Source organism: Candidatus Borrelia fainii, from assembly GCF_027925085.1.
Taxonomy (GTDB): Bacteria; Spirochaetota; Spirochaetia; order Borreliales; family Borreliaceae; genus Borrelia; species Borrelia turicatae.
Genome location: NZ_AP027070.1, coordinates 519,042 through 576,712, shown reverse-complemented (window position 1 = coordinate 576,712; position 57,671 = coordinate 519,042). Strand labels below are relative to the sequence as shown.

Genomic DNA, 57,671 nt, shown 5'->3' with positions numbered 1-57,671 from the left:
AAGATGATTTCGTTTCAGCAGAAATAGAAATAGTGCCAGCAGGAGAAGCAAAAGACGTAGGATTTGATAGGGCACTAATTGGTGCTTATGGTCAAGACGACAGGGTGTGCGTTTACACTTCACTAGAAGCTATCCTAAATTTAGAAGAAACACCAAGCAAAACTGCTATATGTTTTCTAGTTGACAAGGAAGAGATTGGATCTACTGGATCAACCGGGCTAAACTCAAGATATCTTGAATACTTTGTATCAGACATAATATTTAAACTTGAACAGAACAAATATAATAATCTCCTTGTTCAAAAAGTATTATGGAACTCAAAAAGTATATCTGCTGATGTTAGCGGTGCAATAAATCCCTTATTCAAATCGGTTCATGACGAACAAAACGCACCCAAATTAGGATATGGAATATCTATCACGAAATATACAGGTCACGGGGGTAAAATCATGGCTAGTGATGCTGATGCTGAACTTGTCTTTTATATTAGAAATTTGCTAAATAAAAATAAAATAGCTTGGCAAGTAGCCACACTTGGAAAAGTAGATGAAGGTGGTGGAGGAACTGTTGCAAAATTCTTAGCACATTATGGCATAAGAACAATAGACATAGGACCTGGTGTCATTAGTATGCACTCACCATTTGAAATAACCTCTAAATTTGACGTATATACTTCTTATATGGCTTATAAAGCATTTTTTAAGGGGTGATAAACATGAATAAAGAAACAATAAAAACATCAGAACACATTTTAAAATGTTTTGGGGGCATTGCAAATATCAAACAAGTAGACAAAGACCTAACTAGAATAAAAATATTAGTTGATAGCAATTCTCTAGTTAAGAGAAAAAATTTAACAGAAGATCAAAATATTATAGGAGCAATTAAGTCAAATGAATTTACAGAAATTGTAATGAACTTTGAAATAATTGATAACGTTTATAACAATATCGTGTATATGATGAATAAAAAAACACAATAGGACCCGTTTGGGTCCTAAACTTTAAAATTTCTTATATAATCAATGACAGCTTCGGGTCTTAATTCTTTATTTAAAATTTTATACACTATGCTTGCTAAATTATTACAACTTGAATCACTACCTAAAAATTTAAAAAGCATAGCAACTTCATTAGCAGCAATCACTCCCTCTGGCAAATAACCAATTTTATGAATATGATTTATCAAATCATCTATACCAGCCAAACCTTCTAAGATATTTTTACTAACAATTTCACGACCAAATCGTCTATTCCTTCCAAAAATACTTCTACAAGTAACATCTAAATCCCCAGAACCAGCTAAAAATAAAAATGTTTCTGAATTGCAAGAACCAAGCTTAAATGCAATATTTTTCATGTCATTTAAAGAAACTGAGAATAAAAAAGACTCTGTATTATTGCCTATCAGATTTGGATTTTCAATTTTATACTCATCCAAAATTCCAAATGCAATTGCAAATATATTTTTCAAAGCCGATGCTATTTGAACCCCAAGAATATCATCACTATAAAACATAGAAATAGAAGTATCACTAAATAAATTAATAAATTCAAAAGCATTGGCTCTATTCTTACTGGCAGCAACAAGTCCTGTAATAATTCCAAGTCCAACTTCTTCAGCATGACTTGGTCCCGCAATATAGGTAATTTCATCTTTATAGTCACTTAAAACACTCTCTGCAACATCTACAATCGTACGAGGCCTTTCATCAATTGTTAAAAAACCTTTTGTAAGGATTGCCAAATTAAACTTTTTAGTAGTGCACATACTCTTCAATTTATTCAAAACATTTAAAGTATAAAGAGAAGGTGTCACAACAAAAACATAATCGGCTTGATCTACAACATCATGCAAATTAGAACTTGCAACCAAATTATCTGGTAATTTAATATCCTTTAAATACTTGACATTTTCATGATCATTATTAATGCTCTCTTTAACATCTTCTTCAAAAGACCATATTAAAATATTATCTTTAAATTTAGATGCCAAAACCTTAGCAATAGCAGTTCCCCAAGCCCCTGCTCCTACTATAGATATTTTCATATATACCTCCTTATAATCATGGGTTTACAACAATTCATATTTTATTGTCTCGTCCAGGTAAACTCTAATCTTATCATTCTCTTTGAATTTTTTTGAAATCATGTCATTGATTAATAAACCTCCAATTTCCTTGAGCACAATTTTACGTACACTCTTAATGCCAAGCCCACTTCTATAAGTCTTATTTTGAAAATAATCGACAATATTTTCTTCAAAAAAAACATCGAATTTTTCATTCTTTAGTATCTTAACAAAATTATTCATCTCTTCAATAATAATTTTTTCAAAATCGTCCTCATCCACAGACTTAAAGAAAAAAATATGATCCACAAGGTCCAAAAACTGAGTAGAAAAACGTTTCTCTAGTAAACTTCTAGCATCGATTGTTTCGGTTTTAAATCCAATACAATCAAATTCCCTATGTTTTATATCAATATCTAGTATTATTATACTATTTGATAAACTTACACTTCTACCAATACTATCAAAAAGCCTACCCGTATTAAATCCTTCAAAAAAAAAATCTATAACCCTCTTGGAAGATTTATCAAAATCAGAAAGGACAATAATTGAACTTGAAGATTTACTTAAAAATTTAAAAAACTTAGTAGGTTCATCATAAGATTCAGATCCATATACAGGTCCTATTAACCTATTAATACCATCAAAATCACCATATTCACTCAGTCCCAAAGTCAATTTAGGTATCTTAAGTTCTTCTGATAAAATACATGAAAGCTTATTCTTATCTACATCAGAAGAACCCATCAAAATGAAGATACCAAGAGTATTATTTCTTAAGAGAAATTTAATCCTTAAAAGTTTGATGTTTAATATCAAATCAGATAAAACATTCTCATCAATTATTATGCTCTCTCTTATTTTACGCTCAAGATTAATGAATAAGTTTTGATCATAATCATCAAAATTAAAAACATTAGTTCCAATCATGGATTTAACAAAAATTTTTACATCATCGCCCGTTATAATTTTCTTATTACCCTCAAGTTTTAATTTAGCCCCAAGACCATCTAATAGGTCAAAAGCTTTATCGGGAAGAAATCTGTCTTTAATATACTTAGACATAGTAATTGAAGCCCATATGGCCTCATCTGTGTACTCCACATTATGATGTTTTTCATATTGTTCCTTAGCCCCTTTTAAAATAAGATAAGTATCCTTAAAGCTTGGTTCTTTAAGTTCTATGCTATGAAATCTTCTCATTAAAGCTTTATCTTTCAAAAAGAATTTTTGATATTCATATTTGGTAGTAGCACCAATTAATTTTACTTTACCTAAAGTTAATATAGGCTTTAACAAATTTGAAACATCTATGTTACTAAAAGACGTAGCCCCAGCTCCAACTATCATATGAATTTCGTCAATAAAAAGAATTACTTTTTTTTTTAAATATAAAAAATCCAAAAGTTTATTTACTCTATCTTCAAGATCTCCTCTATACCGAGTTCCAGATATAAGTCTTCCAATATCAAGGGAATAAACCTCATAACCTACCAATTCCTGAGGTACTTGGCCTACCTTGATCATATAAGCAAGTCCTTGCAATAATATTGTCTTTCCAACTCCAGGCTCTCCAAATACAATTGGATTACTCTTATATTTACGAAGCATTACTTGAATCAATTCGCATAATTCTTCCTCACGGCCAACCAAAGGGTTTTTATCTAAGCCTGGATCTAAACTATCAATAACATTAACTAAAAAATCTTCAACCAAATTATCATTATCAGACAAATCATCACTTTGCTCTAACTTTAAATAACCTTCTTCAAAAATACTCAAACCTCCATCCTTATCCATCTCTTTACCGAAAAGATCATTTGCAATAAATTTTTCATTTTCACTAGAGTTTAAATCTAAGTCTGAACCTAAGTAATCATAAACTTCAATTATCTTGTCAAAGATAGTCAAACTAAAACCCGATTTTAATAAAGCATCTAAAATTATATTTTTTCTTTTCCTAATTAATACCCATAACAAATCTTTCTCTTGCAACCTATAAGGCTTCTTATAATAAAAAATTGTATTGACTATTCCTTGATATAAATCATTCATCTTAAAAAGATAATCTGAAATATCAGAATCTCTTAAAGGAAGCTGTTCAAAGAACTTTTCCAAAATTTTATTAAAACTATAAAAATCAAGTGTACATAAACTAAGCAACTCTTTAATTTTTTCATCGCTAATTAAACTGTAAAAAATATGCTCTTCAGTAAAAACAAGATGCTTACGTTGCATAAAAAACAGAAATGATTTAAAAAACAAATTATTTAAAGCTCTTCTGTTATACATAAAACACCAACTACAAAATAACCCTCAAAATCCTTTTCTTGCCAATTTTAAGTTCAATTTCACCATTGATAAAATTATCCTTATTAAGACAATAATCTTGCTCCCCTATTCTTACTTTATCTATATAAACTCCACCAGAATTAATAAGCCGCCTAGCCTCTGATTTACTAGATACAACTTTAGAGAGAACCATCAGGTCAATTAATAAAATACTTCCTTTTAAACTATCTAATGCCAATTTAAAGCAAGGAATATCTGCTCTATCCCCTTCACCTCCTTTAAATGCTATTCGAGCTGCTGAGGATGCCTTTAAAGCTGCATCTTCTCCATGAACAATTTTTGTTATTTCAAATGCCAAGGTTTCTTTTGCCTTATTTAACAAATACCCTTTAACACTTGATATATGCTCGATTTCATCATCGCCTAAAAAAGTAAATAAATACAAAAAATTCTTAACATCCAAGTCAGGAACATTCCTAAAATATTGATAAAAATCATAAACACTGTAAAGCTCTGCATCGAGATAGACTGCTCCCTTTTCTGATTTGCCCATCTTTTTACCATCACTTCTTGTAATAAGCGGCAATGTAAGTCCAAAAACTTCTGTTCCCAATTTTTTCCTAACCAAATCAACCCCTGAGACAATATTTCCCCATTGATCATCGCCCCCAATTTGAAGTTTACAGTTCTTAATTTTGTTTAATATATAAAAATCATATGATTGCAAAAGTTGATAATTAAACTCAATAAACGAAAGACCATCCTTAATTCTTCTCTTATAAGTTTCAAAACCCAACATACGATTAACAGAAAAGCAAACCCCAATATCTCTTAAAAACTCAATATAATTAATATTATCAAGCCATTCTGAATTATCTAGGATATATCCGCGACTGAAATCTATTATTTTAAGCAATTGTGCTCTTATTGCCTTAACATTTTTTTCTATATCCTCTTTTGATAAGATTTTTCGCATTGAATCCTTACCTGAAGGATCTCCTATTTTTGTAGTTCCACCACCAACCAAAGCAATCGGGGTATGACCTTGCCTTTGAAGGTGTGCCATTGCCATAAAAGGAATCAAATGTCCAATATGCAAAGAAGTAGAAGTAGCATCAACACCAACATAAAAAACTACTCTCTCCTTATCCATTAATGTACTTAAAGCTTCCAAATTTGTACACTGTTTTAAGAATCCTCTCTTTTCCAAAATCCCTAAGGCAAAATTCATCTATTTGTAACTCCCCTATAATTTAGAATTTCAGTTCTAATATATGAATATAAATCATCGATAGGAATCCTTACTTGAGCCATACTATCTCTATCCCTTAAAGTAACCGTTTTATTCTCAATAGTATCATAATCTACTGTTACACAATAAGGTGTACCAATCTCATCTTGCCGCCTGTAACGTTTGCCTATCGTACCATTGTCATCATAAAACATATAAAAATCGTCGCTAAGCTGCATAAATACCTTTCTGGCAAGTTCAGGAAGTCCATCCTTTTTTACAAGAGGAAGTATTGCAACCTTATAAGGAGCAAGTTTAGGATGCAAACGCAAAACTATTCGTTTACCTTCTCCCTTAAGTTCTTCATGAGCATAAGCATCACAAAGAGTCATTAAAACACTTCTTGTAAGTCCAAGAGACGTCTCAATAACATAAGGAATATATTTATCACCGCTTGTTAAATCATGATATTCAAACAAGTTAGGCTTACCACAAAACTTTGCATGCTGAGACAAATCGTAATTACCTCTATTATGAATTCCCTCAATTTCTTGAAAACCAAATGGAAATTTATACTCAATATCAACTGCAGCTTTAGCATAATGAGCAAGTTCATCTCCTTTATGTTCTTTAAACCTAAGATTATCAGATTTTATTCCAAGAGTTTCAATAAAAAAATTCATTCTCTTTTGCTTCCAATAATAATACCAATCATCCATCTGATTAGGATGTACAAAAAATTGCATTTCCATCTGTTCAAATTCACAAGTCCTAAATATAAAATTCTTAGCTACTATTTCATTCCTAAATGCCTTACCAACCTGAGCTATACCAAAAGGAACTTTAAGTCTTGTAGAATCTAATACATTGCGAAAGTTAACAAAAATACCCTGAGCAGTCTCTGGCCTTAAATAAATTTCATTAGAACTATCCTCAACAGCTCCAATATTAGTCTTAAACATTAAGTTAAAACTTCGTGGAGTTGTAAACGTACCCTTAGAATTACAACTAGAACAACCATTAGACAAATCAATAAAATCTATTCTAAATCTATTCTTACAATTTTTACAATCCACTAATAAATCTAAAAAACTATCAACATGTCCTGACGCTTTCCAAACCTCAGATCTCATTAAAATCGAACTATCCAATCCTACCACATTTTCATGTAGGTAAACCATGGTGTTCCACCACTCTTTTTGTATGTTTTTCTTAAGCTCAATACCCAAAGGTCCATAATCCCATACACCTGAAAGACCCCCATAAATTTCGGAGGATTGAAATACAAACCCTTTTCTCTTAGCAAGCGAAATAATATCTTCTATTTTAATCATATTAAACATCCTAAAAATTTATTCCAAACACTTATTTACATTCATGTCTTTTCAAAAATTGCTGTGCTTGATTTATTCTATTAAAAACTTTAGTTTTACCAAGTAATTGCAAAGAATCAAAAAGAGGCGGTGATACCTTACTTCCAAGAACTGCGATTCTAATTGGAAGGAGTACTTCTCCCATTTTTAGATTATTTTCCTTAGCAAAATTATAAAAAATTTTTTCATTTTCAGACAATATTCTTGTTTCAAATCCTTCTAATAGTGGCTTAATCTTTTCTAAGAGCAAATAAATATCACCTGCTGTTTTCTTCTTACCTAAAAAATCATCTAAATTCCACGTTTTAATATCTTCATAAAAAAACTTAAGCATCGTCACAGACTCACTAAGTTTTCTAATTCTTGGCTTTATTAGAGAAACTAAAAGAATTAATTTTTGCTCATCAGAAGAATTAATATCTTTTTTAATGTAGCCTGCTTTTTGCAAGAATGGAATTATAAGTTTGGCCAACTCATTATTTCCTTTCTCCCTAATATAATGGCTATTAAAAAAATCTAATTTATTATAGTCAAAAACAGCAGGAGATTTATTGACTCCCTCAATAAAAAATAATCTTCGAAGTTCATCTTTTGTAAAAAATTCACTCTTATCATCATAAGACCAACCAAGCAAAGTAATATAATTAATAATGGCTTCTGGAAGATACCCATCATCAATAAATTGTTTTAAAGCTGTAGCACCATGTCTTTTACTTAATTTTTGCCCATCACTTCCCATAACCATTGGCAAATGACAATAAATTGGGGGATTCCATCCAAAAGCACTATAAAGAAGTACATGCAAAGGACCTGAGGAAATCCATTCTTGAGCTCTTAATACATGAGAAACTTCCATCAAGTGATCATCAACAACATTCGCAAGATGATAAGTTGGAAGCCCATCGGATTTAAGAAGAATAGGATCAGGACTAATATCCTTATTTGCCCATGTAATTTTGTCAAGTAAAATATCATTAAAATGAGTCTCCCCATCAAGAGGAATTTTAAATCTAATAACAGGAGTGATTCCTAAACTTAAAACATCCCTCATCTCACTTTTACCTAAATTTCTACAATGTCTATCATAACCTGGTGCCATCTTGTTAACAGTTTGAATTTTTCTAATTCTCTCTAGTCTCTCAGGCGTGCAATAACAATAATAAGCATTTCCCAATTCAACCAATTGTTTAGCATATTTTTGATATATTTCTGTTCTCTTTGACTGAACATAAGGTGCATAAGGACCACCACAAGTAGGACCCTCATCAAAATCAATGCCAAGCCACTCTAAACTTTGATACAGATCCTCTTCTGCTTCTTTAAAATACCTAGTTTGATCCGTATCTTCTATTCTAAGTAAAAATTTTCCACCACAAGATTTAGCAAAAAAATAATTGAATAAAGCTGTTCTAATTCCCCCAATGTGCTGAAAACCAGTTGGAGAGGGTGCATATCTAACTCTTATATTCACAACATAACCTCTTTTAGTAAAAAATATCCTTTTTTGAAATATCATAAATGTAGTAAAACACTACAAAAAATAAGTTTGAATTAAGCAACCTTGTATGCTTAACATTTAGTCGATCTTTATATTTAAAATATTTATCTCGTATCTCAAGTCTATTTTTTTCAACCAATTGGTACTCTAAATTTGATCTTTTTAAGACATAATAAAAATAAACTGTAAAAATAGGATCTCCTCTTAAAAAATACCTTTTTAAAAGGTTTATTTCATTAATCAACTTTTCATAATCTTTATCGGCAATAGTATTAAGTGCCACACAATACCTTAACCATTTATTTTTACTATATGCATGATTAGCAATTAAACCAGAAGCTTTCTCTTTATCCCTAAAACTAACACATATAGAATAAAGTTCCATGATTGCCTTATTACTCATTTTAGTATCTTTTAAATAAAAATAAATCTCGTCAAGACTATTTTTATCTTGTTTAATTAAAATTATTTTTAAAAGAAGAGAAATATCAAACACACTCTTAAGTGTTTTGCGCAGTATCTTAAGCTTTAAAAAAGTATAAGTATCATCTATGCCATTCAACATAAAATATAATCTTGAATATAAAAATTTAGAATAAACAATATTAAAAATAAATATAAATACAATAAAAGTTAAAATAAAAGAACAATGTAAAAAAATAAAGTCTAAAAAATTTGAAAATTTGAAAATTTCTAATAAATAAACAAAATACAAAAAAGCAACAAAAAATATGATATTAAAAATAAAAAGTATTCTGTCAACCATTAAAGATCTCTTATAATAAAGTTCAATGTTAAAATTAATGTATACATGTAGTATTATACTAAATAGATAGACAATTAATAAATAATATGCGATAGATGCTTATTATTAAGTTTGCAGCTTGAGGGGGAAAATGAAAAATTTTGATAACCTGGCAAAAGATTTAAAGAATTTTTCGTACATAATAGACAAAAACTTTTTAGTATGGCCTCAAAACTCGCTCTTACAACCTGTAAACACTGAACTTATTGAAAAATGGGACTTAAAGGGTGAACTCAAAATACAAAGAACGTTCTTTAATGAGACATTAATACAAGAAACAAAAAAGCTTATTAATGTAGAATATGATGAAGAATCAATTGCCAACTATCACATACTAATAAGTAATTTAGAAGAAATATATGAAAGTTGTAAGAAAAATAAAAAAATTTACTATCAAGACGTCCTTCCAGTCGTCAAAAAGGTAATAGAATTTTACAAAAAAAATCAACAAACATTCATAAAATATATGAAAGTACCTAAACTCCTATCCGATTATCATATTGTTCACTCAATAAATACCGCAATACTAACCGTAGCACTCGGAAACGAGATGAATCTAAATAATCACAAAATGGTTGAACTTTGCACAATAGCTATTTTGCACAAAATAGGTTTTCTATTTATCCCCTTGCAAATAAGTGAAAAAAAAGAAAAATTAAGTAACGAAGAATTTGAAGTAATAAAAAAATATCCCGTACTTGGTCATAAAATACTCTCAACAACTAATTTTTCACAATCTATCTGCTCAGCAATACTAAATCATAAAGAAAATTTAGATGGTTCAGGATATCCTAATAAACTTAAAAGTGAAAATATAAACATCGAGTCTAATATAATAGGTGCTGCTAGCGCATACAGCGCTATCCTTCTAGATAGAACATATAAAGGGGCTTTAAATTCTGGTGCATCCCTCATCGAACTAATACAAGACGCTAATAAGAAATTTGATAAAAGAGTTTTAAAATTAATAATTAAGGTTCTCTCCCAATGTCCTTTAGATTTTATTGTTGAACTCAATGACAACTCAATTGCCAAAATAACAAAAATTAACGAAGATAATGTTAATGTTCCATATATAAAATATATAATAAAAGATGGCAAAATTGTACCTCCTAGTGAAAATAAAAATTATGTCAAGTCCATACCCAAAACAGAAACAGGAATAAAAAAAATACTAAGACAAGATGAAATAGAATTTATTTCAAAAAAATATGGATTAAAAGAAATATAAAAGGAGTAAAGTATGATTTTAATAACATCTGCAATGGATGAAGAATCGATAGAAATAAATAAAATTATCGAAAAAAAAGAAGAAATTATATTAAATGATTATTCAGGTGAGAAGAAAATTTATAAGGGAGAAATTGCAGGTCACAAGGTAATCTCTTTAACTACTGGCATTGGAAAAGTAAATGCTGCAATGTGGAATAGCTACATTATATCAAAATATAAAATCACTCACATAATCAACTCAGGAACTGCTGGTGGGCTTAAAGAATCTGCAGATCTTAAAATAACAGACATCATAGTATCATCAGAGACTGCATTTCATGATTTTAACTTAACTAAATTTGGACATAAAATAGGACAAGTACCAGGCTTTCCACAAAAATTTAAAGCGGATGAAAATTTATTAAACAAAGTTGTTAATATTATTGAAGATACACTTAAAAATATTAGTGTTCATATTGGTCTAATACTTACAGGTGATCAATTTATTGGAGATAAAAAACAATTAGAAGAAATTAAAAATAACTTTGCAGATGCTTTAGCTGTAGAAATGGAAAGCGCTGCAATTGCCCAAGTAGCACACACATTCAAAATACCTTTTATTGTTACTCGCTCTGTATCTGATCTACCAAATATCAAGGATAATCACATAGACTTTAATAAATTTTTACAAGATGCATCAATAAATTCAGCTAAGATAGTAAAGGAATTAATTAAACTCATATAACTTAAATAAGGTGACAATATGCTCAATAATAATTTAACATCAACATCTGAAGCCGTATCTGAAGGACATCCCGATAAAATTGCGGATCAAATTTCTGACGCTATACTTGATGAAATACTTAAAAGAGATAAAATGGCTAAAGTCGCATGTGAAACTTTAGTTTCACAAAATTTAATAATCATAGCAGGAGAGATAAGCAGCAAAGCAAAAAAAGAAATAAATATAAAAGAAATTGCAAAACAAACAATAAAAAATATTGGTTACACAAATATAGAATATGGGCTTGATTACAAATCTGCTACAATAATTGATGCTATTGGCTCTCAATCAATTGACATCACAAATGCGGTTGATAAAAAAGATACAAACGATATAGGAGCAGGTGATCAAGGAATAATTTTTGGTTATGCATGCAATGAAACTGAAAATTTCTTGCCTATAGCATACGAATTATCTAACTTAATCCTGCAAAAAGCTAGCGAATTTAGAAAATCAGGTCAAATTAAATGGCTACGCCCCGACGCAAAATCCCAAGTTACCATTGAATATGATTCTAATAAAAATCCTATTAGAGTCAATAATATTGTTGTATCTCATCAACATGATCCAGGTATTCCCCAAGATTTTCTAAGACAAACAATCATTGAAAAAATTATCAAACCTACCCTTCAAAGTAAATCAATGCTTGATGAAAACATCAAATATTATATTAATCCCTCAGGCAAATTCGTCATCGGAGGGCCTACTGGAGATACGGGTCTTACAGGAAGAAAAATTATCGCTGACAGTTATGGCGGATTTGCAAGACATGGTGGTGGTGCTTATAGCGGCAAAGATGCTACTAAAGTTGACAGATCAGCAGCTTACATGGCAAGATACATTGCTAAGAATATGGTGGCAGCAGGAATTTCTAAAGAATTTGAAATGCAACTTGCTTATGCTATTGGAATCCCCAATCCAATATCCATTAAAATAACTACAGGTATAAATGATAACAAATATGAAAAAAAAATATTAAGTTTCATCATAAATAACTTTGACCTAACCCCAAACGGCATAATTAAAAAATTAAAATTAAGAGAGCCCATTTACTCTAAGACATGCACATACGGACATTTTGGAAAAAATGAACTAGAATGGGAAAAATTAGATCTTGTAGACACAATAAAAAAGGAGTTTAAAATATGAATAAAATACCAAGCTTTACAATTGATCACACAAAACTAAAACCTGGCATATATATTTCAAGAAAAAATATATTTGATAATTTAACATTCACTACTGTAGATATTAGGATGAAAGCCCCTAATAGAGAACCTGTAATTAACAATGCAGAAATGCATACAATTGAACATATAGGAGCAACATTACTTAGAAACAATAAAGTCTGGAGCGATAAAATATTATACTTTGGACCAATGGGTTGCCGGACTGGATTTTACCTGATCCTTTTGGGTAATTATGAAAGCAAAGATCTAATTGATTTAATATCTTGGCTTTTTCATGAAATTGCAAATTTTCAAGGAAATATTATAGGAGCAACTGAAAAGGAATGTGGAAATTACCAAGATCATAATCTAAACATGGCAAAATATGAGTCTAATCAATATTTAGCAATACTGGCTAACATAAAAGAAGAAAACTTAACATATCCTTAAAGTAAAATTTATTTACAATTTAAAAATATCATATCTTAAAAAAATTTAAGTAAAATACTCTACAACATGTAATAAAAATTAAAAGACATAATAATTAAATTATGTAGCAAATTTTTGTAAAATTCATTTTAAGAAAAAATCTCAAATATTCTGGATTATCTGTTTAGATAAGTCTAAAAACTCATCTCCTGAAAGTTCAATATTACTGCCCCTTGTAAAACCAAAATTATCTCCCTTAAATCTTGGAACCACATGAAAATGAGTATGAAAAATAACTTGTCCCGAGTCAGAGCCAATTGCACTATAAATATTAATTCCATTACAAATATTTGAACCTAACTTTTTCAAAGAGAGCGCTACTTTCTTACAAACCTTCAATATTTGTCCATTAAGTTCGTCACTCATATCCAGAGCATCATTGCTATGCTGTTTTGGAATAACAAGAGTATGTCCAATATTTAAAGGATTAACATCGAGAAAAGCAAGCACCAACTCATCCTCATAGACCTTATAACAGGACATTTCATTTTTTACTATCTTACAAAAAATACAACCACTCAAAATCGTCTCCAATTTAATTTTGTTTTAATCTTACCTTTAATTTTACTAAAAATAGCTCATACTTAAAAATAATTAGTTAATACTAATCTTGCTATATTAAAATAAGCAATTAAGGTAACAACATCAGCAATAGTAGTAATTAAAGGTCCAGCCATTAAAGCTGGATCTATTCTTATAAACTTGGCTAAAATAGGTAAAAGCCCTCCTAATATTTTTGCTACCATCAACCCTATCATTAAACATGCAGAAACAACAAAAGCTATTTTGAATTTCTCATTATTCTCAGGAATTACAAAAAACACAATTCTTAAAAAATTAATACTAGCAAGAATTGAACCAACTAGAATACTAACACATACTTCCTTAAGTAGCACCTTGAAAAAATCCTTTACCTTAAGAGTCCCAAGAGCAAGTTCACGAATAATCAATGCAGATGCCTGAGAACCAGCATTACCCGAAGTATCCATTAAAAGTGGAATAAAGCTAGTTAAAATAACCAAAGACAAAACCAAATGCTGATAATTAGTGATTATAGTGGCAGTTAGGGTAGAAGATATCATAAGAATCAAAAGCCAGATTATTCTATTTTTTGTCATATCAAAAATAGAAGTATCAAGATAAGACTTACCTAAAGGAGTAACTGCGGCCATTATCTGGAAATCTTCAGTATTTAAACTCTGAATAACTTCAAGAATATCATCAATAATAATAACTCCTATCATTCGCCCTTCATTATCAACAACAGGAACACTTGAGATATCATGATTTTGAAAAAGAAGAGCAACATCTTCCTTTTCATCACTAACTTTCACAATATAAAATCCGCTACTCCTCATTATTGCAGAAATAATAACATCATCACCAGACAACATCAAATCTTCAATTTTGATAACACCTTTCAACCGTTTTTCTTCATCTGTAATATAATAGGTATAAATGTCTTCCTTAGTTTTTGCAACCTTTCTAATATAATCAAGAGCTTCTCCAACACAAAAATAATCTTTAAGCTCAATATATTCTATCGTCACAATTGAACCAGCAGAGTCATCGCTGTAAGACAAAAATTTATTAATAATTTCCCTATTCTCCTCAGTAGAACTTGCTAAAAATCTTTGCACAACATTTGCTGGAACTTCTTCTAAGAGATCAATAACATCATCAAGATTTAATTCATCTATCATTTCTCTTATTTCTCTGTTTGTAAAGGAATTAGCCAATTTGTTTTTTGTACCTTGATCAAAATTAGAAAAAGCTTCCACAGCAACTTTTTTGGGGAGGAATCTATAAAGTAAAATCAAATCAGAACCATTAAGTTTTTTTAAAGCTTCACTAATATCAAAAGCATCGTATTTTAAAAGCTCTTCCTTTATGTCAGAATATTTCTTCTCTTCAAGCAAGGTTTTTAAAAATACAACATCTATCATATCAATATCTCCAAGATTTTAATTTTGAATAAATGTTTATAGTCAAATTATTAATTAAAGCTTATCTAAAAGCATTGAACATCTACCTGAAGGTATAGGCAGAGTCTTTTCTTTTTTATTCAATATGTTTATTGTAAAGTAATAAAGTTTTTCAGATTCCATCTTGATCTCCCAGCCCCTCTTGCCCTTATTACATATAATTGTGGTTTGATTTTTTTTAAGTGATAAACTCTCTATTCCCATAACTTCAAGAGCAGGAATATTCCAATAGACTGTTTTATCGGGCAGACTAATTGTAAGTCCAATAATATTTTCTATCATCAGGCTAATACTAAAAAGTGCAAGATAACAAATAACATCCTTTTCTGGAAGAATCTTTTTCTCAACATCTAAGTATGCAGGTCCCTCTTTCATTGGCTTATAAGCCTCCCAAACATGTCCCTTAACTTTGCCATCAGGCAATAGAGTATCTAATATATAATACAAATGTCTTATGGTAAATTCTCTTGCAATATTTGCACGTCTACAATATTCAAGTCCTTTAATAACAAAGAAATTCATATAAGTATACACAGAACCATGATATCCATTTCCATCTAAATTAAAGCTAGGATCAGTAACTGAAAGAGTAGGAAAAGGATTTGGAGTTCCAAAGTGTTCATGACTTTTTAAATAAAAAATCATTCTCTCTATTCTATCTTCACTTGGAATTTCAGAAAGCAGTGGTAAAAATCCTACTATTGCCTTACACCTAACAATATTTTCGTTAATATCAAGATCATAATAAAAACCATCTTTTTCATCCCACATTAATGAATTAATTTTAGCCTTAAGAGAAAAAAATCTTTTTTTATACTCGAGAGATAAATTTTTATCGTTTAATATGTCTGCCAACTTTGCAATACAATATGCACTGTGTACCTGAAATGAATTAAAATCTATTGGATAATAAGCACCCTTTCTGGGAGAATTTTTATAAAAAATCTTATTCATATCAATTGAATAAAGGCCATTTGATTTTAAAAACTTTTTCTCTATCCACTTATAATACTTATCAAGAACTGGTAAAACATCACAGATACGTTTCTTATTGCCTGTTTTATGATATAAATTGTATTCAACCCAAGCAAAAATAGGCAAGCCAATACCATCATCATTTCCTTCTATATGAACAATATTATTATTGCGGTCATAACGAGCTCTAATTGCACCAGATGCTTCTTGGAGTTCATAAAATTTATCAATAGTAGATGTGGGGGAATATTCTCCATTACTATAAACAAGAAAAAAGCTTGAAAGACAAGCTTGAAGTTGATCCATAAACTCAAGGTTTTCAGAATAATAGTTTTTATCCTTTCTACCCCTCTCTAAAGCTTGAGAAAAAACAATTTTGTCGCGAATCCAAGAAAGACTCTTATTATAAATATCAATAAAATCCTGATCGTAATAGTAAATTTTGGGAAAAACACTCTTATTCAATGCTCGAACCTCTGAAAACAAATATCAATCAACTCCTATTTATTATACATTATAATAATAACAAAATGAGACTGAAAACCAAAAATTTTAATATTAAACACAATTTTAAAGCTAAGCAATATCAAAGCAAAATAAATGAGTCAAAACTATATATTGCAATAACAGATTGATGTAACTTAAAATAATTAAAAAAACTGAGGCTTAAACGATAATCACCCAAGCCTAATTGATATTAAAAATGAAAATATATTGCGCAAAAATTACCTAAAAATGAAAACTAATTAGCAAATTCTTTCAGGAATTTATTATAAGTACTCTCATTATTTGGAACAACAATCTTCCTGTTAATTATTTTTTCAGAAATATTATCTAATTCCTTTGCAAGCTTAAAAGAAATCATCTTAGGATTTTTAACAAAATCTAAAAAGCCCTCTCTTAATCCATAATTTAATATATGGCCCCCTTCAAAAGCATTAGTTTTTAAGTAATTAGAAATTATAATATTCAAAATTCGTCCAATATCTTTGATTGAAGATGTAATTACACTCTCAGGTGCAAGATGTGACTGATCTTGATCAACTCCAATAACATAAGACTCATCTCCAAAATTGCTAGCAGCCTCAATAACTCCAACTCCAGCTAAACCCGCAACATGATAAATAATGTCTACTTTATCTGCATACATCTCATTTGCCATGTTTCTTCCAGTATCAATATCAACAAAACTGCCAATATAATTATTATCAATATTGATATTCCTATTTGCATACATAGCACCAGCTCCATACCCATACCTAAATGCATTAACAATTGTGTTATCAACTCCACCTAAAAATCCAATTTTACCCGTCTTAGATATCCTAGCTGCAATATAACCTACCAAAAATGCTCCTTCTTCATTTCTAAAAGTTATGGCTGACAAATTTTCAGGGATGACCAAATCACTATCATAAACAGGATCAATAATTACATATTTAATCTCTGGATTTTTTAAAGCAACAATAATAGCAGAATCACTAAGCTTATATCCAATTAACCAGATAAAATTTGAGCCACTATTTTTTAATGATTCAAGATCATCTAAATAAGAATTTGAACTAGATTCCTTCATGACTATTTCTAATCCAAATTCTTTTTCTACTTTTTTAGCACCGTCCCAAGCACCCTTATTAAAAGTCTTATCATCAAAGACCCCATCAACCAAAACGGCAATCTTAGCAAAATTACTATCAAGTTTAGAATTAAAACATGAACAACACAAAATACATAAAATTAAAAATAAATTTTTCACATAATATCTCCCTTTAAACCAATCTAATTAAAAATTTATAATCTTGCCTTAAATAAATCAAATTCATGGTCAGTAGAAGGTATAATAAGTTTCCCATTAACTATCTCAGTTTGAAGCTTTGTAATGGTATCAAATAAATCATTGCCAATAATATTAGGATCTTTGACAATATCGATAACGCCTTCTTTCATTCCTTCTTCGATTATCCTACCACCATTAAATTTGTGTCTTTTTATAGCATCCAATGAATAATTATATACTGCCTTTCCAACATTCTTAAGCACAGAAGTAATAACATGCTTAGGTGCAAGGGGTGACTGATCCTTATTAATCCCAATAACGTAATGACCAGCTCCAAGCTTCTTTGCAGCAGAAAAAACACCAAGTGCAGCAGGACCCATTACAGGGAAAATAACATCAACGCCATTCTCAATATACATATGCTCGGCAACAGATTTACCAGAAGCTCCACTAAATTCATCTAAAACTCTATTTACAATCACTCTTGTTTTAGGTTCCGCATAAAAAGCCCCTGCTCTAAAGCCAACTAAAAATCTCTCAACATACTTAATCTTAACACCAGTTATAAATCCAATCCTATTACTTTTACTCATCTTAGCAGCAAGATAACCAGCTAAAAATGATCCTTCCTCAGCTTTAAAATTAATAGCTAAAAAATTCTTAGGAATTAAGTTATTATCATCATAACCAAAAGGATCTATAATTCCATAAAAAATATTTGTATTTTCATGAGCAAGTCTTAAGGCAGAATCTGAAAAATGAGCACTAATAAACCAAATAAGATTGGCACCATCCTTTTGCACTGTGTAAACATCTTCTTCTAATACTTCACTAGCTGTCATTAATCTTTTGCCTTCAACAGGATAAGGTGTTAAAACTTTTGGAATAAGCTTCATTCCAAATTCATTTCTTATTTTAACGGCAGCCTCAAAAGCATTTTGGAAATATCCTTTATCATCAAAATTACCTGGAAACATGATTCCCATAATAATTTGTTTATCAACAAAAGAAGAAGACTTTTTTGAAGAAAAACAAGATACAAACAATAAAATAAATAAAATTATAAAATATAAATTTTTTGACACAACCTACCCTCTCCTTATAAAATAGCTTTAAACATTTTTTAATTTTAAAAAAACTATCAACAAAAACAACAATAAGTTATAAACATCAAAACTTACCTTACATAAAGTAAAGGTAAATTTAAAAAAAATCAAAATTAATGAAATTGCCTTTCTCTAAGCAAGGAATCAATTCAATAGATTATGAATATCTAAAAACTTATTATATCCATCAAGATTACTTGGAACTGAAATATCGCCATTAACTATTTTATCTTCTATAGTTTCAATCTCGACTTTAATATCATTTTTGATGAAATCATGCTTAATAATACTTACGGAACCGTTTTTAAGTCCTAATTTTAATACTTTTCCACCATCAAAATCATTTGTATCCAAATAATTCTTTGTTATTTCATAAATAAAATTCCCAACATTTTTAACAACTGACGTTAAAACATTATCAGGTGCAAGATGCGACTGATCTTGATCAACTCCAACGATATAATATCCATCCCCAAGTTCCTTTGAAACCTCAATAGCACCAAGACCTGCAAGACCTGCTGCTATAAATATAACATCGGTACCATCTTTGTACATATTTAAAGCAATAGTCCTAGCTAAAGATAAATCTACAAACGATCCTACATACTGGGGATTCAACTCAATATTCTTATTTGCATATTTAGCACCAGCTTCATATCCATACCTAAATGCATTAATAACTACACTTTCCATTCCACCTAAAAACCCAATCTTACCTGTCTTAGATGTCTTAGCAGCTAAATACCCAGCTAAAAATGAAGCCTCTTCAACTTTAAATGATAGGCCAAGCAAATTATCATGCAAATTTATATCACCCTCATAAGTAACATCAACAATTCCATAATTAACACCTTTATTAAGGGCAGCAGCCTGCTCAGTAGCTTCTTGAAGTCTAAAACCAACTCCCCAGATAATGCTAGAACCTTTATCTTTAAGATCTTCTAAATCACTAGCATAAGCAGTACTTGTTGAAGCTTTACCAATAATCTCAACTCCAAAATCTCCTTCTAACATTTGAGCACCTTTCCAAGCATCCTCACCAAATGATTTGTCATCAAAAGTTCCATCAACTATTAGAGAAATTATGGGCTTTGCCAAAGATTTAGAAGTCAATGATTGTTTTTCACAACCTAAAAAAGCTAACACAACAAAAATGAACATTATGAATTTATTCATATAAAAACTCCTCATAGTTATATTAGCTCTTATGTCACAGATTAACAATAAAGTCACTATAAGATTTTTCGTCTTTAGGAACTTTAATCTCATTACCAACTATTTTGTTTTTAATTTTTGAAAGAAAATCATAATCCTCGATTAAATTTAAATTTATTGATTTATTAAGAATCAAATCAAGTGCTCCATCTTTAAGTCCAAATTCTAAGTTGTCTCCACCATTCCACTTGCCAAAATTTAGATAAGATCTCATCAAATCTAACATAACTACGTCAACCCTCTTAACATATGATAAAAGTACATTATCAGGTGCAAGATATGACTGATCCTGATCAACACCAATAATGTAATGTCCATTTCCAAGCTCTTTTGCAACCTCAATAGCGCCAAGACCTGAAAGTCCTGCTGCTGTAAATATAATATCAATCCCAGAAGCATACATCTTACTTGCCATTAAATGTCCAAGAGAGATATCAGAAAATGTCCCTACATACTGGGAATTTAACTCAATATTCTTATTTGCATATTTAGCACCAGCTTCATATCCATATCTAAATGCATTAATAACTACACCTTCCATTCCACCTAAAAACCCAATTTTACCCGTTTTAGATGCATTAGCAGCTAAATAACCAACTAAAAACGCTCCTTCCTCAGATCTAAAATTTACATTCACTAAATTTTTGGGTAATTCAACATCCTCTGAGTAAGCACCTTCAATAATTCCATAATGCACATTGGTATTTTCAAGAGATTTTCGCAAAAACGTATCTGTAAACTTAAAACCAACTCCCCAAATTAAACTAGAACCACCTTCTTCCAATCCTCCAATATCTGCTAAATAATCAGAAACCTTGGATTCTTTCCGAATTATATTAACTTTAAACTCTTCTTTAATTTGAGTCATTGCATTGGAAGAACTTTCATTAAAACCTCTATCATCAAAGGTCCCATCGACAATGACAGAAATAGTATTAGAAAGTGAAGCTTGATCTTGATCTTGTGAACCTGAACAACCTAGAAGAAAAAAAAATAAAAAAACCTTTTTTAACATATAGACACCCTCGATCAATTATATCTAAGATCAACAAACCTCACAATAATATGTATTAAAAAGGTATTTTACGATTACCATCTGTAATGCGTGAAGGCTCTATTCGCCTCTGCCATTCTATGAGTATCTTCCCTTTTTTTAAAAGCAACACCTGTTGAATTATAAGAATTAACAAGTTCATTTCCCAATTTTTCTTGCATTGATTTTCCACTTGCTTTTCTGGCAGCTGCAATAATCCACTTCATTGCCAAAGCCTCACGCCTTTCCTCTCTAACTTCAACTGGAACTTGATAAGTAGCACCACCAACCCTTCTACTTCTAACCTCTATTAATGGTTTAACATTATCTAAAGCCTTACTAAAAGCAGCAACCTTATCAACTTCCTCAGTTTTTTCTGCAAGAATATCAATTGAATTATAAACTATGGCTTCACTGATGGATTTTTTTCCATCATACATCATTCTATTCACAAATTTAGCAATAACTTGAGAATTATACTTAGAATCTTTAAAGACCTTTTTTTTAATTTTTTTACTCTTTCTTGACATACAATTTATACCTCTTTAAGCTTTTGGTTTCTTAGTTCCATACTTAGAACGACCTTGCTTCCGATTATTAACACCAAGAGTATCCTTAGCTCCTCTGATGATATGGTACCTAACACCTGGCAAATCTTTAACTCGTCCACCTCTAATTAAAACAACTGAATGCTCTTGTAAATTATGACCAATCCCTGGAATATAAGCTGTTACTTCAAATCCATTTGAAAGCCTAACACGGGCTACTTTTCTTAAAGCTGAATTAGGTTTCTTAGGTGTAACCGTCATTACACGAGTACAAATTCCTCTTCGTTGAGGACAATTTTGAAGCGCAGGAGATGCTGTCTTTTCTTTTTGACTCTTTCTTGGCTTCCTAATTAGTTGATTGATTGTAGGCATCTATGCTCCCTTTTTCCTAATTTTACCAATAAATGGTATCAAATATATAATTTATTTTCAAGCTACATTTCAGAGCTTGAATTTTCCCTTACCTTAACTCTTTTATATAAATTCATACCTGTTCCGGTAGGAATTAAATGTCCAATTACAACATTCTCCTTAAGACCTTTAAGATCATCGACACTACCTGCAATTGAAGCATCTGTTAAAACTTTAGTCGTTTCTTGGAAAGAAGCAGCTGAAATAAATGAATCGATATTAAGGGATGCCTTTGTTATCCCAATAAGGATTGGACTAGCTACTGCAGGCTCACCACCCTGTTCAATTACCCTTTTATTTTGCTCATAAAAAGTATGCTTATCCACCTTTTGATTATAAACAAAATTAGTATCACCTACAGATACAATCTTAACTTTCTTCATCATCTGCTTAATGATTACACCAATATGCTTATCATTAATACTTACACCCTGTTTTCTATAAACATCTTGAATTTCTGCTAATAAAAATTCTTGCAAACTAATTCCACCAAGAATTTCAAGGACATCATGAGGATTAATTCTTCCATCACAAAGCATATCTCCAGCCTTAACAACATCTCCATCCCTAACTAAAAGATGTTTCCCAGCAGGAATATAATGCTTATGCTCAATTCCATACTCATCTAAAACATTAATGAGTCTTTTACCTTTTTGAATCGCTTTAAACTGAACAATTCCACTTACCTTAGCCATCTCAGTCAAATTCTTTGGAATCCTTGTCTCAAATAAATCATTAACCCTAGGAAGACCACCAGTAATATCTTGAGTTTTCTCAGAACCTTTAGAAAGTTTAGCAATGATATCACCTATATCAATATCTTGTCCATCCTCAATTTGCAAATAAGCATCTCCAGGAAGAACATAAGATGCAATCTCAATTCCTCTATCATTAATAATTAAAATCCTAGGATCAAGAGACTCAAAAACTTGATCCGTGATTTTTTTCTCAATATTTCCCGTTTCAAGGTTTATTTCTTCTTTAAGAGTTGTTCCTAAAATAATATCTTTAAATTTAACTTTTCCCCTAACTTCAGCAATAATTGGTTCCGCAAATGGATCAAATGTTCCAATTACACGCCCAGCCTCAACATAATCACCCACATTGACTTCAAGTTTCGTACCAGTCTTTAAAGATATCTCTTGCTCTTCAGAGACAATCATTAGCTTGTTATCTTTAATTCTAACATAACCAATATGAGATGATAATACATCAATACCATCCTTGCTTGTAAACAAAGGCATTCCCTTAATTACCTTTTGAGAATCTAATACCTTAATCTCTTTAATATTCTTAATATCTTCTTCATAAATAACATTTATTACTCTTAAAGTTCCTTTTCTTGTAAAAAGCAATCCTCCATCAACTTGCACATTAAATCCCTCTAGTCCATTAAGAATGAAAGAGTTTTTAAGCGCAATCTTATCATCTTCACTACCAGCCTGTGCAACTCCCCCAATGTGAAAAGTTCTCATGGTAAGCTGTGTTCCTGGCTGCCCTATTGACTGAGCTGCTATTATCCCAACAGCCTCTCCAATATTAACAGGCTTATTATTTGAAAAGTCACGCCCATAACATTTTTGACAAACTCCATGCTCAGCTTCGCAAGTCAAAACAGATCTAATTACAAGACTGTCAATACCAACAGTTTCCAATAACTTTATCTTATCCTCTGTAATTTCTTCATTTACATCTAAAATAATCTCTCCTGTAATAGGACTTTTTATTCTCTCAATTGAATAACTACCAACGGATTTTTCTCTTAAAGGCTCAACTATTTCTTCACCATTCTTTAAAGCCTCAACTTTTATACCATTAATAGTTCCACAATCTTCTATTCTAACAACAACATCTTGAGCAATATCTACCAATCTTCGCGTTAAATATCCGGCATCCGCTGTCTTAAGAGCTGTATCTGCAAGCCCCTTTCTTGCACCATTTGTAGAGATAAAGAACTCTATAACAGAAAGCCCTTCTTTAAAATTAGAAATAATTGGAAGTTCAATAATATCTCCAGAGGTTTTAGCCATCAATCCTCTCATTCCTGCAAGCTGTCTTATCTGATTTCTACTCCCACGAGCACCAGAATCAGCCATCATATAAATCACATTAAATCCATCTCTATCTTTTTTAAGAATTTCCATCATCTTATTGGTAAGTTCTTCATTTGTCTTTGACCAAACAGAAACAACATTGTTGTATCTCTCTTCTCCAGTAATAACACCTTTGGTATAATCATTTTGAATTTTTGCAATTTCTCTATTAGCCTTATCCACATATACTTTTTTCTCTTCAGGCACAATAATATCGCTCATGCTTATTGTACATCCAAATTTAGTAGCATATTTAAAACCAAGCTCTTTAATAATATCCAACATCTCAATTACAATAGAAGAACCATACACAACATAAACTTCAGAAATCAAATTCTGTAACTCATAATCGCTAAGGGTTTTATTTACAAATGAAATCTTTCCTGGTAAAGCTTCGTTAAATACAACACATCCTGCGGTAGTTTCTATGTACTTACCATCAACCTTTACATAAATCCGTGCATTGTAGTCTAAACTTTTATTATTAATTGCAAGAAGAACATGATTGAAATTAGAGAACTTACGCCCTTCTCCCACTACATTTTTCCTCTCCATAGTTAAGTAATAAAGACCTAATATAATATCTTGAGATGGAAACACAATAGGATGTCCGTTTGCAGGATTTAACAAATTATTAGTTGATAACATCAATGCCCAACTTTCAGCCTGTGCTGCAGGTGTTAAAGGAACATGCACAGCCATTTGATCACCATCAAAGTCAGCATTATATGCATGACAAACAAGAGGATGTAATTTAATTGCCTTCCCTTCAACTAACACTGGTTCAAAAGCTTGTATTCCCAGCCTGTGAAGTGTTGGGGCACGGTTTAAAAGCACAGGATGTTCTTTAATAACATTGTCTAAAATCTGCCATACTTCATCTACTTCTTGCTCAATTAGACTCTTTGCTCGCTTTATGTTAAATACGGATTCACTCTCAATCAATTTTCTAATTACAAATGGTTTAAAAAGCTCAAGCGCCATCTTTGCAGGAATACCACATTGATGTAGTTTAAGTTCAGGTCCCACAACAATTACAGAACGACCTGAATAATCAACTCTCTTTCCAAGAAGGTTTTGCCTAAATCTACCTTGTTTACCCTTTAGTGCATCAGAGAGAGATTTAAGAGGTCTATTGGATGTACCCTTCACAACCTTTCTCTTATGAGAATTATCAAAAAGAGAATCAACTGATTCCTGTAACATTCTTTTTTCATTTCTGACAATAATCTCAGGTGCATTAAGAAGCAAAAGTTTTCTCAACCTATTATTTCTATTTATTACTCTTCTATAGAGGTCATTGAGATCAGAAGTTGCAAATCTTCCACCATCAAGCTGAACCATCGGTCTAATTTCTGGAGGAATAACAGGAAGTACATCCATAATCATCCATTCTGGTTTATTTCCAGAAACTTTAAAATTTTCAATGATCTCAAGACGTCTTAAAAGTTTCTTATCTGTCTTATCATCTTTATCAATCATCTGAAGTCTAAGCTTGGATGAAAGTTCATCAAGATCAAGGTTCTCAAGTAAAGTTTTAATGGCCTCAGCACCCATTGAAGCACTAAAAGACATCCCATATCTCTCTTTTGCTTCAGAGTATTCATCTTCATTTAAAAGCTGCATCTTTTTAAGATCAGTATCACCTGGCTCAATTACGATATACTTTTCATAATAAAGAATAGAGTTTAAATTAGAAGCTGTAATATCAAGCAAAAGACCAATTCTAGAAGGAATATATTTATAATACCAGATATGAGCAACAGGAGCTGAAAGTTCAATATGCCCCATTCTCTCACGTCTAACTTTAAAATGAGTCACCTCAACATTACAACGATCACAAATAATACCTTTATATCTTATTGACTTAAACTTTCCACAATAACATTCCCATTCTTTAGTAGTTCCAAAAATTCTCTCGCAAAAAAGACCATCTTTCTCAGGTCTTAAAGTTCTATAGTTAATAGTTTCAGATTTTTTAACCTCTCCATAAGACCAACTCCTAATTTGATCAGGAGATGCTATCTTTATTCTTATCTTTTCAAAATCTTTTATCTCTTTCATAAAACCCTCAAAACCTAAGTTTTATTAATTAATTCCTCTTCCTTTTCTGTTAAAGGAATTTGATTGCCATTATCATCATAAATTGATAAATCAAAACCAAGTCCTCTTAGTTCTTGCATTAAAACATTGAAAGATTCAGGAATTCCAGAAACATTGGTAGGAATACCTTTAACAATATTCTCATATATTTTAACTCTACCTGACATATCATCTGATTTTACTGTTAAGAGCTCTTGAAGAGTATAAGCAGCTCCATAAGCTTCAAGTGCCCAAACTTCCATCTCTCCAAGTCTTTGACCACCAAATTGTGCCTTTCCTCCAAGAGGTTGTTGAGACACAAGTGAATAAGGACCTGTAGATCTTGCATGCATTTTATCGTCAACAAGGTGATGCAGCTTAAGCATATATATAATTCCAACCATTACCTCATTCTCAAATGGCTCCCCTGTATACCCATCATATAAAATTGCTTTTGATGTTTCATTAAATCCGGCTTTTTTCAACTTTTCTTGAATACATTCATTTGTAGCAGATTCAAACACAGGAACATCATAATACTCACTAAGATATTTACCGGCAAGACCAAGTTGAGATTCCATTAATTGTCCAATATTCATACGAGACGGTACTCCTAAAGGATTTAGACATATATCAAGAGGGGTTCCATCTGCAAGATATGGCATATCTTCAACAGGAAGGATCTTTGCAACTACACCCTTATTTCCATGTCTTCCTGCCATTTTATCACCCTCTTTAAGTCTCCTTTTCTTGGCAACATAAACCTTTAATATTTCGTCAACACCAGGTGGAAGATTACCAACATCATCCTTAGTAATTCTTTGAACATCAATTACAGTACCCTCAGTACCATGGGGTACTTTAAGTGAATTATTCTTAACATCTTTAGCCTTTTCACCAAAAATAGATGTTAAAAGCTTAAATTCAGGAGTAATGTCTCCCTCTGATTTTGGTGTAACCTTACCAATCAAGATATCACCCGGCTTTACATAAGTACCTATCCGTACAATTCCATTTTCATCAAGCTTATTTAATATCTTTCCACTAACATTGGGAATATCAGCTGTAACTTTCTCAGGCCCAAGCTTAGTTTCCCTTACCTCAATACTAAATTCTTTAATATGAATTGAAGTGTAAAGATCTTCCTTTACAATTCTCTCCGAGATTAATATAGCATCTTCATAATTGAACCCATTCCAAGGGATAAAACCAACCAACAAATTGTTCCCAAGGGCCAGTTCTCCATATCTAGTAGCAGGACCATCAGCTATTATTTCATCCTTATTAACTACTTGACCTTCCTTAATTAAAACTGAATGGTTAAAAGAAGTGTCCTGATTTGTCCTTTCATATTTTGCAAGTTCATATTCATCTAAATCATGCTCATCATCAGCATTATCAGGTCTGATAACTATTCTCTTGCTCGTTGCTAATACAACGGTACCCGATCTTTTTGCCTTAATAACAACACCAGAATCCTTTGCAACTATTCGCTCCATACCAGTACCAACAATAGGGGGTTGTGGAAATAACAAAGGAACTGCTTGACGTTGCATATTTGAACCCATAAGGGCACGGTTTGCATCATTATGCTCAAGAAAAGGGATTAATGCCGAAGAAACAGAAATTAACTGTCTAGGTGAAACATCCATATAATCAATATTCTTAGGAATCATTGTAGTATAATCACCAGAAACTCTAACAGAAATTAAATCATCAATATAATTATTCTCAGTATTAACAGCCGCATTTGCCTGAGCAATACATTTTTTCTCTTCATCAATTGCAGACAAATACTCGATCTCATCAGTAACCTTGCCATTAACTACTTTTCTATAAGGGGTTTCTAGGAATCCATAATCATTCACCTTTGCATACGTAGCTAAAGAAACAATAAGACCAATATTTGGTCCCTCAGGAGTTTCAATAGGACACATTCTACCATAATGGGTATAATGCACATCCCTTACTTCAAAACCTGCACGATCCCTTGAGAGTCCTCCGGGACCTAAAGCATTAAGACGCCTTTTATGCGTCAATTCAGCTAAAGGATTAACCTGATCCATAAATTGTGAAAGTTGACTAGTTGCAAAAAATTCTTTAACAGCAGAAACAATAGGCTTAACACTTATTAATTCTTGGGGTTTAAGATTAAACACTTCTTTATTAGACATTCTATCTTTTGCAATTTTCTCCACTCTTGACATTGCGCCTTTATATATATTTGTAAGCAATTCACCAACAGAACGAACTCTTCTATTTCCAAGATGATCAATGTCATCAAGAACATCATGCCCATCATATATTCTTAAAATATGAGATATCGTATTTACTATATCTGTCATAGTAAGAACTGAGGTCGTTAAGTCATTAATACCAAACTTTTTAGAAAGCTTATATCGCCCTACATGCCCAAGATCATATCTCTTTTCTGAAAAAAACACAGTTCTTAAATCATTCTCAGCATTATCAATGGATATTGGCTCTCCAGGTAAAAGCACACTATAAACCGCAAGCATCACAGATTCTCTTGAAAGCTCCTTAAAGCCATCCTTTAAAGAAAAATAAGCATCTTCCTTTTCGAAACAGTTCAAAATAACGTCGGAACTGATAAAATGTTTCCCAGGAACACTATCATATCCATCAAAATCAATAAGGTCTATTTCTTTTACCCCATTTTGCAAGAAATCTTCAATATCTTGCAAAGTTATTTTATCACCTGCACGATAAGTCATATTTTCTTTTATGGTAATGTTTACTGCTAAATATTGCCCTGTAATTTCTCTTTTAATATCTTCATTTACTTCAATTTTTTTAATCTTATAAAAAGTTTCAATTATCTTTTCTCTAGTATCAAGACCTAAAGCTCTTAAGAAAAGAGTAACAAGTATTCTTTTTTTTCTGTCTATCTTAACATAAAGGTAATCTTTTTTTGAGTCGAGCTCAAATTCCAACCAAGAACCACGATAAGGAATAATACGAGCATAATATAAGTCTTTTTCCTTGTAAAAAACAACTCCAGGAGATCTATGAATCTGCGATACAATTACTCTCTCAGCACCATTAACAATAAAAGTCCCTCTATCAGTCATTAAAGGAATAGTCCCCATATAGACATCTTTTTGTCTTATCTCTCCTGTTGTTAGAAACTGCAAATTTAATCTTATCTTTAAAACAGCCTCATAACTTTGGCCCTTTCTTTTGCATTCTTTTTCAGTAAAACTAAGAGAATCATATTCAACATAGTATTTCTCATATTCAAGCGCAACTTCACCATTGCTATTTTTCATAGGAAAAACATCCCTAAACACAGATTCAAGGCCTTCATTGAGCAAAGGTTTATTATTCTTTAATCTATCAAGCTGCAAAAATTTTTCATAAGAATTCAATTGTATTTCTATTAAATTAGGTAAGTCTAAGATTTCTTCGGCTTTTCCTTGTCCTAGATGAACCCTTTTTATCATTAAAAGACTCCTTTTTTAAGACACAATAAACCACATGCCACTAAAATGACATGTGGAATAACAAATCTGGCATATTTTTAATGTTTTATTTAATTTCAACTTTTGCACCAACTGCTTCTAGTTTCTTCTTTATATCCTCAGCATCTGCTTTTGAAACACCTTCCTTAACTGCCTTAGGTGCAGCTTCAACTAAAGCTTTAGCCTCTCCAAGTCCAAGTCCAGTAACAGCTCTTACTTCTTTAATAACGTTAATTTTACTATCTCCAAAAGACATAAGCATTACATCAAATTCAGTTTGTTCTTCAACATCACCTGCAGCAGGACCAGATCCAGCAGCAACAGCAACTGCAGCAGCAGTAACTCCAAATTTTTCCTCAATAGCTGTTATAAGCTCAACAATTTCAGATGTCTTGGCTTCCTCAAGCCATTTTAAAATATCTTCTTTACTTAGTGCCATATTAACTTAACTCCTTTCTTTTACATTATTTCAAACAGTGATAGCATGCACTGTATTAAGACTAACACTGTTTTGATTAAACTTTAACATCTTTAATATCAGACAAAGCTTTTAAAGTTCTTGCAAATTTTGAAATTGGTGCTTTAATCACATTCATAAATAAAGAAATAGATTCCTTTTTAGTAGGAAGTTTACTATACGCATTAAGTTTAGCCTCATCATAAACCTCTCCTAAAACAACTCCCCCCTTAACTTTTAAAGAGCTAGTTTTAACAAACTCATAAAAAATTTTTGCAATTACATTAGCCTCATCAACAGCGGTAACAACAGCTGTTGGTCCTAAAAGATAAGAATCAAGACCTTCCATATGTTTATCTTTTAAAACTCGCTTCATTATATTGTTTTTTACAACCTTTAATTCGCCTTTCTCATTTTCAACTCTATTTCTCAACTCAGTAAGCGTTGCTACTGTCAAACCCCTGTAATCTAGAAAAAAAACATTATCCTTACCATCTAAAAACTCTTTCAACAAATTAAACATTTCAACCTTTTTAGGATTTATCTTTGCATGCATAATTCAACTCCTAAACAAAATCAATCTTCACAGAAGGTCCCATAGTAGATGACATATAAACACTATCTACAAAAGTACCTTTTAAATCGCTTGGGCGTCTTTTAAGTAATTCCTTAATAAATTCATCATAATTTTCCTTCACCTTACTGTTATCCATAGAATACTTACCAACAGAAAAATTAATAACACCATTTTTATTTGCCCTAAACTCTGTACGCCCCTTCTTAAGACTAGCTATTGTACCCTTTAAATCATTTGTAATTGTTTGTGTCTTAGGATTTGGCATTAAACCTCTCTTACCCAAGATAGGACCAAGCTTCCCCACATCCTTCATCATATCAGGTGTTGCAACAACAACATCAAAATCACTAAAACCACCTTTAACCTTATTAATCAGATCATCATCTCCAACATAAGCAGCACCAGCTTCCCTTGCTTCCTCAGCTTTATCACCCTTTGCAAAAACAAGTATTCGCTTTTCTTTCATAAATTGATTTGGCAAAACAACTATATCTCTAACTGTATGATTTTTCTTTAAATTGAGATTAACAGACACATCTATAGTTTCATCAAATTTAACAAATTTGATCTCTTTTAATAAAGAGATTGCATCATCTATGCTGTAAGATTTAAGCTTATCTACCTTAGATAGAGCCTGCATATATTTTTTTCCACTCTTAGCCATTATTTTTCCACCTCTACACCCATAGAACGAGCACTGCCTGCAATGATTTTAAACGCAGCAAGTTCAGTTTTTGCATTTAAATCAGGCATTTTAACCCTTGCAATTTCCATTAATTTTTCTTTTGATATAGTTCCAACCTTTTCTGTATTTGATTTTTTAGAACCTGTCTCTATACCAACAGCCTTCTTAATTAAAACCGAAGCCGGGGGAGTTTTTACAATAAATGAAAAACTCTTATCAACATAAACAGTAATAATAACAGGAACGATAATCCCTGGCTCCATTTTGGATGTTCTCTCATTAAACTCCTTAACAAACTGAGGCCCACTAACACCATGGGGTCCAAGGGCTTGACCTATTTTAGCTCCTGGAGCAGCTTGAGCAGCTGGAACTTGAAGCTTAATCCAAGCAACTTCTCTTTTTTTCTTAGACATAAACAACTCCTTATGGTAATAACGCCTTTAAGCTCCCATTAATATACTAATTATTAAATTTTCTCTATATGCTGAAAATCAACCTCAACAGGAGTTGATCTCCCAAAAATTTGAACTGCAACCTTCAATTTCTTTTTTTCATAATCGATAGATCCAATAACACCCTCAAAAGAATCAAAAGGACCTCCTTTAATTCTAACTCTCTCACCCTCTTCAAAATCATAAAGCATAAAAATAGATTTATCTGCCTTAATCTCTCCAGCAAGCATAAAAACACTCTTAACTTCTTCATCACTAATTGGAAAAGGTTTTTGCTCTTTATTAGTACCAACAAAATTAACAACACCGGGTATCTTAATAATATTAACTACAGTGCTTTTCCACTCCTGTTCGGGCAGATCTAACTCAATAAGAATATAGCCCGGCCAAATTTTTTTCTCCCGTATCCGTTTTTTCCCGTTTTTTATCTCTTCTACCCTTTCAATAGGGGCCTTAACATCTAAAACATTACTACCAAAAACGCCCTCACTGATCAAAAGTTTTATCTCTTGTTCTACCTTCCTTTCATACTGAGAAAAAGTCTGTAACACATACCAGGCCCTGGACATAATCTTTCCTTAAAATACATAAGTTATAGCAAGATACATGATATAATCTACTATACCTAAAAAAATAGAAATAAAAACAACTAACCAAAAAACCTGTTTTCCGCTGCCTATTACCTCACCATACTTGGGCCATGTTATTTTTTTAAGTTCCAAAACACTCTCTTTAACAAATTTAAACATTTAAAAGCCTCTCTTTAACAATACAGATAACAGGCCAGGAGGGACTCGAACCCCCAACATACGGTTTTGGAGACCGACGTTCTGCCCTTGAACTACTGACCTATCACTTTAATTATTTTATTTTACCTTCTTTATGAAGAGTATGTTTCCTGAGAATTGGACAATACTTCATTAATTCTAATTTTTCTTGTTTATTACGCCTATTTTTAGTAGTCGTATAATTTCTAATTCCTGTTTCCTCACATACTAAAGCTATAAGCTCAACAGCACCTTTACCTTTCTTTTTGCCCATAATGACACTCCTGACCACAAAAAGCCCTCAATCGGACTTGAACCGATGACCTCCACCTTACCATGGTGATGCTCTACCACCTGAGCTATAAGGGCATTACTTCCCTTTATAATAAACTCTTATACCATGTTAATTTATTATCTTAAAAAAGACAAGCCCCCCAAATTATATTTTCAAGACCCTTATTTAATAACAACAAGCTTACCTTTTCTTAAAAGATTAACATTGTTTTTATTTGAAAATATCTTATTAATAGAATACTTATCAAGTATGATATCTGAATGATTTTTACCATAAACTCCTTTAGCAATTAACCTTAAAGGATAATTTCCAACTCTATCTTTATTTTTATAAGAGATGTCATTCGTATATTCAAGCATCCCCCACTTCCTAAGTGCATCTGGCTCAACCATTTTTTTATCAAAATAAAGCTTAATATTTTCATCATAAATCTTAATAAAAAAAGCATCCGTTAATTTTACAACACCACCTGAGGAAAATTGATAATCATCACCAGCATAAATAATAATTCCAGTATAAACAAATTGATCAATACTTGTATTTACCAATGGATAAAAAGCCATATAAGGCTTACTATGAGCTATAAATAAGTTCACAAAATCAGGAAAAAGACAAAGCTCATACCTAATAGTTATGCTTTTTAAATCTTCCGAATATTTCGTATATCCTCTCTTCAAAATGCTATCAAGTCCTGAAAAATAAAGTATTAAATGGGGATCAAAATCAAAATAATCCTTAAAAGTATTATCAGAATCAATTATCATTTCAAAAAGAGACTGCCTTATTAAAGTATCCTTAAAATCATTAACACTAAACACTAATCTAGACGTGGAATCAAGCCCAACTCTGCCAAATTTATCTTCATCTACCGGTTTAATAATATCAAAATAAATGATCTTTGTATCCCAATCAATTGTTCTCCTTATGCTAGACTTAGATAAAGAATCATTTACAATAGAGACATTAGAATAAAATAAAAATAAAAAACTTAAAAGGCTATTTAGTAAATTCACAATTAAAACTCCCTACTTTTTCCCCAAATAAACACCTATCCAAGCCCAACCATTATTAATTTCTGGATCTTTTGGATAAGAAATTTTTTTAAAGACAAAATACCATTCCCAAATGTACTCCCAACCACTAGATCCAAGATAAGATATATCATCACTAGAATCAGCTTCAAAACTACTTGCAAACTGTATTCCATTCTTTCTCCTACTTCCAAGTTTAATCATCGTTGTCAAAAAACTGTTTGTGTTAATTGAATTGCTTTTACCACCCCTTTGATCCCAACTTTGAATAAAAAAATTATGTTTATCCCTTATACTCAATAATTTTGTGGTATTCCCAGAAAAAATATATCTTTTAACATCTTGAATCAAGTCATTTAAATTTCTATAAATTATAAAATCCGGATTATTATAATAATTGATCTTAGTAATCACACCAGAATAATCTATTGAATCTATTCTTAAGTCTGATCTTGGTATTGAAAGCAATTTATTATAATAAAAATACGCCTCATCATAATTTTGAATACTCTCTAAACTTAAAGCAAGGTTGTAATAATAATTACCCCTATCTGCATTAGTAAGACTTTCTGCGTTATCATCAAGCAATAGCTTATAATAACGTATTTTGTGCCCAGCTTCAATATTTAAATTGATAACTCTTTTTGCAATATCTAATTTTACAGAGCTATTTTCATAAATGTAATCATCAAAATTATCAACAACATATCTATAATAGGTAAAAGCCACTAAGTCTTCCCTAATAGAAGAATATATATTACCCATCAAATAAAAATATAAAGGATAATATTCTCTACTCTCATCATGAGCAATTTCTTGATTTACAGATCTTAAAGCATCTTGATAGTCTTTATTGCGCACATGAATGTCGACTATCCTATCAACAATAAGAAATCTATCTAAACCTTTTTTACTTGACTCTTCTAAAAGATCTAAGAGACTTTGAATTTCGCTCTGCTTAATCTTACAACAGCTAAAAACCAGCATTAGTCCAAACGCTTGAATTAATAACTTCATTACTTTTATTATATAATAAAGGTCATGTATAACAAAACACATCTTAAAGTCAATAAAAACTATCAGGATTTTAACATGAATAAAAAATTAATTTATATCTTATTGCCAATATTATTTCTATCTTGCTTTAATAAAAACAACAAATATGGTGTTGTCCTAGACTCAAAAAATAGAGAAAAATTGCCAAATGGATCACTTGTCAAAATAGAAGATGCTAATCAAGAGAAAAAAACAGTAACAATAAACTATAATGGAATAAAATTTATCGTACATAAATTTACGATAGAAGAGTTTCAAACAAAAAAAGAAGCAGAAAACTTCAAGCTAAGTATTCAACCATACGTAAACAAATATGCCATAAGTAAAAAAGATCTCTTACCCTTAAGAAAATCTCCAGACAGTTATAGAGAAAACATAATATATAGAATTTCGAAAGAAGCTATATTGAAAATCATACACATCGGGAAAGAAACAGAAGCAGGCTCACTTAAAGGGAAATGGTTATATGTCTTGACAAAAAATGGACACAAAGGTTATGTTTTTGATTATGCACTTGAGGTTTTCGATAATATTACAGGCACAATACTTACAAGTCCACTAGATCAAGTCTCACAAAATAACATAATCAATACATTTAACAACATTAAATACTTAAGACCACTTTACTATGAAAAAATGATCGCCTATAACACTTATAACACTAACTTATTAAGAGAAGAGTATGGGTTATTTTTTACTCCCAAAAATGAGATAAAAATCAATATACCCGAATTAAAATTACATTTCAAATTCGATATTGTTGAGGAAGTAAAACCTAATGGGTTTTTATTTAGATCTAAAACTTCAAAGGAAGATTTTATTCTCTTAACAAAAGAAACTCAAAATTACTACAAGTCAATCATAAAAGCTAAAGAACATAATTTTGAGTCAAAATTCGTTATTATTGAACAAAATATCGAAAAAATTATCCTTGAATCAAAAAAACAAAATCAAAATCTAATAAATAGATTAATATCTTATGGAACATTAATAAATACACAATACGGAAATATTGAATTTAAAAGCGATCAAACTTTCGTTTGGAAAGTAGATAAAAAAATTTATAATTTTCCAAGTTCTGGAACATTTGAAATAATAGGAATTAGTCCAAATTTACAAATTTCATATAAAAAAGCTATCAAATTAATGACTAAGGAAGGAGAAAAATATTTTTGTCTACTAGACTATACAGACAATGCCTTACAACTCGTATTTGTATCCCCTAAAAATGTTAAAGACGATTTAATACTAATTGATGACAAGGATAAAATTGCAGTTATACTGTTTAATAATGCTCAGTCTAATCAAGATATAATTAAAAAACAATCTCAGGAAACTATTTAAAAGTAAAAATCAATGAAAATAATGTTCATATTATTATTAACACCATTTATTACATTCTTAAATGCAAATGAAAACATAAAAATAATAAAAGAATTATCAAAAACAATTTATAATCTTAGCAATAAAGAATATGAAATAGATAAAGCAAAGCTAGACAATTTCATAGAGTCAATAGACCTAAATAATAACAATATTTTAAAAGAGTTACAAAAAATAAAAAACGATTTTCTAATCACATCTGTATACTTCCAAAATATAAAGGGTACTTTAATAGCCCTAAATCTCTCAGCAGAAGTAAATTTTCAATACAAAATATCTCCGCTATCAATTTCAATAATCAATAATGATTTTCAGACTACCAAAACATTAATAGACTACGGAATTAAAATCAACCAAATAGACGAAACAGAATATCCATCAATATTTTGGGCAATATACCTAAACAATGAAAAAATATTTAATCTTTTAAAAGAAAAAGGAGCCGACTTAAGCCTTACTCTCGAAAATGGAAAAACACCTATACAAGCTGCAATAGAAATTGAAAATATTAATTTAATCGAGATACTACTTAAAAAAAATGCTTATATTAAAGATAAATACAAAAAAAAAATTAAAAACTTAAAAAACAAAAATATAAAAAATATCCTAAAAAAGTACAAAATAATATAAAATAATTAGTACTCACTTGACATTTTAATATTTTTATCTTTCTCAAAAAGCTCCCTATATACAAAAGATTTCTTACTAAGCTCCTCTTTTAAATCTTTAGAAAAAGGGGCATTGCGCCACATTATTCCACGAACCATCTTCTCAATTTTTTGAATTCCCTTGCTTTCTTTATCTAACCAAAGAAAATAATCATCCAAAAAGAAATTTTTAACATTGCCTTTCTTAATAAATCTAGAATAGTATTCATAATATTGACCCGTTATCCCTGTTTCCATCCACCTAAAAGATGCTTGATCTTTTGCAAGTTCCCAAAAAAAATCTCCAATACCTAAAATGATAGCTTTTCTTAAATCTTTAGCATACATAGGTATTAATATTTTACCTCGTCCCTTAGCTCGATTTTTAATATCAACAGGCTCCCAGCAAATTCCCCTCTCACCATAAGATGGTATTAATATAAAATAAGGAACAATCCTTAATAAATCTCCTTTATAATTTTTATAAAAAATTCTAGGCTGAATATTTTCAACTTCTTTAACAAGCTGAATGACTCTTTCCCTACTACCAAAAAACTGAGGATCTGCAATCACATTATTTTTAAATAATATTGGAAAGTGATTACCCCTAGGACCAATAGTAAGCTTATTAGCTTCCATTAAAGATCCAATCTCTTCAACTGCAATAGCAGAAGAATTAGGCATCTCAATTTCTTGAATTTTATCTTTAATCTCAAGAAGCTCCTTATTTGCCTTCTCAATTTGAGACATTAAAGATACAATCTCCTTGTTAGTTTTTATAAGCTTATCAATGTAATGAGAAGCAAGATTTAAAGGTTTTAAAATATCATCAGAATAAATTTTGCTTACTATACATTCATTTGTAAATATTTCATTATTAGATGACGTCTCAACAAATAAAAATTTAAACATACTCTTTAGATTAGCAATAGATTCAGTCATTACTTTATCACTTTTATTAAGCGTACTATTTGCAAAATCAATATTGGCCAAAAGCTTTTCTCGCTTATTAAACAATATCCTCTTAATGTCGTCATCTTTAATGCTTCTCATCGATTCATCGGTCGCAAGCTTTCTTAATTTCAATTCATTAACGCCATAAATCCATTCATCAAAATAGATAAATGGTTCATTATAATTATTATCCCAAATGGTTCTGGAAATTAAAGACTTAAGTTTACTGCCAAGAGCATTTGGAAGAAGGGCAGCAAATCTCAATAAAACTTTCTGTTCAATTGTCAAATTTAAAATATTTTCAGCTATTGATTTTAAAAATTCCCAATAAGTATTAATTATTTGTCTATATTTGGCAACCCTGTCACCTTCTTGCACTGACTGTGGACTTAAATAATCTAACAACGCTTTATGAAGCCTAAAACCAATATCCTTGTCACTTGAAATAAGATTTTTGTAATAATCATCCGTAAAGAAATTTTTATCATGTTCTTCTAACGAATTAATTTCTGGTAACTTTGAATTCAAATCTGTACTGACTAATTCAGGATACTTATACAAAAACTTTCCTCTCCAAAATCGGATTTACTTATATGTTTTAATAATAAATAATATTACCAAAGTTTATATTTACCAAAAAATCTAGTAAGATTTATTATGCTATAAATACTATTTTTCAAACTCGCAAAGGAACAATTTATGAATACAAAAGTAAAATTTTCTTTAATTATACCTATTGGAATATTGCTTGGATTATTTTTTCCCTCTGGAGCTTATAACACACTTTCACACATTTTTATAAGATTAGCCTATCTCTCCTTAATTCCTTTTTTAATATTCTCAATCCCACTTGGCATAGAAAACATTATTGAAAATAAAAAATTCAAAAAATTATTTGGAAAAACAATCTATTACGGAATCTTAGTTAACATTATAGGGATAATTATATCAATTGTAGTTGCAACAATATATTTACCACAAAGAATACCAACATTAGACAAAAATATTCAAAATATATATACATTTGATCAAACAGCATTTCTTGAAACATTTTTCCCAAAAAATATTTTTATAATACTTACAAATAACAATCCAAATCTTTTAAGTATTTATATTATATCAATAATTATTGGTGCTAGTTTTTATTACGCAAAACAGAAGGGAAGAATTGCTAGAGAACTTATTTTAAGCTTTTCAAATCTTTTTTATCATGCAAATGGGATAGTTGTTAAAATATTACACTTCGGGATTATTTTTATTACAGCAGCATATACTACTAACTTAAAAAATTTTAAAAATTATCAATACTACATAGACAGCATAATTTTTTTATCATTATGGACAATCATTATTATCCTAATAATAATTCCAATGATTAGCTATCGATTAACCAAAAATTTTAAATTATCATATAAAAATATACTAATATCCATCCAAAATATAATATTTGCGGGTTTAACAATGGATGTTTATGCCCCTTATTCTATTTTAATAGAAGATATTAAAAACGAAAGAATAAATATAAAAAAATCGATAATCACAAACATACCAATAATTAACTTTATCTCTAAATCTGGAACAATTTTTATTTCAACAATTTCATTTTTTATTATTTTAAAATCTTACTCTAGCTTGCCTATATCAATTTACGAAATAAGTTATATAAGCACATTAGCATTTCTTTTTATTTTCGCGTTTCCACATATACCAAACAATTTAATTTATATAATTACAATGCTATGCTCAACTTATACAAAAGGAATTGAACTTAACTACTCTAACATAATCCCAATACTTCCAATTTTAACATCTCTAGCTTTAATGATCGATTTCACCTCCAACATTGCAATAATACAAATAATAGATTTAAACGAATTAAAAGATACCTAATGTTTAGTTTTTAAATAAACTAAACATTAATAAGATCTTGCAAATAAAACAAGATGCTTGGCTGCTGTATTGCAATAAATACAAGTTAGATTATTTAAAGGTCTATTTCGAAAGTCTTCAGGAATGCATCGTATTGTAGCTTTTGTATCATTTTTAATACTCTCTTCACACACTTCATTCCCACACCATGAAGAGAGTACAAATCCTAAATGCTCATTGATATAAGTCTTAAAAGTATCATAACTATTTTCTTTAAACCCAATAATTTCTTTGGTATGCAAATTTCTAAATTTTAATGCTCTATTAAATAATTCACATTGCATAGTTTCAAGCTCATGTCTAATTTTCAATGGCAACTCTTTAACTGATACTTGATACTTAGAGCTTTTATCTTGATCCCTTCTTGCAACAGTGACACAGTTCATAAGAATATCATTAAAACCTATCTCAATTCGTATTGGAATTCCTTTAAGTTCCACAGCAGCAAATCTAAATCCTGGCGAATTTTTGACATCTCTATCAAGCTCAACTCTAAACTTTGCTTCTTTTAAAATATTAAAAATAGTAGTAGAATACTCAAGAATTTTTTTATTAGCCTCATCATCTCTTTTAAAAATAGGAACAATAATAATTTCAATTGGTGCTATTTTTGGTGGCAATATTAACCCCTTACTATCAGAATGAACCATAATCAATGCCCCAATTAACCTAGTCGAAACTCCCCAACTAGTAGCAAAAACATAATCCATCTCACCTTTCTTATTTTGGAACTTAACATCAAAAGCCTTAGCAAAATTTAATCCCAAATAATGAGATGTTCCTGCTTGTAAAGCTTTTTTATCTTGCATTAATGCTTCAATTGTGTAAGTAGACACAGCACCTGCAAATTTTTCCCTTTCTGTTTTTTGTCCACAAAATACAGGAATAGCTAAGTAATCTTCAATAAATCGTTTATAAATGTTTAAAATAAACAAAGTCTCTTCCAAAGCTTCTCCAGCAGTTTCATGTGCAGTATGACCTTCTTGCCATAAAAATTCAGTAGTACGAAGGAACGGTCTTGTCCTTTTTTCCCAACGAATAATATTTGCCCATTGATTTATTTTAACAGGCAAATCTCTATAAGATTTTATCCATTTGCTATACATGTTCCAAATAATTGTCTCAGAAGTGGGTCTTAAAACCAAAGGCTCTGCTAATTCTTCACCACCAGCAGTTGTTACAACAGCAAATTCCGGTGAGAATCCCTTAACATGTTCTTTTTCTCTCTCCAAAAACTCATAAGGAATAAGCAATGGAAAATATGCATTCTTATGCCCTGTCTCTTTAAATTTATTATCAAGTATGCTCTTAATTTGCTCCCAAATAGCATATCCATAAGGCATAATAACCATACAACCTTTAACAGAACTGTAATCAACAAGTTTTGCCTTGTGTACTATATCTAAGTACCACTTAGAAAAGTCCTCTTCCTTTGAAGAAATAAAATTACCCATAAACCTCACCCTTTTTAAAAATTTTGAAAAATCCATCATTATAGACAAAATGTCGTTAATTTATAAAATAAAAAGAGATTTTTTGCTCTTAAAGGCAAACCGTATTGTTTCTTATACTAATTATCCAAATCAATGCTATTTAGCTCTCTAATATGAATATCGTAATCCTTAACTAACAAAAAAATAGTAAAATTACCAAATAAAGATCATATATTAAAATGTATCTTTAAAAACCATGCGAAAGAGCAAAGAGTAGCCTTATCAACCTACAAATCAAATCTATACTTAAATTTATATTTATCTTAAAAATATGTCAAATATATTTTTATATATAAATCTTTGCTCTAATATTTATTTTTATAAGTTGCAAAAATATGTTTGTATTTCACAATAGATGTTTGAAAGAAATGTGTAAAAAATATTTATGAGTTTAAACTTGACGTTATACCAAAAATTGACATCAATTAAAATAAATCCAATTTTTATGACTCAAAATCATTAAAACACGTTGAGATAAAAAAATTTTTTATATTTTATGAAATATAATTTTAAAAATTGTGCACATTGAATCGAACATAAGTTGAGGGAGAATTTATGAAGACAATATTAAAACTGATTATGATTTTTTTAACAAGTTTATCTGTTGCTACAACAATTGATACATCAAATCTTAACAAGATATTAAATAAGCAACAAACCCAATTTAAATCATTTGGAATAGGGTTTGGAATTGGGAACCCTATCACTAATATCATAATTAATTTCCCATATGTAGACATAGATATTGGATATGGGGGCTTCAATGGATTACATCCTGACAATTTCATACCTTATATTGTTCTTGGAACTGATATCCTATTTAAAGAAGAAATTTATCAAAGTATGATGCTTACCGGTGGGCTTGGCATAGGTATCGACTTATCTCAAATAAAACCAAACGAACAAAATACTTCAAACATAAAACAAGAAAATATTCAAGACAAACAAGAAAAATTTTCAATAGCCTCATCTAACAATAGGCTAGGAATTGTGTTTAGACTTCCTATTATACTAGAATACAGTGTTTTGACAAATGTTGTAATAGGTTTCAAAGCTATAACAACATTTGGTGGAACAATGATATTTGAACCCACATCAATGGAAGGAATAAGATTTGGATTTTTTGGTTTTGGATTCATAAAAATATATATTTAAAGGAAAATTGATGAAAAACAATACTCAAAAAATATTTATATTATTGTTAATATTTAACTTACACCATTTTGCGTTCTCTAAATCTAATAATAATTATTCCATCAGATGCAAACAAGAAGATGACGGAAAAACCTGCATTACAAATGATAAAACTACCCTTGAAAAACCTAAACCTATCCTTGAAGAACCTAAATCGCACATTATCACAAATTTTTACGCAATGAAAAAGGAAAAAAATCCTTACTCATTTGCAGCGGGAATAGGAACTGGAAATCCTCTTATCAATCTTTTAATCTCAGTTCCATATGTAGACATAGATATTGGATATGGTAGTTTTTTATACTTTAATCCTACTAATTTTAAGCCTTACAATTTAATTGCCATCGATCTAATTTTTAAACAACAAATAGGAAAATATTTAATAGTTGGAGGAGGCTTTGGAATTGGAACAGACTGGTCCCAAGCAAATTTAACTCCCCCTGGAACTACACAACCTTCTCCTTATGATAGGATAGGAATAGTAACTAGATTACCTTTATCAATAGAACATAAAATTGTAAAAAATTTATCATTAGGATTTAAAGTTTATCCTACACTTGGTCCAACAATATTTCTTACAAAACCAAAAATAATATTTGAAGGGATAAGATTTAAATTCTTCGCAATCGGGTTTATTAAAGTTCTCATGTAAATGATAGTTTCTTACTAAAGCTAAAGAACCAACTTCTCATTATAAAGAGAGTGCAATAAAAATTTCTCCATTTCCACAAATTAATAATTTTTCACCACTATTCCCTATAAATACGCTTTCACCCCTCTTAAGACAAATCCCATTATTAATCCAAATTTCTCCATTCATAACTAATAATATCATTACACCATCCCTTTTAAAGCAGATCTCTTCATTTATGTTTCTTTGAAATAAACTTAAATTAGTATCTGGAAGCTTAAATACATTAAAACCATCAATTTCCTTACCCCTCAATAATGAAAATACTCCCTCTTCAAATCTACCAACCTTAAGCATCTCATCTTTGTCAATATATTTAGCAGTATGACCTGCCCTAATCACATTGTCAGAATTAGTCATAAGTTCAAGACAATCACCCTGAAGATAAGCATGAACTTCTTGACTCTCTGTATACATCACTTCACCTGGACTTAATTTAAAAATACACATCCCTAAAAATACCAAAAGACCAATATCTGCCCCATAAATCTTATAAATTTCATTAAACCAATAAGCTCTAAAATCATTTATGAAACCTAAATTTTTTTTCACTCGACTAACAGCATCCTCAATTTCAAACCTTTGCAAACCAAATATAATTTTCATAAATTCTTTATGAGTTGAAAAATGAAAATCTAATTTCAATTTTTTATATATACTCTTAATTTCAAAAAGAGGAAGAAATCCCTTAAGAGCATAAAAATCACTTAATGCATAAACAAGTTCTATCTTTGGATTTTTATCCTTATAAATTCGCTTAAAATTATTAATATCTATACCCTTATCATTCTCAAGTTCAAAGCCTTGTAAAGCAATATCTTTTGAAGGATGTATTTGAATTGATAAAGGTTTTTGAGCTGAGAGAACTTTAAATAAAAATGATAATTCACTATCACATCCCAAAAGCTCTTTATGATTTTCTAAAAAATCATAAAGAGAAACATACTGATCATCAACTAATATTTTACTAGAAAATGTCTTATGTGCTCCAAGCCACATCTCAGCTTTAGGCAACCCATCTTCTCTCTTTCCCAAAAGAGAAGGGATGAAACTAGTTCCACCCCCAATCATATTCCTTAATTTCATTCTTCATCAAAAATATATTATCAGCTCTCATTTAGATTACTTTATTTTTAAAGATTTTAAAAAAACAACCAAACTTGTTGCAACGGCAACACCAACAGCTATTGCAATAATAAAGCCCAATTTGTTATCAACAACAGGAAGAACTATTGGGCATCCATGCGGAGCATGATCTGCAACACCCAAAAATGCCGCAATGATACTTGCAACCGCACCTCCAAGCACTATTGAAGGTAATACTCTTGCCGGATCACTAGCAGCAAAAGGAATAGCACCTTCACTAATACCAATAAACGAAATTAAAAACGATATTTTGCCAGATTCTCGCTCTTCCTCTTCAAATAATTTAGGCATAATTAAAGTAGCAAGTCCCATAGCCATAGGAGGAACAGGAATAGCTGATGCAACCATACCCATTATTTGTGGAACTTGGGGAATCATACCAACACCAAAAAGGAATGCAACTTTATTAAAAGGCCCTCCCATATCAATTGCTACCATAGTACCAAGTATTAATCCAAGAAATAATTTCCCTATAATACCATGAGTTTCTGAATTATTTTGAAGAGATTTAAGGCCATTTTCAAGCAAGCCCATGAATTGACCAATATAACCACCTCCATAAATCATGAAAAATCCAACAATAACAGTACTTATTAACGGAATTACAAATATAGGCATTACAGGTCTAAGCCATTCAGGAATTTTTCTCTTTGCTATCCATTTAGCAATAAAACCCGCCATAAACCCTACAAATATTGCCCCTAAAATCCTGCTTTAACATCTCTGGCAAGCACACCCCCCCCACAAGACCTGGTGCAAGACCTGGCTTATCTGCTATTGCCATAGCAATAAACCCCGAAAGTATTGGCAACATCATACCAAAAGCCACACCACCAATATCTGTAATTGTTTTATAAAAAGGATACTTATCAAAATTTGGACCATTAGAACCAATCCCTGCCAAGGATATACCAAGCGCTATTAAAATACCACCACTTGCCACGATTGGAATCATAGGAGAGACACCACTCATTAAATACTTATAAAAACCAGTTCTACTACTACCAGACTTATCTTTAAGAGAATGAACATTTTTATAATTCAATATGGGAGCACTAAATGCTTCTTTAATAACATTTTCTACATTGTTGATAACCTTTGCAGTTGAAACCTTATAAACTCTCTTGCCATCAAATCTTTTTTCATCAACATCCTTATCTACTGCAAGTATTATAACATCAGCGTCTTTAATATCTGTCTCTGTTAAAGGATTATCAATACCAATAGAACCTTGGGTCTCAACTTTAAGGATGTACCCTTGTCTCTTAGCCTCAAATTCAAGCTTTTTAGCAGCAATATACGTATGAGCAATTCCCACAGGACAAGCACAAACAGCCACTATTTTTTCTAATTTAGAAACACTTGCAATATTATCTGTAGATGACCTCTCAACATTTTCTATATAAGAATAAATTTCATCGGCACTCTTCATAACTTTCAACATATTTTTAAAATCATCACTCTCAAATAATTTGGCTATGAAAGCTATAGACTTAATGTGATCATTACCTTGCTGACTTTTTGACATGCAAATTAAAAATATTAAATTAACAGGGGGATTATCATCAGACCATTTTATGCCATCGCCTTTTATGTAAAGCAATGAAATAAAACTTGATTTAACAACATTTCCTATAAAATGTGGAATAGCAACTCCATTTTCCCAAGATGTATTACCAATATTTTCTCTCTCAAGTAAGCCCTGAAGGAACCTTGTTTTATCATGTGTATAACCTCTTTTATTTACTTGATCAACTAAAAAATTAATTGCTTCTTCCTTGGAATTTATTTTAGCAGATATAAAAATAAGCTCCTTTTTTAAAAAATTTAAAAACATAACCTTAAACCTCCTAAGTACTTACATTAATTCTATCATAATACAAACATTAAACACCGATTCCCTCCTTTTCTTTATTTTCAAATTATTTTATATTATTTAAATGAATTTAATTATGAAAAAACTAATCAATTTTTGCTTTTTATTGCTATGTGCCAGCTTATATTCTTCAAATAATGAAGGACACAAAAAAGATGAAATAAATAATAAAAAAGGTATATTATTAAAAGAAAAATCAATTAATAATGAAAATGATTTTTTCTCAGTAAAGAGAGGACCGATCTATTCAACAGGAACAGGACTTGGAATAGGATTTTTTCTAAATTCAAAAGTCAATCACATAATATTTAGACCTTATTACATATTTGCCATCAACAATTTTGATTTTCTGGCTGTTTGTATGATCCTAATGATTCAAGAATATAACATCTCTAAAAAAGTTAAATATTCAAGATCTTACATTGGCACAGGAATAAACTGGCATATCATAAATTTGTCTAAAAAAATGAAATATTTATCTTCTACCATGGGTATTGGGGGACGACTTTACCTTTCAACAAACTTAATAGGGGATTTCAAATTTTATGACAAATTACCTTATGTAATAGAACCATATATATTTTTTGAATTCTCTACAAACAAAGCTACACCTTACTTAAACATATATTCAAAAATTGAGTGTTTATTTCTTGATACATTCAATATTTCTTTTGATTTCGGAATCAGATATAATATTAAAAATAGCAAAGAGGTAAACTCATGAAAAAAAAACTAAAAATCTTATTCTGTTTTTACATATTAATCTTATTGAGCTTTTTATTCTTATATCAAAATCCTAAAATATTAGAAAACATAAAAGAAATAGCCTCCAATTATTTAAGCAAACTAAAAGATAAAATTTACAAACCTGAAATCCCAACTGAATTAAAAGAAGAATACCTCTTACCAAAAGGATATCTTACTACCCAAGTGATACATAGAAAATACTACTCTTTAGGGTATGCTGAGAGTGCAAGACAATCAGAATGGGTAGCTTACCAATTAAAAAGAGAAATGGTTGAATTAGCTTTAACCTTGCTTAGAGAAAAAAAAATAACGAGAAGTAAAAATTTCTTTGAAGACCAAGATATTAAGGGAATTGCTCCCAAACTAAGTGATTACCTAAAAAGCGGATATGATAGAGGGCATATCGTCAGTTCCGCTGATATGTCTTTTTCTAAAGATGCAATGCTAGATACCTACTTTCTCTCAAACATATCTCCTCAACAAAGAGAATTTAACTCAGGAATCTGGCTCAAACTTGAACGATTAGTTAGAAAATGGGCTATCTTAAAAGAAAAGATTTATATTGTTAGTGCAGGAATTTTAACAGAAAATAAAGGATTTATTGGAAAGAATAAAATTCTAGTCCCAAAAGATTTTTATAAAATAGTACTATCATTAAACAATAATGACTCTTATGATATATTGGCTTTTATTATTCCAAATGAAAAAGCTCAAGACTTAGAACTTAAAAATTACGTTGTAAACGTTAATTTAATTGAAGAAAAAACTAAAATAGATTTCTTTGCAAAACTTGATGCTGAAATAAAAAAAATAATTAAAATGAAAATAGACATACGTTCTTGGAAATTCAGATGAAAACACTATCTGCAAAATTAAATATTTTCCTGTTAACAACCCTTGTCTTAGGAATAATTATTATATCAATATTCATGTATTATATAAACTTTAATATAAACTTCTATACCTATATTATTAAAATTTATAATAAGAATTTATTGATTTTGGCCAATAAATTCTTTATTTTCAGCGTTGGAATCATAGGATCTATTTGGACATACATCAACTATAAAAGAACAAATAATATACAATTTGTATTCTTTTATTGTTTCATTCTTTCATATATACTTGAACCTATTTCAATTTTTAAATATTATTTTTTAAGTAATATATTAAGCCTAGAATTTTATTATTTTATGAAATTTTATCACTTAATAACCGTATTTTCATTACTAAATTTATTCTTCTTAAGCCTATATATATGTGATTTTCAAATAAAATCAATAACCTACACTATTTACTTAATTTTCACTTTTTCAATGGTCTATAACTCCTTAGTCCCTATTAATGCATATGAACACACAAAGGATTTTCTCTCTCCAACAGCAAACAATAGATTTTATGTTTATTTATTTTTATTACTAATACCTATAAACTTTTTAGTATCATACTTAAGGAAAAAAAACCTAAGCTACTTTTTACTTTTTATATCAATATCACTAATAGTATCAGGAATTTATCTCAATTTTATAGAAATAACCTATGCATTCATCCCAATCTCAATAGGAGTATCAATGTATTTAAAAGAATCAGGAAAAGTTTTCTTCTATTGGCTATAAAACTTAAGCAATCAATACAAAAGATAAAGTCGCTACACTTACAGGCAAAAATAAATTATCGTATTTTTCAAAATCAAAAAGCTCCACAAGCACAGCTCCCATCCCAACAATTGATGCTATTATAAAGTTCGGAAAAAAGTAATAACAAACAATAAAAGCAACCAAAAAAACAGCAACACTACCTGAGAATGTTTTATTATTTACAAGTTTAAAAGATGGAATTAGTTTACCAACAAGACTTGCAAGACCATCTCCAAGACATGCAGAAAATATCCCAATATAACTAAAAGGCTTATCTATAAGAAAATAAGTACAAAAAATACTTACTACCAAAAATATTGGAGAGAGAGAGATTTTATACGAAGATACCTCTCTAGACTTTATTATTATTTCTGATATACCTCTTAAAAAAAATAAATTTATTTCCATGATTCTAAATATTTCTAAAATTAAATATGCAAACATAAAAAATAGACTAGATACAAGACCTATCCAAAAATTTAACTTATAAAACAATAAAAATACTAAAGTAGCAACATGAAAAAATTTTCTATAAAGCTCATATTTAATATTTTCGTTATGAAAAACTTGATCAAACATTAATTAACTTCCCTTAAAATAATATTAAACTTCAAAAAAGAATTTGCTTTTATAACGTTACCAATACTTCTCTCTCCATAAGCAAGATTTGGTGGAATTATTACTACTCTCTCCTCTCCTTCACACATATCTAATAACATTAAGTCCCAACCTTCAATCACTTGACCACTCCCAACCACAAACTCTATTGGCTTTTCTTTGTCAATTGAACTGTCAAATTTTACTCCACTTAGTAAAAATCCCTCATAGTCTACTTTCACAATATTGCCACTCTTAACATTTTTGCCATTTCCTTGTTTATTTATCTTATAGAAGATACCACTTTTATCTTTTTGAAAATCTTTGTAATCTTTGTCAATTATTTCAAGCTGAGAAGTCATGTATTTTTTAACCTCATCTATCTTTTTTGCCTCATAACTTTTTTTTAATTTTAAAAATTCTTCATTGTCAACTTTAAAAGCTTTTGCATCCTCACCAACACGAACAATTCTTATTCGCTCTATTTTATCTCCTTGACGTATACTACGAACCGTATCCATTCCCGAAACTACCTTACCAAAAATTGAATGCTTAAGATCAAGATAAGTAAGATTATCTGCAAGAGTAATAAAAAACTGACTCCCATTGGTATCAGGACCTGAATTAGCCATAGAAACAATTCCTGGTTCATTATGACTCAAATTTTTGTTTAATTCATCGGGAAAAACATAACCAGGCCCTCCAGTACCCGTTCCTGTAGGATCTCCTGTTTGAATAACAAATCCATCAATAACCCTAAAAAAAATAATATTTTCAAAATAAGGCCGACTTGTAACAGAATTTTTAATAGTACCTTCACTAAGACCAATAAAATTCATGACTGTTAAAGGTGCAATTTTATAGTAAAGTTCAATCTCTATATTTCCTTTATTTGTATCAATTGATGCAAATATTCCTTTTTTTTCCACTAAATATTTCCTTTTGCTATCACAAGTTATTAGCATTAAAATCAATAAAAAATATAATAAACATCTCTTCACAAATATATTCCCTAAATTAATATTTAAATCAATCTATTAGTCCTAATTATACAATTTTTGTGAAAAAATTGTATAATTAATTAGTCATTTATACTCATTAAGTAATATTATTTATTAAGGAAGTTTATAAAATTTGGATCTTATAAATGTTAAATATTAGCAATGAACTCCTTCTGAAATTTTGCAATTTTATATATAAGAATAGCGGAATTCGATTTGATGAAAAAAATGAAGTTGTATTAAAAGGCCGAATTAATGATGCAATACATGAGCTTGAAAATATCAATACTCCAGAACAATTATATGACTTAATAAATTCGGATAAATTTCAAAAAAAATATTTCTTAGATCTAGTTACTACTAATCTAACACGATTCTTTAGAAATGAAGCTCATTTTGCAACTTTTGAAAAATTTATAATTCCAAACTTAATAAACATTAAAACTCAAGAGGGAAAAAATAGAATTATTATATGGTCTGCTGGATGCTCAACTGGAGAAGAACCGTATTCACTGGCATTTGTTCTTAAACACAATCTTCCAAAGAATTTTGACTTTATTATTATTGCCTCCGATTTAAGTTTAAAATCTTTAATGATAGCAAAAGAAGGATACTATTCTGTAAAAAAATGCGAACATATCCCAATACGATATAAAACATATATCAAACCTCACATGGATGGTTACAGGGTAATAGATGATATAAAAAAACACATACGATTTGACTATCATAACTTAAATTTCGAAAGCGGCTTTTCAAACATAGACGTTATTTTTTGCCGCAATGTACTCATATATTTCGATGAAAAATCTAAAATAAAGACCTTAAAAAAATTTTACTCCTCTATGGCCATGAAAAGTTATTTATTTATTGGGCATTCAGAATCCCTTTTTGGGCTCAATCTTCCTTTTAAATTTTTAAGAACACCTTGGGCTATAATATATGAAAAGGATGATAAGGATATTCCCCAAAAAAAGTTTCAGTTCAAAAATAAATATAGATTATAATTTGATATAAACAGACCCATAGGAGCAAAACAAAAATGCAAATAAAAATTTATGTACTTGTCATTGAAGCTTCTTCTGTTAATAGAAAGAGTATATCAGACATTATAAATTCATCTTTAAAGCTTGAAGTTATTGCAACTGCAGCCAATACAGATTTCGCTCTTAAAAAACTTAAAAAACACCCAGATGTAATACTACTTAGTTTAGAAGAAGAAACAATCAAAGAAATTACTTTCATAAAAAAAAAAGAAAAGATAAACAACAATCTCCCTGTTATTATCCTCTCATCAAACAATGAGATAGCAAAAAATGCTATCTTACAAGGTGCTGATGACTTTATAATAAAAACTGGTGACAAATTAGAAAACATAAAAGATAAAATTATTGATTTACTCTCAATTTACGGCAATAAAACCATAAAAAACAAAATCATAACTGACATCAATTTCAAATTCAAAACAAATCAATATTTGACAAATAATAAAACCAACGAAGAAAATTTAAATATAACAAAAACAACAGATAAAAATGAAAATACAAACCTTAATCAAGAAAACATAATAGATGAAAAAGATTTAAAAAAACTTAAAAACAAAAAATTTGAAATAGTTGTTATTGGAATATCTACAGGAGGCCCTGCGGCACTAAAGACAATACTACCAGAAATTCCTAAAAATTTTCCTGTGCCAATAATAATCGTTCAACATATGCCAAAAGGATTTACAACAGAATTCGCAAAAAGTCTTAACAAGATTTGCAACTTATCTGTCAAAGAAACAAGTAATAAAGAAATACTTCAAAAAGGATTCATATACATAAGTTCTGGGGGATATCATACAAGAATTAATAAAATAAATGAAAACTATCAAACGGAGGTCTTCGATGCTGAGAATGTAAATGGACACAAACCTTCTATAGGAGTACTCTTTAAGTCAATATCAGAAAATGTGAAAGACAAAGCAATAGCTTTAATAATGACTGGAATGGGAAGCGATGGCTCTAGAGAAATTGGAGAGATTAAAAGAACTGGAGGACTAACCATTGCACAAGATGAGAAAAGTTCAGTGGTTTTTGGAATGCCAAAAATAGCAATAGAAGAAAATAATATAGATTATATAGTTTCAATAAGTCATGTGGTAAAATTATTAAAAGCCATTCTTCTTGATGGTTAAATTTTTAAAGACAAGGATCACATTTGGACATCAAAAAAGAGAATACTGAAGATTGTTTTCTGCACGTTAGCACGCTTAACATAGACTATGACAAGATATATGTACTAGGAACAGCACATGTATCAAAAAAAAGTTCACAAGACACAGCTACCTTAATTGAAACATTAAAACCAGACTTTATTGTCGTTGAACTTGATGAAGCTCGTTATCACACAATCCTAAATACAGATGAAAACAAAAAATGGCGCAATTTAGATATATATAAAGTAATAAAACAAGGAAAAGCATTTTTATTAATAGTACAAATCATTTTAAGTAATTTTCAAAAAAAATTAGCAAAAGAACAAGGAATTAATCCTGGAGAAGAGATGAAAACAGCTATTTTAAAAGCTAAAGAGCACAACATACCGTTAATACTTGCGGACAGAAAAGTTGAGACAACTCTAAAGAGAGCATGGAACTGTGTGCCAACTTTTGAAAAAGTCAAAATAATATCAAGCTTGTTTTCATTCTCAGACATAAAAGTCACACAAGATGAAATTGAAAAACTCAAAGAACAAGATGTTCTATCAAATATGATGGAAAAACTTGCAAAAGAAATTCCTACTGTAAAAAAAGTTTTAATTGATGAAAGAGATGAATTTATAGCAAGTAAAATACTTGAAGGTTCAGGAACAATTCTTGCAGTTGTTGGAGCTGGTCATGTAAAGGGCATAATAGCAAATTTAAAAGAAATTAAAGAAAACAAAAAAATTATCAACATTGACAATCTCAATACCATACCTAAAAATACTTTTTCGATGAGTAAATTAATATCTTACTTTATAGCAATCTCAATTGTCATATTGATGGCAAGTTCATTCTACTTTAAAGGCTTTGATTTTGCATATAAAAATTTAGAGTTTTGGATAATATGTAACTCTTTATTTGCAGGTCTTGCTGCTCTTTTACTAAGAGCCCATATTATAACGATAATAACAGCATCAATTGGTGCTCCAATATTTTCCCTAATTCCATTTATTGGAACAGGTATGGTTGCAGGTCTTGTTGAAGCTTACATAAATAAACCAAAAATAAAAGATTTTGAAAAACTACAAGAAGATTTGGAAAACATAAAAGGATATTTTAAGAACAAAGTCACAAAAATTTTATTAATAGTATTTTTCGTAAACATTGGATCTATAATTGGAACAATTGTTGGATTTAAATTCTTGTTAAATATCTTTAGCTAAACCAAAAAGAAAAATAAGAACATACAGGAGTTATATTATGAAACTTGTTTTTTTAGGACCGCCGGGTTCTGGAAAAGGCACGATTGCCAAGATCCTATCAAGCAAACTAAATTACTATCATATTTCAACAGGAGACCTATTTAGAGCAAACATATCAAATGCTACACCTCTTGGTAAGGAAATTAAACAAATAGTTGAGAATGGACAATTAGTACCAGACTCAATTACAATCAAAATTGTTGAAGATAAAATCAATACCCTTGCAAATAAGGATAATTTTATTCTTGATGGATTTCCTAGAAACATCAATCAAGCTAAAGCTCTAGATACATTCTTGCAAAATATTCAAATAATAAACTTTTTACTTGATGAAGCGATACTAATAAAAAGGCTTTCTGGAAGAAGAATATGCCAATCCTGCGGTGGAATATTTAACATATATACACTTCCTACAAAAACAAAGGGCATTTGTGATCTTTGCAAAGGAACTCTTTACCAACGAAAAGATGACGTAGAAGAGTCTTTAAAAATCAGACTTCAAGAATATCATTTACAGACAAAACCTTTAATAGATTTTTACTCAAAAAGCAACAGGCTTCATAATATAAATGCATCAAATAATATTGATGGAGTAGAAAAAAGCTTAATAGAAATAATATTAAAGTATTAAAAAATATTAATGATAATAATTTATATTTTTTAAAAAAATAAGGTATAATATGAGAAAATATTTTATGGAAGAAAGAATTTATATGACAAAAAAATTATCCATGATATTATTGATATTTTTACAGACTGTCTTAATCTATTCAAAAGAAAATCAAGATGAAATGGAATATTTTTATGTCAACTCTCAAATGGCTTATTATCCACCACATGCACTAGGAACTTCGGGAAGCAAATTTTCTCCAAGCTTCGTACCACCTCAATTTAAATCAATATCACCAAACAATCAGATTTCACCTAATTCTTGGGGAAGTATCAAACTAATATCAAATTTGGGTTACTATAAATTTTTTAAAATCTTAAAAAATCCCGATCCACATTCACTTTTACTTCAAAACACTGGAATAGATGTTGATTTTAAAATTGGACTCTCACCTGTTGTTGCACTACTTAAAGGAAAAATCGGTTTTACTCCCATTGCATTTATTAATATATATACAGGAATTGAAATTGGCATAGGTTGGCAAGGATTTGGATTTAAGGGTATTGGGACACATGTGGGCAATGGGCAATACTCAAGTAAACCTGAATTTTATTCTGAGGTAACAATTGGGAGTAGGCTACAATTTGATCTAAATGCAGTGTTTGGTGGAGACTGGACACACATTATTACAGTAGTTGGAAATAATATTCTTAACATAAACAATCCACATGCTAATGACAATCAACTTTGGAAATATAAAGCTGATGAGGGTAAAAATATAAATGGATTTACAATAAACCCTTATGCACTCCTAGCTTACAAAATGCCAATACCTCTTAATATCATTGGATTGTTATACGAAGGTCAAACATACATTGGACATGCAAGAAATGTAAGTACAACACAAAATCAAGGATGGGGAAGTGATTTTTTTTATCACAATTTCTCACTTATTTCAAAAATTGAAATCATAGAGAATTTAACACTAGAGATGCAATTCAAATTTTCAACAGCACCTATGTACACAGTAAACACAATGGGAATGGCCGATATCTCAAAAAGAATAAGTACAAATAATTCATATATTTACTACGATTCTATTGGATTTTCTTTAACTTATAAGATCTAGCTTTAATATTTATATTGATTGCGACCAGAGAGTTTAGCCTCATATAATTTGTCATCAGCAAGTTTAATAATGTTGGTGAAATTGGAATCACAAGGGATTTGTTCAGAAAGACCAATTGAAACTGTAATAAAATTAGAAATATCACTGTACTCATGAACTATTTCCAAATTCCTAATATCTTCAATTAAAATACTAACAATCTTAATCACTTCGTTCAAACTCTTATTTACAGAAAATAAAATAAACTCCTCACCTCCATAACGAGCAATATCTATCTTATATTTAATGGCAATTTTATTTAAACTCTTTGCAATCAACCTAAGACATTCATCACCATTGGTATGTCCATAGTTATCATTATATTTTTTAAAATAATCAATATCTAACATTCCCACAATGACGTTCTTTTTATGCTCCAAAGCTTGCATCCAAGACTTAGCAAACTTATCTGTAAAAAACCTTCTATTAGGAATTTGAGTTAGACCATCAATTCTTGCAAGATTCTTAAAATAGTCCCTAAGTCTTTTAAGCTCAAGATGGGTTTTAATTCTTGCATCAATTATCCTGCCATTAAAAGGTTTTAGAATATAATCCACCCCACCGACACTAAATCCTTCAAGTTGAGCATCCGTAGAATCACTTGAACTGATAAAGATTACAGGAATATCTTTAGTCTCAGGATCATTTTTAAGCCTTTTGCAAACCTCATAACCGCTAACATCTGGAAGCAATACATCAAGAAGGATCAAATCAGGACTAGCAATCTCAACCTGTTTTAAAGCATCAAACCCATTTAATGCAACCCTAATCTCATACTTATGTTGCAATATATCTATTAATAGATCTAAATTTGTGGATGTATCATCCACAAGTAGCAATTTCTGAGGTTCAAATGAAAATTCCTCAAAATTATCCAAAATCATACCTTGAGTCATGACTTTCCTATCTTACCTAAATTCATCATACGTTTAACAATATTAGTGCTTTCTTTGAAATTATATACTTTTAAATATTTAATAAGAGAATCAAATAATACAACATTATTGTCATCTAAACTATACTTTTTAAGCACCTCAAGCGCTTCCTTATATTCTTTTGGATTTCTATCTTCTATGCCATTTAAAAGCTTTTGCATAAGACTCAAAAATTCATCATTGCTTTTAAATTTTAATTTTTCCTGCTCACAAGTTTCGATCACATCTAAAATCCGCTCTCTTATGTTCTTAATAAGCACAATTAAACCCTTACGAGCTTCAAAATACAATATTTTTAATTCATGTATTGAACCTGTATTTATCTCAATCTGTTTAAACTCCCCAAATAAGTTACTACGCATATTACCAAGAGCTCCAGCTATTGAATGTGCTAATTCTTTTACTAATTTTATATTATTTAAATTAAAAGCCTCATCCAAATTACGTATCAAATTATCGCTCATGTCAACAAATCCCCTGCACAAATCAACATACATATCATATGAGATATTTAAATCTCTTAAAGCATTATTAATATCTAAATTGGGTAAATTAGAAAACACATCGAATGTCTTATCTGATATAATTTTATTATCTTCAGCCTCAATATGTAAATATTTTTTTAATATATACTTAATCGAACTAATATGTATAGGTTTTGCAAGGTAATCATTCATTCCATTTTTTAAACAACTATCTCTATATTCTCTTAATGCATGTGCAGTAACAGCTATTAATATACATGGATTTAAGTTATTCTGGCTTTCAAATTTGCGTATTTCTTTAGATACCGTAAATCCGTCACAATTTGGCATTCTTATATCAATAAAAGCCATATCATATTTATTAGTTTTTAAAAATTCAATAGCCTTAATGCCATCATCCACAATATCAATAAAATCTTCTCTCACACCTATAACAATCAAAACATTTTTTAAAATCTTCTGATTAATTTCATTATCATCAGCTATTAAAATAGTAACATTATTTTTAAACTTAAGAGTACTAGACTCATTCATTATGGGAACATCTACGATTGCACCATTTTTAATCCAATCAGAATAAAAATCCCACCTTTTAAAAGATTTTTGCATGTATTCATATTTAAAATCAATGATCTCATTACCTTTTAAATAATAAAACACAAAAACTATTCTTACATTAGAATTTAAACTTTCAATCTTTTCAGCAAACTTAAGAGATTCTTGTAAAACAAAATCGTCGACATTTATAAAAACAAAATCATAATAAGGATACCTATAA

51 protein-coding genes, 2 tRNA genes and 2 pseudogenes (2 of these 55 cut by a window edge) are annotated in these 57,671 nt (G+C 30.1%); 19 read left to right on the top strand and 36 right to left on the bottom strand.

Annotated elements, in window-relative coordinates:
- Both QMG63_RS02650 and QMG63_RS02645 read left to right on the top strand, forming a co-directional pair.
- Positions 1-710 carry the 3' portion of an aminopeptidase gene (locus tag QMG63_RS02650; protein WP_281861469.1) on the top strand. It extends 667 nt beyond the left edge of the window, so only the last 710 of its 1,377 coding nucleotides appear in the window; its start codon lies beyond the left edge, outside the window; the stop codon is at positions 708-710.
- Between the two features lie 5 nt (positions 711-715).
- Complete coding sequence (locus tag QMG63_RS02645) at positions 716-982, top strand: PTS sugar transporter subunit IIB (protein ID WP_281861467.1); 267 nt, start codon at positions 716-718, stop codon at positions 980-982.
- Between the two features lie 14 nt (positions 983-996).
- On the opposite strand, the gene QMG63_RS02640 is transcribed toward QMG63_RS02645, so the two are convergent.
- The 6 genes from QMG63_RS02640 to QMG63_RS02615 are packed head-to-tail and all read right to left on the bottom strand — an operon-like array spanning position 997 to position 9,230.
- Entirely contained in the window at positions 997-2,049 is a 1,053-nt protein-coding gene (locus QMG63_RS02640; RefSeq protein ID WP_281861465.1) for an NAD(P)H-dependent glycerol-3-phosphate dehydrogenase, read from the bottom strand.
- A 24-nt stretch (positions 2,050-2,073) separates the two neighbouring features.
- Positions 2,074-4,362, bottom strand: a complete 2,289-nt coding sequence (locus tag QMG63_RS02635; RefSeq protein WP_281861463.1) for an AAA family ATPase — start codon at positions 4,360-4,362, stop codon at positions 2,074-2,076.
- 10 nt (positions 4,363-4,372) lie between these two features.
- Positions 4,373-5,593 carry a tyrosine--tRNA ligase gene (gene tyrS / locus QMG63_RS02630; protein WP_281861461.1) on the bottom strand — a complete coding sequence of 407 codons (1,221 nt, stop codon included), beginning with the start codon at positions 5,591-5,593 and terminating at the stop codon, positions 4,373-4,375.
- Entirely contained in the window at positions 5,590-6,927 is a 1,338-nt protein-coding gene (locus QMG63_RS02625; RefSeq protein ID WP_281861459.1) for a glycine--tRNA ligase, read from the bottom strand. The genes tyrS and QMG63_RS02625 overlap by 4 nt, the downstream gene beginning before the upstream one ends.
- 31 nt (positions 6,928-6,958) lie before the next feature.
- Positions 6,959-8,482, bottom strand: a complete 1,524-nt coding sequence (gltX, locus tag QMG63_RS02620) for a glutamate--tRNA ligase (protein ID WP_281861457.1) — start codon at positions 8,480-8,482, stop codon at positions 6,959-6,961.
- Positions 8,451-9,230 (bottom strand): hypothetical protein, encoded by a 780-nt coding sequence (locus QMG63_RS02615; RefSeq protein ID WP_345741250.1) that lies wholly within the window; start codon positions 9,228-9,230, stop codon positions 8,451-8,453. Before QMG63_RS02615 ends, gltX begins: the two co-directional genes overlap by 32 nt.
- Positions 9,231-9,360: 130 nt before the next feature.
- Between QMG63_RS02615 and QMG63_RS02610 the strand changes: the two genes are divergently transcribed.
- From QMG63_RS02610 to QMG63_RS02595, 4 genes are read left to right on the top strand one after another with little or no spacing between them, the layout of a single operon-like run.
- Positions 9,361-10,500, top strand: coding sequence for an HD-GYP domain-containing protein (locus tag QMG63_RS02610; protein WP_281861454.1), 1,140 nt, complete (start codon positions 9,361-9,363; stop codon positions 10,498-10,500).
- Between the two features lie 12 nt (positions 10,501-10,512).
- Positions 10,513-11,226, top strand: a complete 714-nt coding sequence (locus QMG63_RS02605) for a 5'-methylthioadenosine/adenosylhomocysteine nucleosidase (RefSeq protein ID WP_281861451.1) — start codon at positions 10,513-10,515, stop codon at positions 11,224-11,226.
- Between the two features lie 18 nt (positions 11,227-11,244).
- Positions 11,245-12,414 (top strand): methionine adenosyltransferase, encoded by a 1,170-nt coding sequence (gene metK / locus QMG63_RS02600; RefSeq protein ID WP_281861450.1) that lies wholly within the window; start codon positions 11,245-11,247, stop codon positions 12,412-12,414.
- Positions 12,411-12,884 carry an S-ribosylhomocysteine lyase gene (locus tag QMG63_RS02595; protein ID WP_281861448.1) on the top strand — a complete coding sequence of 158 codons (474 nt, stop codon included), beginning with the start codon at positions 12,411-12,413 and terminating at the stop codon, positions 12,882-12,884. The genes metK and QMG63_RS02595 overlap by 4 nt, the downstream gene beginning before the upstream one ends.
- Before the next feature lie 141 nt (positions 12,885-13,025).
- On the opposite strand, the gene QMG63_RS02590 is transcribed toward QMG63_RS02595, so the two are convergent.
- The 22 genes from QMG63_RS02590 to QMG63_RS02485 form a co-directional block, all read right to left on the bottom strand.
- The gene (locus tag QMG63_RS02590; RefSeq protein WP_281861447.1) at positions 13,026-13,445 is read right to left on the bottom strand and encodes an HIT family protein; all 420 of its coding nucleotides are present in this window, start codon (positions 13,443-13,445) and stop codon (positions 13,026-13,028) included.
- A 62-nt stretch (positions 13,446-13,507) separates the two neighbouring features.
- Positions 13,508-14,869 carry a magnesium transporter gene (gene mgtE / locus QMG63_RS02585; protein WP_281861445.1) on the bottom strand — a complete coding sequence of 454 codons (1,362 nt, stop codon included), beginning with the start codon at positions 14,867-14,869 and terminating at the stop codon, positions 13,508-13,510.
- A gap of 54 nt (positions 14,870-14,923) precedes the next feature.
- On the bottom strand, positions 14,924-16,348 hold the full coding sequence (locus tag QMG63_RS02580; protein WP_281862083.1) for an MGH1-like glycoside hydrolase domain-containing protein: 1,425 nt from the start codon (positions 16,346-16,348) through the stop codon (positions 14,924-14,926).
- 277 nt (positions 16,349-16,625) lie between these two features.
- Positions 16,626-17,639: a BMP family ABC transporter substrate-binding protein gene (locus QMG63_RS02575; RefSeq protein ID WP_281861444.1), complete on the bottom strand. Its 1,014-nt coding sequence runs from the start codon at positions 17,637-17,639 to the stop codon at positions 16,626-16,628.
- A 35-nt stretch (positions 17,640-17,674) separates the two neighbouring features.
- On the bottom strand, positions 17,675-18,745 hold the full coding sequence (locus tag QMG63_RS02570) for a BMP family lipoprotein (RefSeq protein ID WP_281861443.1): 1,071 nt from the start codon (positions 18,743-18,745) through the stop codon (positions 17,675-17,677).
- A 165-nt stretch (positions 18,746-18,910) separates the two neighbouring features.
- Positions 18,911-19,942 carry a BMP family lipoprotein gene (locus tag QMG63_RS02565; RefSeq protein ID WP_281861442.1) on the bottom strand — a complete coding sequence of 344 codons (1,032 nt, stop codon included), beginning with the start codon at positions 19,940-19,942 and terminating at the stop codon, positions 18,911-18,913.
- Positions 19,943-19,976: 34 nt separating this feature from the next.
- On the bottom strand, positions 19,977-20,996 hold the full coding sequence (locus tag QMG63_RS02560) for a BMP family lipoprotein (RefSeq protein WP_281861441.1): 1,020 nt from the start codon (positions 20,994-20,996) through the stop codon (positions 19,977-19,979).
- Between the two features lie 74 nt (positions 20,997-21,070).
- Positions 21,071-21,544, bottom strand: a complete 474-nt coding sequence (gene rpsG, locus QMG63_RS02555) for a 30S ribosomal protein S7 (RefSeq protein ID WP_281861440.1) — start codon at positions 21,542-21,544, stop codon at positions 21,071-21,073.
- A gap of 15 nt (positions 21,545-21,559) precedes the next feature.
- Positions 21,560-21,934 (bottom strand): 30S ribosomal protein S12, encoded by a 375-nt coding sequence (rpsL, locus tag QMG63_RS02550; protein ID WP_011772336.1) that lies wholly within the window; start codon positions 21,932-21,934, stop codon positions 21,560-21,562.
- 62 nt (positions 21,935-21,996) lie between these two features.
- Complete coding sequence (gene rpoC, locus QMG63_RS02545) at positions 21,997-26,130, bottom strand: DNA-directed RNA polymerase subunit beta' (protein ID WP_281861437.1); 4,134 nt, start codon at positions 26,128-26,130, stop codon at positions 21,997-21,999.
- A gap of 14 nt (positions 26,131-26,144) precedes the next feature.
- Complete coding sequence (gene rpoB, locus QMG63_RS02540) at positions 26,145-29,612, bottom strand: DNA-directed RNA polymerase subunit beta (RefSeq protein ID WP_281861436.1); 3,468 nt, start codon at positions 29,610-29,612, stop codon at positions 26,145-26,147.
- Positions 29,613-29,697: 85 nt separating this feature from the next.
- Positions 29,698-30,069 carry a 50S ribosomal protein L7/L12 gene (rplL, locus tag QMG63_RS02535; RefSeq protein ID WP_281861434.1) on the bottom strand — a complete coding sequence of 124 codons (372 nt, stop codon included), beginning with the start codon at positions 30,067-30,069 and terminating at the stop codon, positions 29,698-29,700.
- 76 nt (positions 30,070-30,145) lie between these two features.
- Positions 30,146-30,643, bottom strand: coding sequence for a 50S ribosomal protein L10 (gene rplJ / locus QMG63_RS02530; protein WP_281861432.1), 498 nt, complete (start codon positions 30,641-30,643; stop codon positions 30,146-30,148).
- A gap of 10 nt (positions 30,644-30,653) precedes the next feature.
- Positions 30,654-31,328 (bottom strand): 50S ribosomal protein L1, encoded by a 675-nt coding sequence (gene rplA, locus QMG63_RS02525; protein ID WP_281861430.1) that lies wholly within the window; start codon positions 31,326-31,328, stop codon positions 30,654-30,656.
- Positions 31,328-31,762 carry a 50S ribosomal protein L11 gene (gene rplK, locus QMG63_RS02520; RefSeq protein WP_281861428.1) on the bottom strand — a complete coding sequence of 145 codons (435 nt, stop codon included), beginning with the start codon at positions 31,760-31,762 and terminating at the stop codon, positions 31,328-31,330. Before rplK ends, rplA begins: the two co-directional genes overlap by 1 nt.
- 53 nt (positions 31,763-31,815) lie before the next feature.
- Positions 31,816-32,370 (bottom strand): transcription termination/antitermination protein NusG, encoded by a 555-nt coding sequence (gene nusG, locus QMG63_RS02515; protein WP_281861427.1) that lies wholly within the window; start codon positions 32,368-32,370, stop codon positions 31,816-31,818.
- A 9-nt stretch (positions 32,371-32,379) separates the two neighbouring features.
- The gene (gene secE / locus QMG63_RS02510) at positions 32,380-32,550 is read right to left on the bottom strand and encodes a preprotein translocase subunit SecE (protein ID WP_011772344.1); all 171 of its coding nucleotides are present in this window, start codon (positions 32,548-32,550) and stop codon (positions 32,380-32,382) included.
- Positions 32,551-32,580: 30 nt separating this feature from the next.
- Positions 32,581-32,652: transfer RNA gene (locus QMG63_RS02505), tRNA-Trp, on the bottom strand.
- A 10-nt stretch (positions 32,653-32,662) separates the two neighbouring features.
- Positions 32,663-32,842, bottom strand: a complete 180-nt coding sequence (rpmG, locus tag QMG63_RS02500) for a 50S ribosomal protein L33 (protein WP_011772345.1) — start codon at positions 32,840-32,842, stop codon at positions 32,663-32,665.
- Between the two features lie 22 nt (positions 32,843-32,864).
- Positions 32,865-32,937: transfer RNA gene (locus QMG63_RS02495), tRNA-Thr, on the bottom strand.
- A gap of 87 nt (positions 32,938-33,024) precedes the next feature.
- Positions 33,025-33,876, bottom strand: a complete 852-nt coding sequence (locus QMG63_RS02490) for a hypothetical protein (protein ID WP_281861423.1) — start codon at positions 33,874-33,876, stop codon at positions 33,025-33,027.
- A 12-nt stretch (positions 33,877-33,888) separates the two neighbouring features.
- On the bottom strand, positions 33,889-34,911 hold the full coding sequence (locus QMG63_RS02485) for a tetratricopeptide repeat protein (RefSeq protein ID WP_281861422.1): 1,023 nt from the start codon (positions 34,909-34,911) through the stop codon (positions 33,889-33,891).
- A gap of 75 nt (positions 34,912-34,986) precedes the next feature.
- On the opposite strand from QMG63_RS02485, the gene QMG63_RS02480 reads away from it, so the two are divergent.
- Both QMG63_RS02480 and QMG63_RS02475 read left to right on the top strand, forming a co-directional pair.
- Entirely contained in the window at positions 34,987-36,294 is a 1,308-nt protein-coding gene (locus tag QMG63_RS02480) for a hypothetical protein (protein ID WP_281861420.1), read from the top strand.
- Between the two features lie 12 nt (positions 36,295-36,306).
- Complete coding sequence (locus QMG63_RS02475; protein ID WP_281861418.1) at positions 36,307-36,963, top strand: ankyrin repeat domain-containing protein; 657 nt, start codon at positions 36,307-36,309, stop codon at positions 36,961-36,963.
- A 5-nt stretch (positions 36,964-36,968) separates the two neighbouring features.
- Here the strand turns inward: QMG63_RS02475 and QMG63_RS02470 are convergent, their stop codons facing one another.
- On the bottom strand, positions 36,969-38,495 hold the full coding sequence (locus QMG63_RS02470; protein ID WP_281861416.1) for a hypothetical protein: 1,527 nt from the start codon (positions 38,493-38,495) through the stop codon (positions 36,969-36,971).
- A 138-nt stretch (positions 38,496-38,633) separates the two neighbouring features.
- Here QMG63_RS02470 and QMG63_RS02465 point away from each other — a divergent pair, with 138 nt between their 5' ends.
- A complete protein-coding gene (locus tag QMG63_RS02465; protein ID WP_281861415.1) occupies positions 38,634-39,824 on the top strand; it encodes a dicarboxylate/amino acid:cation symporter in 1,191 nt (396 codons plus the stop codon).
- A 26-nt stretch (positions 39,825-39,850) separates the two neighbouring features.
- Here the strand turns inward: QMG63_RS02465 and proS are convergent, their stop codons facing one another.
- On the bottom strand, positions 39,851-41,317 hold the full coding sequence (gene proS, locus QMG63_RS02460) for a proline--tRNA ligase (protein ID WP_281861413.1): 1,467 nt from the start codon (positions 41,315-41,317) through the stop codon (positions 39,851-39,853).
- A gap of 594 nt (positions 41,318-41,911) precedes the next feature.
- Here proS and QMG63_RS02455 point away from each other — a divergent pair.
- Positions 41,912-42,511, top strand: a complete 600-nt coding sequence (locus QMG63_RS02455; protein WP_281861411.1) for a BAPKO_0422 family outer member beta-barrel protein — start codon at positions 41,912-41,914, stop codon at positions 42,509-42,511.
- 10 nt (positions 42,512-42,521) lie between these two features.
- Positions 42,522-43,202 (top strand): DUF3996 domain-containing protein, encoded by a 681-nt coding sequence (locus tag QMG63_RS02450; protein WP_281861410.1) that lies wholly within the window; start codon positions 42,522-42,524, stop codon positions 43,200-43,202.
- A 39-nt stretch (positions 43,203-43,241) separates the two neighbouring features.
- Here QMG63_RS02450 and manA read toward each other — a convergent pair.
- Both manA and QMG63_RS05745 read right to left on the bottom strand, forming a co-directional pair.
- A pseudogene (manA, locus tag QMG63_RS02445) lies at positions 43,242-44,358 on the bottom strand (mannose-6-phosphate isomerase, class I).
- A 5-nt stretch (positions 44,359-44,363) separates the two neighbouring features.
- Positions 44,364-46,224: pseudogene (locus tag QMG63_RS05745) on the bottom strand (fructose-specific PTS transporter subunit EIIC).
- 115 nt (positions 46,225-46,339) lie between these two features.
- Between QMG63_RS05745 and QMG63_RS02430 the strand changes: the two are divergent.
- Genes QMG63_RS02430 through QMG63_RS05715 form a run of 3 tightly spaced genes read left to right on the top strand, consistent with a single transcriptional unit; the run spans position 46,340 to position 48,626 of the window.
- A complete protein-coding gene (locus QMG63_RS02430; protein WP_281861404.1) occupies positions 46,340-46,987 on the top strand; it encodes a hypothetical protein in 648 nt (215 codons plus the stop codon).
- Positions 46,984-47,865, top strand: coding sequence for a DNA/RNA non-specific endonuclease (locus QMG63_RS02425; RefSeq protein WP_281861402.1), 882 nt, complete (start codon positions 46,984-46,986; stop codon positions 47,863-47,865). Before QMG63_RS02430 ends, QMG63_RS02425 begins: the two co-directional genes overlap by 4 nt.
- Complete coding sequence (locus QMG63_RS05715; RefSeq protein ID WP_345741248.1) at positions 47,862-48,626, top strand: hypothetical protein; 765 nt, start codon at positions 47,862-47,864, stop codon at positions 48,624-48,626. The genes QMG63_RS02425 and QMG63_RS05715 overlap by 4 nt, the downstream gene beginning before the upstream one ends.
- Positions 48,627-48,629: 3 nt before the next feature.
- Here QMG63_RS05715 and QMG63_RS02420 read toward each other — a convergent pair whose 3' ends face one another.
- Positions 48,630-49,226 (bottom strand): diacylglycerol/polyprenol kinase family protein, encoded by a 597-nt coding sequence (locus QMG63_RS02420; RefSeq protein ID WP_281861400.1) that lies wholly within the window; start codon positions 49,224-49,226, stop codon positions 48,630-48,632.
- Positions 49,226-50,173, bottom strand: coding sequence for a peptidylprolyl isomerase (locus QMG63_RS02415; protein ID WP_281861398.1), 948 nt, complete (start codon positions 50,171-50,173; stop codon positions 49,226-49,228). Before QMG63_RS02415 ends, QMG63_RS02420 begins: the two co-directional genes overlap by 1 nt.
- 218 nt (positions 50,174-50,391) lie before the next feature.
- Between QMG63_RS02415 and QMG63_RS02410 the strand changes: the two genes are divergently transcribed.
- The 5 genes from QMG63_RS02410 (at position 50,392) to QMG63_RS02390 (ending at position 55,434) form a co-directional block, all read left to right on the top strand.
- A complete protein-coding gene (locus tag QMG63_RS02410; protein ID WP_281861396.1) occupies positions 50,392-51,252 on the top strand; it encodes a CheR family methyltransferase in 861 nt (286 codons plus the stop codon).
- Positions 51,253-51,287: 35 nt separating this feature from the next.
- Positions 51,288-52,424, top strand: coding sequence for a chemotaxis protein CheB (locus QMG63_RS02405; RefSeq protein WP_281861394.1), 1,137 nt, complete (start codon positions 51,288-51,290; stop codon positions 52,422-52,424).
- A 23-nt stretch (positions 52,425-52,447) separates the two neighbouring features.
- On the top strand, positions 52,448-53,656 hold the full coding sequence (locus QMG63_RS02400) for a TraB/GumN family protein (protein WP_281861392.1): 1,209 nt from the start codon (positions 52,448-52,450) through the stop codon (positions 53,654-53,656).
- Between the two features lie 37 nt (positions 53,657-53,693).
- Positions 53,694-54,326, top strand: coding sequence for an adenylate kinase (locus QMG63_RS02395; protein ID WP_281861390.1), 633 nt, complete (start codon positions 53,694-53,696; stop codon positions 54,324-54,326).
- Positions 54,327-54,408: 82 nt separating this feature from the next.
- Positions 54,409-55,434, top strand: a complete 1,026-nt coding sequence (locus QMG63_RS02390; protein WP_281862081.1) for a hypothetical protein — start codon at positions 54,409-54,411, stop codon at positions 55,432-55,434.
- A gap of 2 nt (positions 55,435-55,436) precedes the next feature.
- Here QMG63_RS02390 and QMG63_RS02385 read toward each other — a convergent pair whose 3' ends face one another.
- Positions 55,437-56,369: a GGDEF domain-containing response regulator gene (locus QMG63_RS02385; protein ID WP_425592800.1), complete on the bottom strand. Its 933-nt coding sequence runs from the start codon at positions 56,367-56,369 to the stop codon at positions 55,437-55,439.
- Positions 56,366-57,671 carry the final stretch of an ATP-binding protein gene (locus QMG63_RS02380; protein ID WP_281861386.1) on the bottom strand. 3,146 nt of this gene lie beyond the right edge of the window, so 1,306 of the gene's 4,452 nt are visible here — the last part of the coding sequence; its start codon lies beyond the right edge, outside the window; its stop codon occupies positions 56,366-56,368. The genes QMG63_RS02385 and QMG63_RS02380 overlap by 4 nt, the downstream gene beginning before the upstream one ends.

What these genes read in the sequence shown, in the direction of transcription:
- QMG63_RS02645 (WP_281861467.1), top strand. Translation starts at nt 716, where the DNA reads ATGAATAAAGAAACAATAAAAACATCAGAACACATTTTAAAATGTTTT.
- QMG63_RS02640 (WP_281861465.1), bottom strand. Translation starts at nt 2,049, where the DNA reads ATGAAAATATCTATAGTAGGAGCAGGGGCTTGGGGAACTGCTATTGCT.
- QMG63_RS02635 (WP_281861463.1), bottom strand. Translation starts at nt 4,362, where the DNA reads ATGTATAACAGAAGAGCTTTAAATAATTTGTTTTTTAAATCATTTCTG.
- tyrS (WP_281861461.1), bottom strand. Translation starts at nt 5,593, where the DNA reads ATGAATTTTGCCTTAGGGATTTTGGAAAAGAGAGGATTCTTAAAACAG.
- QMG63_RS02625 (WP_281861459.1), bottom strand. Translation starts at nt 6,927, where the DNA reads ATGATTAAAATAGAAGATATTATTTCGCTTGCTAAGAGAAAAGGGTTT.
- gltX (WP_281861457.1), bottom strand. Translation starts at nt 8,482, where the DNA reads ATGATATTTCAAAAAAGGATATTTTTTACTAAAAGAGGTTATGTTGTG.
- QMG63_RS02615 (WP_345741250.1), bottom strand. Translation starts at nt 9,230, where the DNA reads ATGGTTGACAGAATACTTTTTATTTTTAATATCATATTTTTTGTTGCT.
- QMG63_RS02610 (WP_281861454.1), top strand. Translation starts at nt 9,361, where the DNA reads ATGAAAAATTTTGATAACCTGGCAAAAGATTTAAAGAATTTTTCGTAC.
- QMG63_RS02605 (WP_281861451.1), top strand. Translation starts at nt 10,513, where the DNA reads ATGATTTTAATAACATCTGCAATGGATGAAGAATCGATAGAAATAAAT.
- metK (WP_281861450.1), top strand. Translation starts at nt 11,245, where the DNA reads ATGCTCAATAATAATTTAACATCAACATCTGAAGCCGTATCTGAAGGA.
- QMG63_RS02595 (WP_281861448.1), top strand. Translation starts at nt 12,411, where the DNA reads ATGAATAAAATACCAAGCTTTACAATTGATCACACAAAACTAAAACCT.
- mgtE (WP_281861445.1), bottom strand. Translation starts at nt 14,869, where the DNA reads ATGATAGATGTTGTATTTTTAAAAACCTTGCTTGAAGAGAAGAAATAT.
- QMG63_RS02565 (WP_281861442.1), bottom strand. Translation starts at nt 19,942, where the DNA reads ATGAATAAATTCATAATGTTCATTTTTGTTGTGTTAGCTTTTTTAGGT.
- QMG63_RS02560 (WP_281861441.1), bottom strand. Translation starts at nt 20,996, where the DNA reads ATGTTAAAAAAGGTTTTTTTATTTTTTTTTCTTCTAGGTTGTTCAGGT.
- rpsG (WP_281861440.1), bottom strand. Translation starts at nt 21,544, where the DNA reads ATGTCAAGAAAGAGTAAAAAAATTAAAAAAAAGGTCTTTAAAGATTCT.
- rpsL (WP_011772336.1), bottom strand. Translation starts at nt 21,934, where the DNA reads ATGCCTACAATCAATCAACTAATTAGGAAGCCAAGAAAGAGTCAAAAA.
- rpoC (WP_281861437.1), bottom strand. Translation starts at nt 26,130, where the DNA reads ATGAAAGAGATAAAAGATTTTGAAAAGATAAGAATAAAGATAGCATCT.
- rpoB (WP_281861436.1), bottom strand. Translation starts at nt 29,612, where the DNA reads ATGATAAAAAGGGTTCATCTAGGACAAGGAAAAGCCGAAGAAATCTTA.
- rplL (WP_281861434.1), bottom strand. Translation starts at nt 30,069, where the DNA reads ATGGCACTAAGTAAAGAAGATATTTTAAAATGGCTTGAGGAAGCCAAG.
- rplJ (WP_281861432.1), bottom strand. Translation starts at nt 30,643, where the DNA reads ATGCATGCAAAGATAAATCCTAAAAAGGTTGAAATGTTTAATTTGTTG.
- rplA (WP_281861430.1), bottom strand. Translation starts at nt 31,328, where the DNA reads ATGGCTAAGAGTGGAAAAAAATATATGCAGGCTCTATCTAAGGTAGAT.
- rplK (WP_281861428.1), bottom strand. Translation starts at nt 31,762, where the DNA reads ATGTCTAAGAAAAAAAGAGAAGTTGCTTGGATTAAGCTTCAAGTTCCA.
- nusG (WP_281861427.1), bottom strand. Translation starts at nt 32,370, where the DNA reads ATGTCCAGGGCCTGGTATGTGTTACAGACTTTTTCTCAGTATGAAAGG.
- secE (WP_011772344.1), bottom strand. Translation starts at nt 32,550, where the DNA reads ATGTTTAAATTTGTTAAAGAGAGTGTTTTGGAACTTAAAAAAATAACA.
- rpmG (WP_011772345.1), bottom strand. Translation starts at nt 32,842, where the DNA reads ATGGGCAAAAAGAAAGGTAAAGGTGCTGTTGAGCTTATAGCTTTAGTA.
- QMG63_RS02485 (WP_281861422.1), bottom strand. Translation starts at nt 34,911, where the DNA reads ATGAAGTTATTAATTCAAGCGTTTGGACTAATGCTGGTTTTTAGCTGT.
- QMG63_RS02480 (WP_281861420.1), top strand. Translation starts at nt 34,987, where the DNA reads ATGAATAAAAAATTAATTTATATCTTATTGCCAATATTATTTCTATCT.
- QMG63_RS02475 (WP_281861418.1), top strand. Translation starts at nt 36,307, where the DNA reads ATGAAAATAATGTTCATATTATTATTAACACCATTTATTACATTCTTA.
- QMG63_RS02465 (WP_281861415.1), top strand. Translation starts at nt 38,634, where the DNA reads ATGAATACAAAAGTAAAATTTTCTTTAATTATACCTATTGGAATATTG.
- proS (WP_281861413.1), bottom strand. Translation starts at nt 41,317, where the DNA reads ATGGGTAATTTTATTTCTTCAAAGGAAGAGGACTTTTCTAAGTGGTAC.
- QMG63_RS02455 (WP_281861411.1), top strand. Translation starts at nt 41,912, where the DNA reads ATGAAGACAATATTAAAACTGATTATGATTTTTTTAACAAGTTTATCT.
- QMG63_RS02450 (WP_281861410.1), top strand. Translation starts at nt 42,522, where the DNA reads ATGAAAAACAATACTCAAAAAATATTTATATTATTGTTAATATTTAAC.
- QMG63_RS02430 (WP_281861404.1), top strand. Translation starts at nt 46,340, where the DNA reads ATGAAAAAACTAATCAATTTTTGCTTTTTATTGCTATGTGCCAGCTTA.
- QMG63_RS02425 (WP_281861402.1), top strand. Translation starts at nt 46,984, where the DNA reads ATGAAAAAAAAACTAAAAATCTTATTCTGTTTTTACATATTAATCTTA.
- QMG63_RS05715 (WP_345741248.1), top strand. Translation starts at nt 47,862, where the DNA reads ATGAAAACACTATCTGCAAAATTAAATATTTTCCTGTTAACAACCCTT.
- QMG63_RS02420 (WP_281861400.1), bottom strand. Translation starts at nt 49,226, where the DNA reads ATGTTTGATCAAGTTTTTCATAACGAAAATATTAAATATGAGCTTTAT.
- QMG63_RS02410 (WP_281861396.1), top strand. Translation starts at nt 50,392, where the DNA reads ATGTTAAATATTAGCAATGAACTCCTTCTGAAATTTTGCAATTTTATA.
- QMG63_RS02405 (WP_281861394.1), top strand. Translation starts at nt 51,288, where the DNA reads ATGCAAATAAAAATTTATGTACTTGTCATTGAAGCTTCTTCTGTTAAT.
- QMG63_RS02395 (WP_281861390.1), top strand. Translation starts at nt 53,694, where the DNA reads ATGAAACTTGTTTTTTTAGGACCGCCGGGTTCTGGAAAAGGCACGATT.
- QMG63_RS02390 (WP_281862081.1), top strand. Translation starts at nt 54,409, where the DNA reads ATGACAAAAAAATTATCCATGATATTATTGATATTTTTACAGACTGTC.
- QMG63_RS02385 (WP_425592800.1), bottom strand. Translation starts at nt 56,369, where the DNA reads ATGACTCAAGGTATGATTTTGGATAATTTTGAGGAATTTTCATTTGAA.